General features: G+C 41.7%; 63 protein-coding genes and 1 other annotated feature. Of the genes, 17 read left to right on the forward strand and 46 right to left on the reverse strand.

The features are described 5' to 3' along the window. The first annotated feature begins 330 nt into the window (after positions 1-330). Positions 331-1461 (forward strand): ROK family transcriptional regulator, encoded by a 1131-nt coding sequence (locus H8S07_RS11380; RefSeq protein WP_021861527.1) that lies wholly within the window; start codon positions 331-333, stop codon positions 1459-1461. Here H8S07_RS11380 and H8S07_RS11385 read toward each other — a convergent pair. The 9 genes from H8S07_RS11385 to H8S07_RS11425 all read right to left on the reverse strand — a co-directional run bounded on the left by H8S07_RS11385 (position 1448) and on the right by H8S07_RS11425 (position 10761). Continuing rightward, complete coding sequence (locus tag H8S07_RS11385; protein WP_186856052.1) at positions 1448-1588, reverse strand: hypothetical protein; 141 nt, start codon at positions 1586-1588, stop codon at positions 1448-1450. The two genes, H8S07_RS11380 and H8S07_RS11385, sit on opposite strands and share 14 nt — an antisense overlap. A gap of 104 nt (positions 1589-1692) precedes the next feature. Continuing rightward, the gene (locus H8S07_RS11390; RefSeq protein WP_021861525.1) at positions 1693-2847 is read right to left on the reverse strand and encodes a sugar ABC transporter permease; all 1155 of its coding nucleotides are present in this window, start codon (positions 2845-2847) and stop codon (positions 1693-1695) included. Between the two features lie 12 nt (positions 2848-2859). Then, complete coding sequence (locus H8S07_RS11395; RefSeq protein ID WP_021861524.1) at positions 2860-4410, reverse strand: sugar ABC transporter ATP-binding protein; 1551 nt, start codon at positions 4408-4410, stop codon at positions 2860-2862. Between the two features lie 26 nt (positions 4411-4436). Next, positions 4437-5579 (reverse strand): substrate-binding domain-containing protein, encoded by a 1143-nt coding sequence (locus tag H8S07_RS11400; RefSeq protein WP_117537727.1) that lies wholly within the window; start codon positions 5577-5579, stop codon positions 4437-4439. Between the two features lie 209 nt (positions 5580-5788). Then, a complete protein-coding gene (locus H8S07_RS11405; RefSeq protein WP_186856053.1) occupies positions 5789-6925 on the reverse strand; it encodes an ROK family transcriptional regulator in 1137 nt (378 codons plus the stop codon). Between the two features lie 133 nt (positions 6926-7058). Further along, entirely contained in the window at positions 7059-8084 is a 1026-nt protein-coding gene (locus tag H8S07_RS11410; protein WP_021861521.1) for a threonine aldolase family protein, read from the reverse strand. Between the two features lie 203 nt (positions 8085-8287). Continuing rightward, entirely contained in the window at positions 8288-8665 is a 378-nt protein-coding gene (rplL, locus tag H8S07_RS11415) for a 50S ribosomal protein L7/L12 (RefSeq protein WP_021861520.1), read from the reverse strand. A 38-nt stretch (positions 8666-8703) separates the two neighbouring features. Continuing rightward, a complete protein-coding gene (rplJ, locus tag H8S07_RS11420; RefSeq protein WP_021861519.1) occupies positions 8704-9237 on the reverse strand; it encodes a 50S ribosomal protein L10 in 534 nt (177 codons plus the stop codon). A 44-nt stretch (positions 9238-9281) separates the two neighbouring features. Then, positions 9282-9426: a sequence feature (ribosomal protein L10 leader region), on the reverse strand. A gap of 87 nt (positions 9427-9513) precedes the next feature. Then, on the reverse strand, positions 9514-10761 hold the full coding sequence (locus H8S07_RS11425; protein WP_186856054.1) for an aminotransferase class I/II-fold pyridoxal phosphate-dependent enzyme: 1248 nt from the start codon (positions 10759-10761) through the stop codon (positions 9514-9516). A 139-nt stretch (positions 10762-10900) separates the two neighbouring features. Here H8S07_RS11425 and H8S07_RS11430 point away from each other — a divergent pair, with 139 nt between their 5' ends. Then, the gene (locus H8S07_RS11430; RefSeq protein ID WP_021861517.1) at positions 10901-11854 is read left to right on the forward strand and encodes a LysR family transcriptional regulator; all 954 of its coding nucleotides are present in this window, start codon (positions 10901-10903) and stop codon (positions 11852-11854) included. Positions 11855-11954: 100 nt separating this feature from the next. On the opposite strand, the gene H8S07_RS11435 is transcribed toward H8S07_RS11430, so the two are convergent. The 7 genes from H8S07_RS11435 to H8S07_RS11465 all read right to left on the reverse strand — a co-directional run bounded on the left by H8S07_RS11435 (position 11955) and on the right by H8S07_RS11465 (position 16469). Continuing rightward, a complete protein-coding gene (locus H8S07_RS11435; RefSeq protein ID WP_186856055.1) occupies positions 11955-12689 on the reverse strand; it encodes a DUF975 family protein in 735 nt (244 codons plus the stop codon). Positions 12690-12906: 217 nt separating this feature from the next. Then, positions 12907-13599: a 50S ribosomal protein L1 gene (gene rplA / locus H8S07_RS11440; protein ID WP_021861515.1), complete on the reverse strand. Its 693-nt coding sequence runs from the start codon at positions 13597-13599 to the stop codon at positions 12907-12909. A gap of 44 nt (positions 13600-13643) precedes the next feature. Continuing rightward, complete coding sequence (gene rplK, locus H8S07_RS11445; RefSeq protein WP_021861514.1) at positions 13644-14069, reverse strand: 50S ribosomal protein L11; 426 nt, start codon at positions 14067-14069, stop codon at positions 13644-13646. Positions 14070-14165: 96 nt separating this feature from the next. Further along, positions 14166-14681: a transcription termination/antitermination protein NusG gene (nusG, locus tag H8S07_RS11450; protein ID WP_021861513.1), complete on the reverse strand. Its 516-nt coding sequence runs from the start codon at positions 14679-14681 to the stop codon at positions 14166-14168. A 28-nt stretch (positions 14682-14709) separates the two neighbouring features. Continuing rightward, complete coding sequence (gene secE, locus H8S07_RS11455; RefSeq protein ID WP_021861512.1) at positions 14710-14907, reverse strand: preprotein translocase subunit SecE; 198 nt, start codon at positions 14905-14907, stop codon at positions 14710-14712. A 24-nt stretch (positions 14908-14931) separates the two neighbouring features. After that, entirely contained in the window at positions 14932-15081 is a 150-nt protein-coding gene (rpmG, locus tag H8S07_RS11460; protein ID WP_117537725.1) for a 50S ribosomal protein L33, read from the reverse strand. Positions 15082-15233: 152 nt separating this feature from the next. Beyond that, entirely contained in the window at positions 15234-16469 is a 1236-nt protein-coding gene (locus tag H8S07_RS11465; protein ID WP_021861511.1) for a threonine/serine exporter family protein, read from the reverse strand. Between the two features lie 249 nt (positions 16470-16718). On the opposite strand from H8S07_RS11465, the gene H8S07_RS11470 reads away from it, so the two are divergent. The 3 genes from H8S07_RS11470 to hcp all read left to right on the forward strand — a co-directional run bounded on the left by H8S07_RS11470 (position 16719) and on the right by hcp (position 20710). Further along, complete coding sequence (locus tag H8S07_RS11470) at positions 16719-17858, forward strand: glucose-1-phosphate adenylyltransferase (protein ID WP_186856056.1); 1140 nt, start codon at positions 16719-16721, stop codon at positions 17856-17858. Position 17859: 1 nt separating this feature from the next. Beyond that, the gene (glgD, locus tag H8S07_RS11475; RefSeq protein WP_118660165.1) at positions 17860-18975 is read left to right on the forward strand and encodes a glucose-1-phosphate adenylyltransferase subunit GlgD; all 1116 of its coding nucleotides are present in this window, start codon (positions 17860-17862) and stop codon (positions 18973-18975) included. Positions 18976-19144: 169 nt separating this feature from the next. Then, entirely contained in the window at positions 19145-20710 is a 1566-nt protein-coding gene (hcp, locus tag H8S07_RS11480; protein ID WP_334294652.1) for a hydroxylamine reductase, read from the forward strand. Positions 20711-20786: 76 nt separating this feature from the next. Here the strand turns inward: hcp and H8S07_RS11485 are convergent, their stop codons facing one another. The 8 genes from H8S07_RS11485 to H8S07_RS11520 form a co-directional block, all read right to left on the reverse strand. Beyond that, the gene (locus H8S07_RS11485) at positions 20787-22670 is read right to left on the reverse strand and encodes an ABC transporter ATP-binding protein (RefSeq protein ID WP_118288067.1); all 1884 of its coding nucleotides are present in this window, start codon (positions 22668-22670) and stop codon (positions 20787-20789) included. Next, complete coding sequence (locus H8S07_RS11490) at positions 22663-24396, reverse strand: ABC transporter ATP-binding protein (RefSeq protein ID WP_186856057.1); 1734 nt, start codon at positions 24394-24396, stop codon at positions 22663-22665. The genes H8S07_RS11485 and H8S07_RS11490 overlap by 8 nt, the downstream gene beginning before the upstream one ends. 58 nt (positions 24397-24454) lie before the next feature. After that, on the reverse strand, positions 24455-24958 hold the full coding sequence (locus tag H8S07_RS11495) for a MarR family winged helix-turn-helix transcriptional regulator (protein ID WP_118519721.1): 504 nt from the start codon (positions 24956-24958) through the stop codon (positions 24455-24457). Between the two features lie 403 nt (positions 24959-25361). After that, complete coding sequence (gene grdF, locus H8S07_RS11500; RefSeq protein ID WP_117537720.1) at positions 25362-26672, reverse strand: sarcosine reductase complex component B subunit beta; 1311 nt, start codon at positions 26670-26672, stop codon at positions 25362-25364. Positions 26673-26686: 14 nt separating this feature from the next. Next, on the reverse strand, positions 26687-27973 hold the full coding sequence (grdG, locus tag H8S07_RS11505) for a sarcosine reductase complex component B subunit alpha (protein ID WP_186856058.1): 1287 nt from the start codon (positions 27971-27973) through the stop codon (positions 26687-26689). A 90-nt stretch (positions 27974-28063) separates the two neighbouring features. Beyond that, positions 28064-28453, reverse strand: a complete 390-nt coding sequence (locus H8S07_RS11510; protein ID WP_186856059.1) for a GrdX family protein — start codon at positions 28451-28453, stop codon at positions 28064-28066. Positions 28454-29101: 648 nt separating this feature from the next. Continuing rightward, positions 29102-30091 (reverse strand): nucleotidyltransferase family protein, encoded by a 990-nt coding sequence (locus H8S07_RS11515; protein WP_021861499.1) that lies wholly within the window; start codon positions 30089-30091, stop codon positions 29102-29104. A 147-nt stretch (positions 30092-30238) separates the two neighbouring features. Beyond that, positions 30239-31252, reverse strand: a complete 1014-nt coding sequence (locus H8S07_RS11520) for a helix-turn-helix domain-containing protein (RefSeq protein WP_186856060.1) — start codon at positions 31250-31252, stop codon at positions 30239-30241. A gap of 278 nt (positions 31253-31530) precedes the next feature. On the opposite strand from H8S07_RS11520, the gene H8S07_RS11525 reads away from it, so the two are divergent. Beyond that, positions 31531-32331, forward strand: a complete 801-nt coding sequence (locus H8S07_RS11525; protein ID WP_186856061.1) for a LytTR family DNA-binding domain-containing protein — start codon at positions 31531-31533, stop codon at positions 32329-32331. Here the strand turns inward: H8S07_RS11525 and H8S07_RS11530 are convergent. Both H8S07_RS11530 and lepB read right to left on the reverse strand, forming a co-directional pair. Continuing rightward, on the reverse strand, positions 32297-33232 hold the full coding sequence (locus tag H8S07_RS11530) for a DMT family transporter (RefSeq protein WP_021861496.1): 936 nt from the start codon (positions 33230-33232) through the stop codon (positions 32297-32299). The two genes, H8S07_RS11525 and H8S07_RS11530, sit on opposite strands and share 35 nt — an antisense overlap. 74 nt (positions 33233-33306) lie before the next feature. Beyond that, positions 33307-33864: a signal peptidase I gene (gene lepB / locus H8S07_RS11535; protein WP_186856062.1), complete on the reverse strand. Its 558-nt coding sequence runs from the start codon at positions 33862-33864 to the stop codon at positions 33307-33309. 303 nt (positions 33865-34167) lie between these two features. On the opposite strand from lepB, the gene H8S07_RS11540 reads away from it, so the two are divergent. The 10 genes from H8S07_RS11540 to H8S07_RS11585 all read left to right on the forward strand — a co-directional run bounded on the left by H8S07_RS11540 (position 34168) and on the right by H8S07_RS11585 (position 41332). Continuing rightward, the gene (locus H8S07_RS11540) at positions 34168-34869 is read left to right on the forward strand and encodes a GGDEF domain-containing protein (RefSeq protein WP_021861494.1); all 702 of its coding nucleotides are present in this window, start codon (positions 34168-34170) and stop codon (positions 34867-34869) included. Between the two features lie 4 nt (positions 34870-34873). Beyond that, a complete protein-coding gene (locus tag H8S07_RS11545; RefSeq protein WP_243176020.1) occupies positions 34874-35467 on the forward strand; it encodes an RNA polymerase sigma factor in 594 nt (197 codons plus the stop codon). Continuing rightward, positions 35460-36197 (forward strand): hypothetical protein, encoded by a 738-nt coding sequence (locus H8S07_RS11550; protein WP_118660143.1) that lies wholly within the window; start codon positions 35460-35462, stop codon positions 36195-36197. Before H8S07_RS11545 ends, H8S07_RS11550 begins: the two co-directional genes overlap by 8 nt. A 28-nt stretch (positions 36198-36225) precedes the next feature. After that, entirely contained in the window at positions 36226-37161 is a 936-nt protein-coding gene (locus H8S07_RS11555) for a transglutaminase domain-containing protein (RefSeq protein ID WP_243176021.1), read from the forward strand. Between the two features lie 64 nt (positions 37162-37225). After that, on the forward strand, positions 37226-38272 hold the full coding sequence (locus tag H8S07_RS11560; protein WP_186856064.1) for a type II secretion system F family protein: 1047 nt from the start codon (positions 37226-37228) through the stop codon (positions 38270-38272). A 214-nt stretch (positions 38273-38486) separates the two neighbouring features. Beyond that, entirely contained in the window at positions 38487-38687 is a 201-nt protein-coding gene (locus H8S07_RS14520) for a hypothetical protein (RefSeq protein ID WP_226977310.1), read from the forward strand. Continuing rightward, positions 38687-39202: a DUF4860 domain-containing protein gene (locus tag H8S07_RS11570; RefSeq protein WP_021861488.1), complete on the forward strand. Its 516-nt coding sequence runs from the start codon at positions 38687-38689 to the stop codon at positions 39200-39202. Before H8S07_RS14520 ends, H8S07_RS11570 begins: the two co-directional genes overlap by 1 nt. Beyond that, positions 39199-39708 (forward strand): PulJ/GspJ family protein, encoded by a 510-nt coding sequence (locus H8S07_RS11575; RefSeq protein ID WP_186856066.1) that lies wholly within the window; start codon positions 39199-39201, stop codon positions 39706-39708. Before H8S07_RS11570 ends, H8S07_RS11575 begins: the two co-directional genes overlap by 4 nt. 5 nt (positions 39709-39713) lie before the next feature. Continuing rightward, positions 39714-40253, forward strand: a complete 540-nt coding sequence (locus H8S07_RS11580; protein ID WP_186856067.1) for a hypothetical protein — start codon at positions 39714-39716, stop codon at positions 40251-40253. A gap of 17 nt (positions 40254-40270) precedes the next feature. After that, positions 40271-41332 carry a type IV pilus twitching motility protein PilT gene (locus tag H8S07_RS11585; RefSeq protein WP_186856068.1) on the forward strand — a complete coding sequence of 354 codons (1062 nt, stop codon included), beginning with the start codon at positions 40271-40273 and terminating at the stop codon, positions 41330-41332. Between the two features lie 56 nt (positions 41333-41388). Here H8S07_RS11585 and H8S07_RS11590 read toward each other — a convergent pair whose 3' ends face one another. The 3 genes from H8S07_RS11590 to H8S07_RS11600 all read right to left on the reverse strand — a co-directional run bounded on the left by H8S07_RS11590 (position 41389) and on the right by H8S07_RS11600 (position 44109). Continuing rightward, positions 41389-42249, reverse strand: a complete 861-nt coding sequence (locus H8S07_RS11590; protein ID WP_186856069.1) for an Ig-like domain-containing protein — start codon at positions 42247-42249, stop codon at positions 41389-41391. A gap of 81 nt (positions 42250-42330) precedes the next feature. Further along, positions 42331-42681 (reverse strand): Ig-like domain-containing protein, encoded by a 351-nt coding sequence (locus H8S07_RS11595; protein ID WP_186856070.1) that lies wholly within the window; start codon positions 42679-42681, stop codon positions 42331-42333. A 75-nt stretch (positions 42682-42756) separates the two neighbouring features. Beyond that, entirely contained in the window at positions 42757-44109 is a 1353-nt protein-coding gene (locus tag H8S07_RS11600; protein ID WP_186856071.1) for an MATE family efflux transporter, read from the reverse strand. 194 nt (positions 44110-44303) lie between these two features. Here H8S07_RS11600 and H8S07_RS11605 point away from each other — a divergent pair, with 194 nt between their 5' ends. Continuing rightward, positions 44304-45218: a DMT family transporter gene (locus H8S07_RS11605; RefSeq protein ID WP_186856072.1), complete on the forward strand. Its 915-nt coding sequence runs from the start codon at positions 44304-44306 to the stop codon at positions 45216-45218. Positions 45219-45478: 260 nt separating this feature from the next. On the opposite strand, the gene H8S07_RS11610 is transcribed toward H8S07_RS11605, so the two are convergent. The 17 genes from H8S07_RS11610 to H8S07_RS11690 form a co-directional block, all read right to left on the reverse strand. After that, positions 45479-46786, reverse strand: coding sequence for a M56 family metallopeptidase (locus H8S07_RS11610; RefSeq protein WP_186856073.1), 1308 nt, complete (start codon positions 46784-46786; stop codon positions 45479-45481). Between the two features lie 4 nt (positions 46787-46790). Next, complete coding sequence (locus H8S07_RS11615) at positions 46791-47150, reverse strand: BlaI/MecI/CopY family transcriptional regulator (RefSeq protein ID WP_186856074.1); 360 nt, start codon at positions 47148-47150, stop codon at positions 46791-46793. A 129-nt stretch (positions 47151-47279) separates the two neighbouring features. Then, positions 47280-47507, reverse strand: coding sequence for a hypothetical protein (locus tag H8S07_RS11620; protein WP_186856075.1), 228 nt, complete (start codon positions 47505-47507; stop codon positions 47280-47282). A gap of 5 nt (positions 47508-47512) precedes the next feature. After that, positions 47513-47827 carry an HIRAN domain-containing protein gene (locus H8S07_RS11625; RefSeq protein WP_186856076.1) on the reverse strand — a complete coding sequence of 105 codons (315 nt, stop codon included), beginning with the start codon at positions 47825-47827 and terminating at the stop codon, positions 47513-47515. A gap of 160 nt (positions 47828-47987) precedes the next feature. Next, positions 47988-48218, reverse strand: a complete 231-nt coding sequence (locus H8S07_RS11630; RefSeq protein ID WP_186856083.1) for a DUF6462 family protein — start codon at positions 48216-48218, stop codon at positions 47988-47990. Then, positions 48208-48465 (reverse strand): DUF6462 family protein, encoded by a 258-nt coding sequence (locus H8S07_RS11635; RefSeq protein ID WP_004843801.1) that lies wholly within the window; start codon positions 48463-48465, stop codon positions 48208-48210. Before H8S07_RS11635 ends, H8S07_RS11630 begins: the two co-directional genes overlap by 11 nt. A gap of 374 nt (positions 48466-48839) precedes the next feature. Next, a complete protein-coding gene (locus H8S07_RS11640; protein WP_118238264.1) occupies positions 48840-49322 on the reverse strand; it encodes a hypothetical protein in 483 nt (160 codons plus the stop codon). Positions 49323-49650: 328 nt separating this feature from the next. Beyond that, the gene (locus H8S07_RS11645; RefSeq protein WP_330598574.1) at positions 49651-49839 is read right to left on the reverse strand and encodes a tyrosine-type recombinase/integrase; all 189 of its coding nucleotides are present in this window, start codon (positions 49837-49839) and stop codon (positions 49651-49653) included. A 111-nt stretch (positions 49840-49950) separates the two neighbouring features. Continuing rightward, positions 49951-51528 (reverse strand): recombinase family protein, encoded by a 1578-nt coding sequence (locus H8S07_RS11650; protein WP_158421998.1) that lies wholly within the window; start codon positions 51526-51528, stop codon positions 49951-49953. After that, positions 51525-53216, reverse strand: a complete 1692-nt coding sequence (locus tag H8S07_RS11655; RefSeq protein ID WP_186856077.1) for a recombinase family protein — start codon at positions 53214-53216, stop codon at positions 51525-51527. The genes H8S07_RS11650 and H8S07_RS11655 overlap by 4 nt, the downstream gene beginning before the upstream one ends. A 1-nt stretch (position 53217) precedes the next feature. Then, positions 53218-54909 carry a recombinase family protein gene (locus H8S07_RS11660; RefSeq protein ID WP_186856078.1) on the reverse strand — a complete coding sequence of 564 codons (1692 nt, stop codon included), beginning with the start codon at positions 54907-54909 and terminating at the stop codon, positions 53218-53220. A gap of 108 nt (positions 54910-55017) precedes the next feature. After that, positions 55018-55266 carry a DUF6870 family protein gene (locus H8S07_RS11665; RefSeq protein ID WP_015568866.1) on the reverse strand — a complete coding sequence of 83 codons (249 nt, stop codon included), beginning with the start codon at positions 55264-55266 and terminating at the stop codon, positions 55018-55020. Continuing rightward, positions 55247-55627 carry a type II toxin-antitoxin system PemK/MazF family toxin gene (locus tag H8S07_RS11670; protein WP_015568867.1) on the reverse strand — a complete coding sequence of 127 codons (381 nt, stop codon included), beginning with the start codon at positions 55625-55627 and terminating at the stop codon, positions 55247-55249. Before H8S07_RS11670 ends, H8S07_RS11665 begins: the two co-directional genes overlap by 20 nt. Positions 55628-55780: 153 nt before the next feature. Next, positions 55781-55963, reverse strand: a complete 183-nt coding sequence (locus tag H8S07_RS11675; RefSeq protein WP_055282710.1) for a hypothetical protein — start codon at positions 55961-55963, stop codon at positions 55781-55783. Between the two features lie 244 nt (positions 55964-56207). Continuing rightward, the gene (locus H8S07_RS11680) at positions 56208-56681 is read right to left on the reverse strand and encodes a sigma factor-like helix-turn-helix DNA-binding protein (protein WP_172677211.1); all 474 of its coding nucleotides are present in this window, start codon (positions 56679-56681) and stop codon (positions 56208-56210) included. 326 nt (positions 56682-57007) lie between these two features. Further along, positions 57008-57439 (reverse strand): DJ-1/PfpI family protein, encoded by a 432-nt coding sequence (locus H8S07_RS11685; RefSeq protein WP_158422800.1) that lies wholly within the window; start codon positions 57437-57439, stop codon positions 57008-57010. Positions 57440-57443: 4 nt separating this feature from the next. Then, positions 57444-57656: a sporulation initiation factor Spo0A C-terminal domain-containing protein gene (locus H8S07_RS11690; protein ID WP_029732086.1), complete on the reverse strand. Its 213-nt coding sequence runs from the start codon at positions 57654-57656 to the stop codon at positions 57444-57446. Positions 57657-57671 lie beyond the last annotated feature (15 nt).

Genomic DNA, 57671 nt, shown 5'->3' on the forward strand with positions numbered 1-57671 from the left:
GCTTCTACTTTTAAGATCATCTCGCCCTCACCGGCTCTTGGTGTGTCCACCATCTCAAATCTGTAGTCTCCAGGTGCATACGCAACGATTGCTTTCATTTTCTCTGGTAAATTGCTCATTTCTTTTCCTCCTTGATTCAAATCTTCTTCGTCACTTTTTTAATTCACTTCTGTAAACCTCTTTTACATAAGTGTATTTCTTTTTTCTATTTTTGTCAATTATCACAAATTTACTATTATTTTTTTTATTTTTTATGCACTTTGCACTATCATTGTCCATTTGATTTTGTGATATACTTCCTTTAAGAACGAATTTGAATGAGGTGCGATTATGAGTCCAATGACAACATCTGATGTAAAAAAGAATAACAAGCAGGCACTTCTCCGCCATATTTATGAAAACGAATCCAGTCAGCAACAGGTTTTATGTGAATTGCTGCATCTGAGCCGTCCGACCGTGATCAATCTGATCCGTGAGTGTTCCGAAGAAGGGCTGATCGAGAAGAGCGGCTATTACGAATCCACCGGCGGACGAAAAGCGAATGCGATCGTATTTATCCCGGATTCTAAGATCTCCATCGGTGTCGAGTTACTGCAGGACTCTTATGAAATTACGGCAATTGACCTGTACGGGAATACGATCTGCACGGCATGGTATGAAATTGGTTTTGTCAACGAAGATTCTTATTTCCGGAATATCTGTAACAGCATTACACATTTTATTAACGGAAATAAAATTGACCATAAAAAAATCCTTGGAGTCGGCATTGTACTCCAGGGACTGATTTCTGCAGACGGAACGACTGTCACTTACGGTAAGATTTTAAATTGTACAGGACTTCATATTTCTGTATTTACAGATCATCTTCCGTACCCGTGCAAATTTTTCCACGATGCGGAAGCTGCCGCGCAGTTTGAACTGTGGTCTCATCCTTCTTTGAAGGACTTCATTTACCTGAATATCCGCAGTCATCTAAGCGGTGCACTGATTGTAAACCGTAGCTCTCTTAAAGGCACAGATCTGAAGAGCGGTGTCTTTGAACATATGACTCTGATTCCGAATGGCCGCCCATGTTACTGCGGCCGACGTGGCTGCATGGAAACTTACTGTTCTACACAGCCACTTATTGACGTGACCGGACATCTGCATACATTTTTTGAAGAATTAAGAAAAGGCAACCGCACTTGTCAGGAATGTTGGAATACCTATCTCCTGAATCTTGCGGCTGCCATTAATAACCTGCGTATGTTTATTGATTATCCGGTACTGATCGGCGGTACGCTCTCTCCGTATCTTACGGAAGAAGATATCGATACTCTGCACCGTTATGCATCTGAAAAATCTGCCTTTCCTACGGAACAGCGTTTTATCCGTCAGGGACAGAATCAGAAAGCGCTCCGATGCGAGGGCGCCGCGATCAGTTATGTCAAAGAATATCTGCATGAAATTATGAATCTGTAGTCTCCCTCTCAAGTTCTTCCAGATAACTGTCCGTTTCTTTCGTATTCCATCCCAGATATGCGTCCAGTCCCAGACAATTCAGAATTACATAAATATCTTTTCCGCCAATCCGGTAATAGTCGGACACCTGCTTCAGCGGATCAAAATTTTTCTCCTTATAAAATGCCGGAGTCTTTCTCTTCTCATTCTGAAAGAGAAAGACTCCGGCATTTTATTTTCTATTATTCCGTTTTATGCTTTTCCTGTTTTCTTATTAGAAACTACATCGAAAATTACAGCAGCAAGAAGTACAACTCCTTTTACTACATACTGCCACTGATCCGGCAGTCCGTAAATTGACATTCCCTGATTGATAACACCCAGCAGAACGGCACCGACCATAACTCCTCCGACAGTTCCTGAGCCACCATATGCAGAAGCTCCTCCGATGAAGCAAGATGCGATGGCATCCATCTCATATGTATTTCCCATGTTTCCATCTACAGAACCGATTCTGGCAGCTACCAGCAGACCAGACAGACCAGCCAATGCACTCATCAGGAAGTAAGCCCAGAAATACACTCTTCTAGGATCAATTCCTGAAAGCTTTGTCGCCTTCTCATTTCCACCAACTGCATAGAAATAACGTCCAAATACAGTAGATGAAGTAACAAAAGCGAAGATAATGACAACTGCAAGAATCCAGAGTAACATGACCGGAATTCCTTTGAACTGTGAAAGTTTCCATCCATATATAACAATTAATGCATCAATAATGATCAATTTGATTAGCATGGAAATAAATGGTTTCGTTTCATAGCCATGTTTTTTCTTTCCATAATAACTAAAGAGCATACAAGCAGCAATAACTACTGCAACAATTACTGCAACGATCAGAGAGGAAGTACATGCTCTTGGTTTTTCACCTGGCATTCTTAAGTATGAAGAGAAAATATCCAGGAATTTTTCATTTGTAATACCACATGTTTTGGAATCCAGTACCGCACGTGCCAGACCTCTGTATAAGAACATACCTGCCAGTGTACAGATAAACGGAGGAACATGGATATATCCAATTAAAATACCCTGAAACAGTCCGATAACCAGTGCAGCAGCCATTGCCATTATGATCGCAACAACCGGTGATTTGCCGGACTGCAATGCTGTTGCTGCCAGCGCAGCGGAGAGACATAAGGTTGCTCCTACTGACAGATCTACGTTACCACCTGTTAAAATACATAAAAGCATTCCACATGCCATTACCATTACATATGCGTTCTGCAAAAGTAAGTTGGAGATATTCTGTGCAAGAATCAGTCTACCCCCTGTCAATACTGTAAAAAATATAAATACAATAACCAATGCAATAACCATGGTATATTGTTTTAATGTTGACTTCAGTTTCATGCCGTTACCTCCTTAGTTTTCCTTTTCATCATTTGAGGAAAGAATCTTATCCATGATTCGCTCCTGCGTTGCTTCACTGGCTTCTAACTCTCCCACCAGTCTTCCTTCGTTCATAATATAAATTCGATCACACATTCCAAGAAGTTCCGGCAGTTCTGAAGAAATCATAACAACTGCTTTGCCTTCTTTTACCATCTCATTCATAATGCAGTAAATCTCATATTTTGCTCCTACGTCAATACCTCGTCCCGGCTCATCCAGGAATAAAACATCCGGTTCTGCGAACATCCATTTTGACAGGAGTACTTTCTGCTGATTTCCTCCTGACAGGTTCCCGGCTTTCTGGAAAATCCCCGGTGTCTTTGTACGCATCCTTTTTACATACTCCTCGGCAACTTTATTCTCTTTATCTACATCGATCACACCAAAGCGATTAGATATTTTTTCCATTCTTGCCATTGTTGTATTCCGTGCAATTGTGTCACTTAGAATCAATCCGTTTGTTTTCCGGTCTTCCGTTGCATATGCCAGTCCATGTAAAATTGCATCTTTTTCATTTTTCAAATGAACTTCTTCGCCTCGGATAAACTCCTGTCCGGAAATATGGCTTCCATAATTTTTTCCAAATAAAGACATTGCAAGTTCTGTTCTTCCGGCGCCCTGAAGCCCGGAGAATCCTACAATCTCTCCTCTGTTTACATGAAAGTTCACATGATCTACCATACATTTTTCTGTATAAACCGGATGATAAACAGTCCAGTCTTTCGCCTCAAAAAGTACTTCATCACTAATGTTATGCTCACGCTGCGGATAACGGTTGGACAATTCTCTTCCGACCATTCCCTTGATGATTCGTTCTTCATCTATGTTGTGATCTTTATTATCCATAGTTTCGATTGTTGATCCATCACGGACTACCGTAATCTTATCAGCAACATAAGCAACTTCGTTCAATTTGTGGGTAATGATGATCGCCGTCATTCCCTCTTCTTTGAATTTTAAAAGCATGTCCAGAAGCATCTTGGAATCTTTTTCGTTTAAAGATGCTGTAGGCTCATCCAGAATCAGAAGTTTTACATCTTTGGAAAGTGCTTTTGCGATCTCAACCAGTTGCTGTTTTCCGGTTCCGATGTCTTTGATCAACATGGAAGACTGTTCTTTTAAGCCTACTTTTTTCATATTTTCATCAGCCTGTTTGTACGCTTCATTCCAGTTAATTTTTCCGAATCTGTTTTTCCGTTCATTTCCAAGAAACATATTCTCCGCAATTGTCATTTCAGGAATCAACGCAAGTTCCTGGTGGATAATTACGATTTTTTTGTCCTCACTGTCATGAATATTATGGAACTGACAAACTTCTCCATTATATACAATATCTCCGGTGTATTCCCCGTAAGGAATCGTTCCGGAAAGAACATTCATAAGCGTTGATTTTCCGGCACCATTTTCACCGACCAGTGCATGAATCTCTCCTCTTTCGACTTTGAGATTTACATTGTCAAGCGCTTTTACTCCCGGATAAAGCTTTGTAATGTTCTTCATTTCCAGAATATAATCAGCCATCTCTTTCTTCCTCCCGTCTCATCAGGTTAATTTGCATTCTTCGGATATCCCTTCTTATCCAGTTTGTAATATCCTGTATCAATCAATTCTTTTTGAAGATTATCTTTTGTGACAACCACCGGAGTCAGCAGGTAAGACGGAACAACCTTTTTACCGTTATCATAAGTCTTTGTATCATACTTACATGAAAAATCCCAGTTGGCTTTTTTTATCAAATCCGCATCTGGTTTTTCTCCATTTAAGATTGCTTTTCCTACATCAATGGCTACTTCTGCTTCATTTGCTGATGTTTTGTAAATAGTCATCGTCTGTTTTCCATCTACAATCTTTGCAAGATTGGCTTCGTCCGCATCCTGCCCGGTAAGCAGTACTTTATTATCTCCGGCATAGTCCGAATCAATTGCCTGAAGTACTCCTAATGCTGTTGCATCATTGGAACATACCACTGCATCCAGTTGTTTTCCTTTGGAATAGTTAGATCCTAAAATATTCTGGAATCTGGTCATCGCAGTTGCCGTATCCCAGGCTTTTGTTGCAACCTGATCAAACTTTGTCTGTTTAGAAGGAACTTTCAGGATTCCTGCATCCAAGTAAGGTTTTAATGTGTCATAAGCACCATTAAAGAAATATGTCGCATTATTGTCTGCCGGATCACCTGCTGTAAATTCAATGTTATAACTCTTTGATTTGTCCTTCAGATCCAGTCCGAATTTGTCAATTACAAATTGTCCCTGCATCTGTCCAACCTTGTAATTATCAAAGGAAACATAATAATCAATTGCATCCGATTCACGGATCAGACGGTCGTATGCAATTACAGGAATTCCCATATCCTTTGCATCTCTTAATACTTGCGTCATAGACTCACCGTCGATCGTTGCTACCAGAAGCAGATTCACATCATCTGCGATCAGACTTTCTATATCCTTTACTTGCTGATCGATCTTGTTATCCGAATAAGTAAGCTCTACATTATACCCGGCATCTTCGAACTTCTTTTTCAGGTATGCACCATCACGGTTCCATCGTTCCAGTGTCTTTGTCGGCATCGCAATTCCAACCGTCTTCTTTCCATCATTCTTCTTTGGTTCCATGATGCCGCTGCATGCGGTAAGCGAGAAGACCATTGCTACTGCCAGCAGTCCTGACAATATTCTTTTCACCTTCATCTCGTTCCTTCCTTTCTTTTTACTACTTTTGTAATTACTTATGAAATTATTTTTGTAAAACAACTTTCATAAGTAGAATATACCTGTATTCTACTTTTTTTTCAATAGCTTTTCGTTTTTTTGTTAAAAACAAACAATATCTTTTTTATTTTTTGTGCACTTTATATAATCAAAAAATATGCTGGAGCCTTTCGTACTCCGACACATTTTTATATATTTTCTATATATTCATTTGTAAAATGCCATGCGACACCCATCATGACAGCCCGTCTTGGGTATTGACCTATCTTGATATATTCTGCATCTTCCCCGAAAATACTCAGATCAGCAACCATCTCTTTTAATTTCCCCATATATGGCTGCAAATAGTATGACAGAAAACCGCCAAGTACAACATCACAGTCGAATGCGAGTCTTAAATTATTAATACCGACTGCCAGATGTTCCAGAACATCCTCCCAGATTTTCTGATATTCCGGATTATCTTCCAGATCTTCAAAGAATTTATCTATCGTGATTCCCAGCTCTGTGCTCAGTCTCAGTGCACTGCAGTAGGCTTCCAGACATCCTCTCTTTCCGCAGTTGCAGATCTTCCCATTAGATTCTACTTTCATGTGTCCAAACTCAGCACTTCTGTGTGAAACTCCGTAAAAAGGGGCTCCATTTAAAAAAATAGCTCCCCCTACTCCTTCTTCCAGGAATAAATACACAAAATCCTTCTTTTTCTCTTCGGCATCCCGCGAAAGCCATTCTGCGACGCCACCACTAATTCCGTCATTTTCAAAAAACAGCGGATATGGAATTTTTTTACAGATCTCTTCTATACGAAAATCTTTTAGTTTTATTGTTGGTGAAAGTATTAGATTCTTGGTATTTTCATCAAATACTCCTGGTATTGTAATTCCGACTCCCAACAGGCGTTTCCGGTCTACATGATTTTCTGTGAGAAATACTTCAAGCTGTTCTTCTGTAATCGCAAATACATCTGAATCTGTCTGATACTCCAGATCTATCTCCTTATATGCCAGTACATTCTGCTTCAGATCCGAGAGCAGAAATTTGAGTTGATTTGCTGACAGCGACACACCAAGCGCCATCTTAATATCCCCCTTTGCCACATAAGCTGCCGGTGGTCTTCCTCCCTGGGATTCTCTGATTTCTGCCATTTCTACCAGACCGGCCTCTTCTAACTCCAGAAGATTCTGGAGCACTGTTGGACGGCTGACATTCAGTGCATTTGCAATTTGTTGCTTGCTGACCGGTTCTTTGGAATAAAAAATATAGCGGTAGATATCATTTCTCATCTGCCGTCTTCTTTCTGTTGCCACAGGTTTTAACTTTTCCAAAACTATATCCTCCCTGTTGTATGACTGCAATTTATTATATACTCCGCAAAAAAACGTGTCAACTTGTCCATTGCAGCCTAGGAGAACGTCCTTTACAGGTGTATCGTTGAAATGTCACATATTTTCTGCAACTTTACAAAGCCGCGATTAATTTATCAACCTCTTCTTCTGTGCTGCTCCAGCTTGTACAGAAGCGCACGCAGATACGTTCTTCATCTACTACATGATCAAATTCATAAGTAAACTCTTCTGCAAGTTCGTCTGCCTTTTCATTTGTCAGAATTACAAATAACTGATTTGTAGGGCTGTCCATGTACAGCGGGATCGAAGCATCGGCAAATCCCTGTTTCAGCTTTGCTGCCAGATCATCTGCATGTTTTGTAAGTTCAAAATAAAGTCCATCTTTGAACAATGTATAGAACTGCACACCGAGCAGCCAGCCTTTTGCAAGGATTCCGCCACTCTGTTTCATATAAGTGCGAAAATGGTCGCGCAGGTTTTTATTTACAATTACAAGCGCTTCTCCAAATAAAGCGCCGCACTTCGTTCCACCTATGTAAAATACATCCGCGATCCGTGCAAGATCTTCCAGCGTCACATCACATGCACTGCATGAAAGCCAGTAACCAAGTCTTGCACCGTCCACGTACAGATACATATTGTACTGATCGCATACTTTCCGAATCTCTAAAAGCTCTTTCTTACTGTAGATAGTTCCATATTCGGAAGGCGAAGATAGAAATACAATCTTCGGAGCAGTCAGAAATTCCACCTGTCCGTGATCGTAATAATGTGCGGCTGTCTCTCTGACTGCTTCTGCCGTTAATTTTCCTTCTTTCGCAGGAACTGACAATATCTTATGTCCGGTATGTTCAATAGAACCTGCCTCATGGTGATTGATATGTCCGTTTTCTGCACAGATCACACTCTCATAAGGACGTAAGGCAGCAGTCATTACGGTAATATTCGCCGGTGTTCCCCCAACCATAAAATGAATATCTACATCTGCACCGCCAAGATATTTCCGGATCTCGTCGGCTCCTTTCTGACACCACTCATCTTCTCCATATCCCGCATAAGATTCTGTATTGATCTCACCAATCGCCTGAATAATCGCATTATGCGCGCCATGATTGTAATCATTGTTAAAACGTATCATTTGAAAACCTCCTGTTAAGTTTTGTGCTATTTCACTTTTATAACATATTCCTCAAACAAGTTCAACAGAAACTTGTTTGTATCATATTACTCAAATAAGTTAAGTTCAAACTTATTTATAACATATTAATTAAACAAGTTTCATATAAAAAAGAGTCCGCATAATGCGAACTCTTTTTACACTCAGTGTATGAAAACTCAAAATTATTTAAGGTTAACTTCTGCACCTTCACCCTCAAGTTTAGCTTTGATTTCCTCAGCCTCAGCTTTAGAAGCGCCTTCTTTAACTACCTTCGGAGCTCCGTCTACTAATTCTTTAGCTTCTTTTAATCCAAGTCCTGTGATCTCACGAACAACTTTGATTACTTTAACTTTAGAAGATCCAGCAGATACTAATTCTACGTCGAACTCATCTTTCTCTTCTGCTGCTCCTGCTCCGTCAGCTCCTGCTGCTGCAACTACTACACCTGCTGCTGCAGAAACACCAAATTCTTCTTCACATGCTTTTACTAAATCATTTAACTCTAATACTGATAACTCTTTGATTGCATCAATAAATTCAGCTGTTGTTAATTTTGCCATTTTATTATCCTCCATTTTTTAATATTTGTTATAATTGATTACTCCTCTGTCGGAGCTTCTTCTGCTGCTTCTTCAGCCGGAGCAGCTTCGCCTCCCTGCTCTGCGATCTGATTAAGAACACGAGCAAGATTGGTGATAGGTGACTGTAAGCTTCCAAGTAACTTGGACAGTAACTCTTCTCTTGAAGGAACTTTGGAAAGTTCTGTAAGTCCTGCTACATCGTAAACTGTACCTTCAACAACACCAGCTTTTAATTCAAGTGCTTTTGCATCTTTTGCAAATTTGCAAAGGATTCTTGCAGGAGCTGTAGCGTCATCTTTAGAAATTGCGATAGCGCTTGGACCTTCCAAGTGTTCATCTAAAGCTGCAAAATCAGTTCCTTCAAAAGCTCTTTTCATCATTGTGTTTTTACAAACTTTGTAGACGATACCAGCTTCTCTTAACTGTTTACGAAGAGCAGTGTCCTCTGCAACAGTCAGTCCACGATAGTCAACTAAGACAACGCTTGCTGCATCTTTGATATCTTCTGCAATAGCCTGTACGATTGGTTGTTTTAATTCAACTTTTGCCACGAATGGTGCACCTCCTTATAGATTTTGAGTTTTACACCGCCGATAGATAAAAAATAAAACCTCTACATCCTAAGACATAGAGGTTGTAAAGTCATACATTTTGTATCGATCTTTCCTCGGTAGGCGTCTGAATCTCATCCTTACATTCTTACGAATACCTACTGTCTTCGGCAGTCCTTGAATAGATTATCACACCTGCATGTATTTGTCAATACTTTTTTGTATTTATCCGTTATTTTTTATGACCATTTTTATAATCTGTTTTCACGATCTGTTTTACGCAGATTTTCTCTCTATTTTAAAGGACTTTCTCTGGTCATAACCATCCAGAAACTCTCCCATACGTTTCATCGCATCAGAGAGAACTTCTGCCTGTGGAAGCATAACCAGACGGAAGTGATCCGGTCTGTGCCAATCAAATCCGCTTCCCGGTACAAGCAGAATATTTGTCTCATGAAGCAGATCACTTGCAAACTGCTTGTCATCCGTAATGTGGAACTTATCTACATCCATTTTCGGGAAGATATAGAATGCACTGTTGTTCTTTACAAATGAAAGTCCGTCAATCTTCTCAAGCTCACGGATCGTTGCTTCTCTCTGCTCGTAGATTCTTCCACCCGGGCGAACCATGGACATCGGTGTCTCCATATCATCAAGTGCAGCCGGGATAACAATCTGTCCCAGTGTATTTGCGCACAGACGAAGAGATGTAAGCTGTACGATTCCCTGTTTGTAATCTTCTGTCAGTGCTCTCGGTCCGCTGATGATCATCCATCCACATCTGTATCCACACAAGCAGTGGGATTTGGAAAGTCCGTTCAGCGTTACCATCGGCACATCATCCGCAAGTGATGCGATCGATGTATGCTCCAGTCCGTCCATTACAAGGCGGTCGTAGATTTCATCGGCAAATACCATGATTCCGGCTTCTCTTGCGACTTCAACGATCTGTTCCAGAATCTCTCTTGGATATAACATTCCAGTCGGATTATTCGGATTGATCACAACGATTGCTTTTGTTCTGGATGTGATCTTAGAACGGATATCGTCGATATCCGGATACCAGTTTGCTTTCTCATCGCAAACATAGAACACCGGTTTTCCTCCTGCAAGATATACAGAATTTCCCCAAATTGAATAACTCGGTGTCGGTACAAGCACTTCATCGCCATCATTTAAAAGTGGCATCAATGCAAACGAAACAACCTCACTGACTCCATTACCAATAAATACATCATCAGCTGTTACGCCTTTGATTCCTTTTGATCTGTGATATGAGCTAATCGCTTCACGGGACTGCGGCATCCCCCTGAAATCACAATAGCCTACCCCATCAGCTGTGTGATGCTCCAGTGCATCTTCAATGCTCTTCGGCTGTTTAAAACCAAATGTTGCCGGATTACCGGTATTCAATTTCAGCACGTCGATTCCCTTTGCCTGCATGTTCATAGCTTCAATAAATAATGGTCCTCTGATATCTGAGTGTACATGTTCCATTCTCTTTGCTCTTAAGATTTTATTCATTGTATTCCCCACCTTTATATTTTATATCATTAATTGTTTATCTTTCTCTTGTTGCCATTATCATAACGCAGTAGTATACTATATTCAAATACTTATAATTATATAAATGTTATATCACTTTAACTATAAGGAGAATTTTATGTTTACGTGGAAGAAATATATTTATGAAGTTTACAGAGAAAAGAGCTTTTCAAAAGCCGCGCAGAACCTTTATATCAGCCAGCCTTCTTTAAGCGCCCGTGTAAAGAAAGTAGAGAAAGAAATCGGGTTTCCTTTGTTCGACCGCAGCACCAGCCCACTGCAGCTTACAGAAGTCGGTGAAGTTTATATAAAAGCTGCGGAAGAGATTTTCCAGATTGAGCAGCGGGTGGAAAATTACATCAACAATCTGACTACACTGAAAACCGGAAGTCTGTCGCTTGGCGCCAGCACGCTCTTCGCCGGTTATGTTCTGCCACCGATCGTCACAGATTTTAAGAAAAAATTCCCTGACGTTGACATCCAGATCACAGAGGGAAATACAACGCTTCTGGAATCTTTGCTCAGCAATAACTCCGTTGACTTCGTAATCGACAACTATCATTATGACAGTACACTTTACAGCCGTGAACTCTACTGTATGGAAAATATTTTTCTCGCTGTCCCACGTCATTTCCGCGAAAACGAAAAGCTTGAATCATACCAGTTATCTCATGAATCAATCCAAAACAAGGACTATCTGAAAGGCACCTGCCCTGCTGTGCCACTGGAACATTTTTCAAAGCTTCCTTTTATCACTCTTGCACCGGGAAATGACACAAGAATCCGTGCAGACAGGCTGTGCCGCGAAGCAGGCTTTCATCCACATATTATTCTGGAACTGGATCAGCAGTCCACCGCCTACATGGCTGCATCCACACAGCTCGGTGCCACATTTATTAGCGATATGCTTGTAAGACAGCTCCCGGCATTTGAGCATTTCGTTTATTACAAATTAGCCGGTGACAGCGCCCACCGTCAGGTTTATTTCTACTACAAGAACCACAAATATAAAACAAGAGCCATGGAAGAATTTCTCTCCATGACTCATCTTCAGAATCTGCCATCTGCATAATTGCCGACTTCATTGCTGTAGCAGAAAGCTACTATACAAAAACAGGCTTGCAAATACTTCATAATAGACTTTGCAAGCCTGTCAGCTTTAATATTCCGTTCTAATGAATCCATCCCTGCTGGAATGCTTTTTCTTTATTATATGCGTACAATTCAGCATACGTTGCATATACATATGGATATACATAGAAAACACCTGCAATTCCACATGTTATAATAGTTAAAATATCCCAACCAATAAAGGACAGGCCCAGCATAAATGCATTTGCTTTCTCTCCGTCCATCATCTGTTTACTCAATGCAAATGCCTCTCTACTGTCCATACCCGGATTTTCCGCAAGAATATACGGAACCATCAGGTATTCAAAACTCTTTACAATCCCCGGAATGATCAGCAGTAATGTCCACAGGAAAGTATATAAGTCTTTCAGAAACATTGTCTTTACAATATTCAGATAATTGCCAGACTTGAATCCGTCAAAAATTGTTCCGACTGTCGGCGCTGAATCTCTGTTCTGGATAAAGAAGCGGTTTCCACCAACTTCCATTACATTACTGACAAATAAGCTAAACAATACTGCAAGGATAGCTACTACTCCCAAGATGCTGACTGCCATTCCTGCAAGCCCTGTTGGAATGCTCATAATGTAGTCTGTAGCAGATGTTGAACCCGAAAATGTATTCGTCGCCAGGCTCGACACATCTGATGCATTACTGGCTACAGATGTGCCACCCCCTGTAAGTAAACTAACCACAAGCGTTGCTCCGACACACGGCCAGTAATTTCTACGGAAAGCATTCTTTCCATTCATTTTCAATTCTGTGTTTAAATACATAACCCTCGTCCTCCTTCTCATCTTCAGTATGCAGAAACGCTGCAAACTGTTATATTTTTGAAAGATAATCCCATCTTACTATCTTTCGACACGAAACACAAGGCTCTTCATAAATTCTTAATCTTTCCTTCAACGATAAAACAAAAAAGAGCCTTCGCTCCGCGGATGAACACTTCATCCGTTTTGCAAAGACTCCATGATATTATTCTGCCTTTAATTAAGCAAGTTTCATTGGGTTAACCTTAACACCAGGTCCCATTGTAGATGTCAGAACAACACTCTTTAAGTACTGTCCTTTAACAGCTGCTGGTCTTGCTTTGTTAATTGCATCGATAAGCGTCTGGAAGTTGTCCGCAAGTTGTTCTTCAGTAAAGGATGCTTTACCTACTGGCACATGGATAATGTTTGTTTTATCAAGTCTGTACTCAATCTTACCGGCTTTGATTTCCTGAACAGCTTTTGTAACGTCCATAGTTACTGTACCAGCCTTCGGGTTCGGCATAAGTCCTTTTGGTCCAAGTACACGACCAAGACGACCAACAACACCCATCATATCTGGTGTAGCTACTACTACGTCAAATTCGAACCAGTTCTCGTTCTGGATCTTCGGAATGAGTTCTTCTCCTCCAACATAATCAGCTCCAGCTGCTTTAGCTTCTTCAGCTTTAGCATCTTTAGCAAATACTAAGATACGAACTTTTTTACCTGTTCCGTGTGGCAGTACAACTGCTCCACGAATCTGCTGGTCAGCGTGACGTCCGTCACATCCGGTTCTGATATGAGCTTCGATTGTTTCATCGAATTTTGCTACTGCAGTTTTCTTTACTAATGCTACTGCATCAGCAGCATCATACAGAGTTGCTCTGTCGATTGCTTTTGCAGCTTCAACGTATTTCTTTCCTCTTTTCATTCTAAATAAACCTCCTTGTGGTATTATCGGGAAAACCCTCCCACTTATTCTTCAACTGTTACACCCATGCTGCGGCAAGTTCCTGCGATCATGCTCATAGCAGATTCAACAGATGCAGCATTTAAGTCCGGCATCTTAAGCTCAGCGATTTCCTGAACCTGTGCTTTTGTAATAGTAGCAACTTTCTTCTTATTCGGAACGCCTGATCCAGATTTGATGTTGCAGGCTTTCTTAATCAGAACTGCTGCCGGTGGTGTCTTTGTGATGAAGCTGAAGCTTCTGTCATTATAAACAGTAATTACTACAGGGATGATCATATCTCCCTGATCTGCTGTCTTAGCGTTGAACTGTTTTGTAAATTCAACGATGTTTACACCGTGCTGACCAAGAGCTGGTCCAACCGGTGGTGCCGGAGTTGCTTTTCCAGCAGGAATCTGTAATTTAATGTAACCTTGTACTTTTTTTGCCATTTCAATTACCTCCTTGTGGTGATTGCGGGACTTACGTGTACCCTCCCACATCTTCTTCTAACTTTCGTAATGGGTACAGAATAAATCTCTGTGCTCTTACATCTTTTTAACTTCTGCGAAACCAATTTCTACCGGCGTTTCGCGGCCGAACAGTTCAACATTGATCGTCAGGCTCTGCTTCTGCGGGTTAATCGTCTGAATAACACCAACAGTGTCAGCCCATGCTCCGGCAATAACCTGAATGGTATCTCCTTCTTCAAAATCTACCACAATGTTGTCCTGTGCAATTCCAAGTGGAGCCATCTCAGCGTCTGTAAGCGGAACCGGTTTTGATCCAGGTCCGACAAATCCCGTTACTCCTCTTGTATTACGCACAACATACCAAGTGTCGTCATTCATGATCATATGAATGAGCACGTATCCCGGAAACATCTTCTTCTGAGTTGCTTTCTGCACTCCGTTCTTGAGTTCCACTACATCCTGCATCGGAACACGAACCTCCAGGATCTGATCTTCCAGATGTCTGTTTTCAACTGTCTTATCAATGTTGGCTTTTACTTTGTTCTCATACCCTGAATAAGTATGAACTACATACCATCTTGCTTCTGACATAATCTCACCTTTCCTGTTCGTTTCTTAATTAGCCAAGATTGACTAATATATCGATACCATGCTGTACCAGGAAATCAATCAGTGCAATAATCGCGCCCAGAATTGCCGAAGTGATAACAACGGCTGCCGAGTGTTTCACAAGTGTCATCTGATCTGGCCACACGATCTTTTTGAATTCACTGCTAAGACCTTTAAACCAGCTTTTTTTCTGAGTCTTTTCACTCATGACATTCACACTCCTTCTTGGCGATTATTTTGTTTCCTTGTGCAATGTGTGTGACTTACAGAATCTGCAGTATTTCTTTGTTTCCATGCGCTCCGGATGAGATTTCTTATCCTTTGTCATGTTGTAGTTACGCTGCTTGCATTCTGTACATTCCAATGTGATTCTTGTACGCACAACTTCCACCTCGCTTCATATTTCTTAAGTTAACGTGTTGCTGGCAGTTTGCGAGACTGCCTCGTCTTTTTTAGGCATAAAAAAAAGACCTACTTCCATTCGCCATCATAGTGTACCATACACCAGGTGAAAAAGCAAGCCTTTTTCTTCTATTATGAATGTTTTCCTATATGATATTCTCTCTTCATAGCCCGCATGATCGTTCTGGATGCCACATCAACGATAAGGAATCCAAAAGCAATTGCCAGACATGTTTCAAACAATACCATCGTCTCGCTGATTGCCATTGCTTTATCATTGCTGGTGATTCCATACATCATATAGTAGAGATTCGGTCCGGGAATCAGCGGGAACACAGACGCAGTCAGGAAGATCGTTGACGGCGCGCGGTTGACTCTCGACATGATAAATGCAAAAAATCCTACGAATACGGCTCCCAGTAAGGTTGCAATAAAGTTACTCGGTCTGATCGCATATACTCCGGCATAAATCGCCCAGGTAAAGAAAGCACCTACTCCGGAATACCACACCTGTCTCCCACGGATCTTAAACCAGAATGCAAATCCAATACAGGCAATCGTACAGGATATCAGCTGGATTGGTATACTGTGATTTAAAATAAAGCCTTCCGCTGATACACCTTTCAGCATGATCATCGCAAGCGCCGTACCGAATGCAATTCCTGCAGCTCCCAGCATCGAATTCATGATATTGATCGTTCCGGAAATGAAATCTCTCTGCAAAAGCTCCCGGATACCGTTCGTTGTGCCAAGTCCACTGATCAGCAGCATAACGATGCCGATCATAATCCTCTCCGGATGACTTCCAAGCCCCATCCGGACAGACTCTATAATGATCACTTCTGATAAAAAAGACAGGATCAGGTTGTAAATCATCAGATTCTCTTCTCTTCTGCTTAACCATCCGCCTACAATAACGATCATCAGCGATACGATCACTGCAACGATTGCATCCGCAAAATTGCATCCAAAGAACACGGCAAATCCGGTTCCGCCCATCACGGCAGCAAAATACTTCGTATATGGTTTCTGCTGTGGTCTTCTCATAACTTCCAGATATTTTTCCCGAAGTTCCTTGTCGTCCGGTTTATTTTGGCAAACATATCTGCACAGATTATTGAGATAATCCAGTCTGTCAAAATTCGTATCTGTCGATTCGATATGACGGATCTGTGTAAGGATCTCTCCATCCGGCGTCTCCACCGTGATCTGAATGTTGCTTGGTATAACAAATACATCATATTTTACAAAACCATAACTCTTACATATTCTATATAAACTGTCATCTATTCGGAAGTTCTCAGCCCCACTCATCAGCATAGCTTCTCCGATATCAAGGATTCCCTGTAGCAATCTCTGATAATCCATTGCATTTCCTCCCTTTCTCAAATAAATCTCTCTATTTTATAATCCGATTTTACCGTATAAATCTAGCACATTTATAACTATTAGACAATAGTAATCAATGATTAACATTTATTGTTTTTATCTATAAACAATTTTCGCTATATTGTCTCTTTTTTCACAAAAATTTTAGTAAAAACATTGCAATACAATTGCGTCTGATAGCAAAAAATTGTATAATTATTTTATCGAGTAAGAAAGAGAGGGCTCACTATGAAACATAATAATATGTTAGCAATGATTTTAGCTGGTGGCAGAGGATCCCGACTGCATGAGCTGACTAACAAAGTGGCAAAACCAGCCGTATCTTACGGTGGCAAATATCGCATTGTTGATTTCCCGCTCAGCAACTGTGCCAACAGTGGAATAGATGTTGTAGGTGTCTTAACACAGTATGAATCCATTCTTCTAAACAGTTATGTAGCTGCCGGTCGCCGCTGGGGACTTGACGCAAAAGAAAGCGGTGTCTATGTACTGCCTCCTCGCGAGAAAGCAGACACCAATCTGGATGTTTACCGCGGTACTGCCGATGCGATTTCACAGAACATTGATTTCATCGACACATACGATCCGGAATATGTACTTGTTCTTTCCGGCGATCACATTTATAAGATGAATTATGCGAAGATGCTGGAAGAGCACAAGGCACACAATGCCGATGCGACCATTGCAGTTATCCAGGTCCCGATGAAAGAAGCTAGCCGTTTCGGTATCATGAACACAAACGAAGAAGGACAGATTATAGAATTCGAGGAGAAACCGGAAAAACCGAAGAGTAATCTGGCTTCTATGGGAATTTACATATTTAATTGGAAACTTCTCCGTAAGATGCTGGTTGCTGATATGAAGGATACGGATTCCAGCCATGATTTTGGTAAAGATATTATCCCTACATTATTAAATGATGGCAAATATCTTTATGCATACAAGTTCAAAGGGTACTGGAAAGATGTCGGAACGATCGATTCTCTCTGGGAAGCTAACATGGATCTTCTGGATGCCAACAACGAACTGGATCTGGGCGATCCGACATGGAAAATCTATACCGAGGATGTTACAGCTCTTCCTCAGTATATCGGACCGGATGCCGACATCACCCGCGCATTTATTACACAGGGCTGTATGGTAGACGGCGAAGTGAAAAATTCTGTCCTTTTCACCGGTGCAAGAGTCAACCCTGGTGCAAAGGTCATCGACAGCGTACTGATGCCGGGCGTAGAGATTGAAGAAGGCGCTGTTATCACCCGCGCACTTGTCGCAGACGGTGTTAAGATTGGCAAAGACGCCGTTGTAGGAAGCGCAGACAGCGAACATATTGAACTTGTGTCCAAGCGCGTAAAGGGGGTTGAATAATATGGCAAAAGCATTTGGAATTGTAAATTTTGCGGGAAACCATGTCCGCGTTGAAGGATTGCAGAGTTATCGTCCGGTCGCAGCAGTTTCCTTTCTGGGAAGATACCGTGTTGTAGACTTTCCTATTTCAAATATGAGTAATAGCGGCATTGACCACATTCAGGTTTACGTAAGAAGAAAGCCACGTTCTCTGAACGACCATCTTGGAACAGGAAGACATTACAACATTAACTCTAAGCGTGGACGTTTACATACTTTATTTTCTATGACTGGCAACGAACAGGATCTTTATAATAATGATATTGCAGCATTTTACGATAATATGGAATGTATTGAATCAGAAGATTTCCCATATGTTGTAATCGCTCCAAGCTATATGATCTACTGTCAGGATTATACTGATCTGATTGAGACACACATTGAATCCGGTGCTGATATTACAATGTTATATCACACAGTTGACAATGCCAAAAGCGCTTTCATCAACTGTAATGTTCTGAACCTGAACAAGCAGAAAGGCGTACTGGACATGGAGCCGAACCGTGGAACAGCAAAGACACGAAATATCTCCATGGATACTTATATAATGAAGAAAGAGCTTTTCATTGAACTGATTCACAAAGCGAAGAAAACTTCTTCCTCATATACACTTGCAGATATCATTAACATGGAATGTGGCGAACTTGATATTCGTGGTGTTTCCCACAGAGGTTATTTTGCTGCAATCTCTGATTTTGGAAGTTATTATAATGCAAATATCTCTCTGATTGATTTTAAGACAGCAAGAAGCCTCTTTAGTAAAGACTGGCCAATTTATACACGTACAAACGATTCCGCACCGACACATTATTTTGAAAGTGCAGATGTAAAAAATTCTGTTATTTCCAACGGAAGCTCAATTGAGGGAACGGTTGAACATTCTGTTATGGGCCGTGGTTGCCAGATTGAAGAGGGTGCTGTCGTAAAGAATTGTGTTGTTCTTTCCGGCGTCAAGATCGGCAAAGGTGTTCATGTTGAGAATATGGTCATCGACCGCAATGCCAAACTGATCCATACACCAGAGATTATTGCGGATCCGGGTCATCCAGGATATATCAAACGCGGTGATACTTTATAACATAATACCAGTGTCAAAAAACTGAAACTACGATGTACTTTTCTAAAACTGAGACATTCACCTCCTGCCGGAGAAATTCTGGCAGGAGATTTTTTATTCCTGTATATTTTCCCCAATTTTACAAATCCTATATTATACTACAAAGAAAGGATGACAACCTATGAATAAAATGTTTTGTTTTCAATGCCAGCAGACCGCTCACAATACCGGCTGTGAAGGAAATGCCGGCGTCTGTGGCAAAAAATGTGGCACTGCAAATGCGCAGGATGCACTCACAAACGCACTGATTGGTCTTGCCCGCGCAGTAAATAAAAAGACACCTTCTGAACAATCTGACCGACTCGTGCTGAAAGGACTTTTTACAACGATCACAAATGTGAATTTCCATGAAGACAATGTGCGCAAACTGACACAGGAAATACAGGCGGAAAGGAACGCGATCGATGCTTCCGCAGAAGAATATGACATCCGAAATATCTGGGAAAATCATGAGGATATCCGCTCTTTGAAATCTCTGATCCTCTTCGGACTGCGCGGCATGGCTGCCTATGCTTATCATGCACTGGCGCTTGGCTACACTGACCGGGATGTTCTGAATTATTTCTACGAAGCGCTTGCTGTTCTCGGTGAACCGTCAGATACTAGTAAAGAAAACTTCGAAAGACTTCTCTCCTACGTCCTGAAAACCGGAGAGGTCAATTACCGATGCATGGAGCTTCTGGACAAAGCCAATACGGAAAGCTATGGAACTCCCGTTCCGACTGAAGTTCCACTTACGATTGAAAAAGGACCTTTTATTGTTGTAAGTGGACACGATCTTCACGATTTGAAATTGCTTCTGGAACAGACAAACGATACGGGCATCAACATTTATACACACAGTGAAATGCTGCCTGCCCACGGCTACCCGGAGCTTAAGAAATATCCACATCTGAAAGGAAATTTCGGAACTGCATGGCAGAACCAGCAATTTGAATTTCACAACATTCCGGCACCAATCCTGTTCACAACAAACTGCCTCATGCCGGTAAGACAGAGCTACTGCGACCGTGTATTTACCACCTCCATCGTCTCTTACCCAGAACTTATCCACATCGGAGAAGAGAAAGATTTTACACCGGTTATTGAAAAAGCACTGGAATGTGGCGGTTACGGTAAAGACCATCCGATGTACGGCGTCAATGGCGGCAATACTGTTATGACCGGATTTGCGCACGGCACTGTCTTAAAAGAAGCCGGCAGGATCATTAATCTTGTAAAAAACGGGAAAATCCGTCATTTCTTCCTGATCGGTGGCTGCGACGGTGCGGCTCCGGGGCGGAACTACTACACCGAATTTGCCAAAAAGACACCTTCCGATACATTGATTCTCACGCTTGCCTGCGGCAAGTACCGGATCAATGATCTGCATCTGGGAGAAATAGACGGACTTCCCCGTATTATGGATATGGGACAGTGTAATGATGCTTACAGTGCGATTCAAGTGGCGCTGGCTCTCGCCGATGCCTTTCACTGCAGCGTCAATGAACTGCCCCTGACTCTTGTATTGTCATGGTATGAGCAGAAAGCGGTCTGCATCCTGCTCACACTGTTATATCTTGGTATCCGGAATATCCTTCTCGGGCCTACACTCCCTGCATTTGTCTCACCAAATGTTTTGGAAGTATTAAAAGAAACGTATCAGCTGACACCAATTTCCACACCAGAGGCAGATCTGAAACGCATCCTCGGATAGTATTGCTTCTTCGGAATTCGCCTAAGCAAAAACCTCCTGCCAGAGTTCATGATTCTGGCAGGAGGTTTGCTTTTATTTATGATAATTCCAATTTTCCGGTATAGAGCTGGTAGTACGTGCCCTTATTCTTAATGAGATCTTCGTGATCACCTCTCTCGATGATCTTACCGTGCTCCAGAACAATGATCGCGTTACTGTTACGGATCGTAGAGAGCCGATGTGCGATCACAAATACGGTACGTCCTTTCATCAGGTTATCCATTCCCTTCTGTACGATACTCTCTGTACGTGTATCAATGCTAGAAGTCGCTTCATCCAGGATCAGTACCGGCGGATTGGCAACAGCAGCTCTTGCAATCGACAAAAGCTGTCTCTGTCCCTGTGAGAGTTCCTCACCGTCTCCGCTTAACAATGTCTGGTAACCGTGCGGCAGCATTTTAATAAACTGATCTGCATGCGCCAGTTTCGCCGCCTCGTATACCTGCTCGTCAGTCGCATTCAGATTACCATAACGGATATTGTCCATGATTGTTCCGGTAAATAAATGCGTATCTTGCAGTACAATTCCAAGAGACCGTCTCAGATCATCCTTCTTGATCTTGTCAATATTGATTCCGTCATAGCGGATCTTGCCTTCCTGAATATCGTAGAAACGGTTGATCAGGTTTGTGATCGTTGTCTTACCGGCTCCGGTCGATCCGACAAATGCCAGTTTCTGTCCCGGTTTTGCAAATAGACTGATGTCATGCAGAATTACTTTATCATCTTTGTATCCAAACGTTACATCTTCAAAGCGGACATCTCCGGTCAGCTCTGTATATGTCACACTTCCATCTGCGCTGTGCGGATGTTTCCATGCCCACATACCGGTTCTCTCTTTGCACTCAGTAATATTTCCATCTGCATCTTTCTTCGCATTGACCAGTGTGACATAACCCTCGTCCTTCTCCGGTTCTTCATCAATCAATGCAAAGATACGTTCTGCACCGGCAAGCGCCATAACAATCGAGTTAAACTGCTGCGCCACCTGCATGAACGGCTGTGTAAAGCTCTTCGTAAACTGAAGATATGATGCCATAACGCCAAGCGTAATTCCTCCGACCCCTGCTACAGAGAGGAAACCGCCAAGAACTGCCGTCAGTACAAACTGTAAGTTACCGATATTTCCGATAACCGGTCCCATCATATTTGCAAATTTATTTGCCTGGGAAGCACTCTCGAACAACGCTTCATTCAGCTCATCAAATTCCTGTTCAGAAATTCGTTCATGGTTGAACACTTTGACAACGCGCTGTCCGTTCATCCGTTCTTCTACAAATCCTGTTACATCCGCAAGTGAATTCTGCTGTTTCACAAAATATTTTCCACTGTTTCCACCGATTTTTCCTGTCACCTTCATCATAATTCCAATCACAACAAATGCAAGAACTGTCAGGATCGGACTTAACACAAGCATGGAAATGAAAGTTACGATGATCGTAAACAGAGACATCAACGCCTGCGGGATTGCCTGGCTGATCATCTGCCTTAACGCATCTGTATCATTTGTGTAAAGACTCATGATGGAACCATTGGTACGCTCGTCAAAATAGCGGATCGGCAGTGTCTGCATATGTTCAAACATATCGTCACGGACACGTTTTAACACGCCCTGACCGATATAAACCATCAATCTTGTGTATGTGAATGTCGCCAGCACTCCGGCGATAAAAATGCATGCCAGCACACCAAGTGCCTGATACAGTTCTGTGTAATTCGGATTCTGCTGCCCGATCAACGGAATAATATAATCATCCAGCATAAATTTCAACGACAGTGAAACGGAAATACTTGCTACCGCACTGATCAGAATACAGATAAATACAAGCACAAATCGGAATTTATAAGTTTCTGTCACATATTTCAGAAGCCGCTTTGCTGTCTTGATATCATTTTTAGAAATTCTCTTTTTCTTATTCATCTTCGCCGCCTCCTTTCACCTGTGACTCATAAACTTCCCGATAAATATCATTTGTCTTCAGCAACTCTTCCGATGTTCCGACACCCATCACCTTACCGTCATCCAGCACGATGATCTGATCTGCATCTTCTATAGAAGAAATACGCTGTGCGATAATGATCTTCGTCGTATCCGGAATCTCCTCCCGGAATGCTTTACGGATCAGCGCATCCGTCTTTGTATCTACTGCGCTCGTTGAATCGTCCAGAATAAGGATTTTCGGCTTCTTCAGCAATGCTCTTGCAATACAGAGACGCTGTTTCTGTCCACCGGATACATTGTTACCGCCCTGCACGATCTGCGTATTATATCCGTCCGGAAATTCCTGTACAAATCCGTCTGCCTGTGCAAGACGGCATACTCTTTTTACTTCCTCTTCGCTTGCATCTTTATCACCCCAGCGGATGTTGTCGTATATCGTCCCGGTAAATAATACATTTTTCTGAAGTACCATGGACACCTGGTCACGCAGCACTTTCAGATCATAATCTCTGACATCCACGCCACCGACTTTTACCTGTCTGCCTGTGACATCATAAAGTCTTGGAATGAGCTGAACAAGTGTAGACTTCGCACTTCCGGTTCCTCCGATGATACCGATCGTCTGACCGGATTTAATATGAAGATTTATATCTTTCAGCGACAGATTTCCGCCTTCTCCGGCATAGCTGAAATTCACATGATTGAAAACAATCTCGCCATTGTCTACCGTCTTTACTGCATTTTCCTTATCCTGCATCTCCGGTACTTCTTCCAGCACCTCTGTAATACGGTCTGTGGATGCCTGCGCAATCATGATCATAACAAATACAAATGTAACCATCATCAGTGCACCAATGATCTGCAATGCGTATACAATAATACTGGTCAGTTCTCCTGTCTCCATCTGACCACCGATAATACTCTTTCCACCGATCAGAACAAGCAGGATAACAACTGTATACATGACGAACTGCATTACCGGTGAGTTCCACGCAACAATCTTCTCTGCCTTTGTGAACAGATTATACACATACTGGGAAATGCCGTGAAATTTCTTCACTTCATAGTCTTCTCTTACAAATGCCTTTACCACACGGGATGCATTTACATTTTCCTGCACGGAATTATTTAACACATCGTACTCATCAAATACTTTGATAAAATGCGGATGTGCTTTTTTTGCAATAAATATCAGTGTTCCGCCAAGCACCGGCACTACGATCAGAAACAGTAACGCTGCTTTCTTATTCAGAAGAAGTGTCATCACCCACGATAAGATCACCATGATCGGCGCTCTTGCTAACAGACGAATGCTCATCATATACGCCATCTGCACGTTCGTAATATCTGTTGTCATACGTGTAACCAGTCCGGATGTGGAGAAATGATCGATATTATGGAACGAAAATTCCTGTATCTTATAGAAAATATCATGACGCAGATTCTTCGCATATCCGGCTCCGGCAACAGCTGCCATATTTCCTGCCTGCACACCAAAAAACAATGCCAGCATTGCCATGACCACCAGGATAACTCCTCTCTGTATGATGTAATTCATATCTCCCTGTGCGATTCCCACATCAATGATCTTTGCCATCTCAAGCGGGATCAAAACTTCCATAAAAACTTCCAGAACTACAAGAAGAGGTGCCATGACAGACTGCTTTTTGTATTCTCTGACAGATTTCAACAATGTTTTGTTCATCGTTATCTCCTCCTTTTCATTTTTCTATCTCATAACTTTTTATTGTTTAGCTGTTTTCTTATTTATCTGCTTTCTTTTTTGCTATTTCTTCTTTTGCCGCCTTTTCTCCTTCGGCAAGGTTCCGATACATGAGATACATAACCTTCTTGCATGTCAGTACATCTTCTTCAGAAATACCTGCGACCAGCATTGCTTCGGTCTGGTGAATGTGCTCCATAATAAATTTGTGCACTTTTTCAGCCTTCCCTGTCGGAACTATCCGTTTCAGCCGGGCATCAGACTCTACCGCTTCACGCGTGATAAATCCATGCTCTTCCATTAATTTCAGTATTCCGGTCGCTGTAGACTTGCGGATACAGAATTCTTCTTCCACATCTTTCTGGTAAATATCCTTGTGCTCAGATTCCAGCAAAATAAATTTGAGCACGTGTCTCTGCATTGCTGTGAGTTCTTCCGTATCGTCAAATGGCATCCCACAATTGTGCCGTTTCATCTGATGAGAAAGTATATGGATCAGCCTTCCCATATGCATCTCTTTGATTTTCTGATCTGGATCCTGCATATTTGATTCCTCCTTGTAATCTATGTACAAACCTGGTTATATGCTCTGATATCTCTTCTTGGTCACACATTTTAATTTCTACGTAACAGTCAGCCTCTGAATAGTTCGTATGCTAACTGTTCGTATGCTAACTTATTATATGTGTCTTATTTTCATATGTCAATATATTTTTTTAGACGGCTTCCTCGCTGCCATAATACTTCATACACCAGCTCGCTTAACAGCCAGGTGATGTACATTCGCCAAATACAGATTCTTGTGCAAGCACAAATCTGTACTTGGCTCATCGTATACACAAAGAGAGACAAAAAGAAGGGTTCTTCTTTTTGTCTCTCACGGGGCATGTATCTATAAATTTGTTATTGTCTTATAAATTTTACTTCTATTCTTCCAGATCTGATTATTAATTTTCAAATACTGTCTGGTCTGTAACTGGTGTCTGAAGTGCTTGCAAAGCCTTCTCAACTAAAGCATCCCTGATTTTATAAGATTCTGCTTCGCCTTCTGTCGGATCACCGAGCGGATACGGGATTCCAATCGCCGGAACGATTCGGTTCGCACCGATCGTGCGTGAAATCGGAACTACTGTACACACATGCACCACCGGGATACCATATGCTTCAATGCCTTTTACCATCGTTGCACCGCAACGTGTACAGGTACCTCAGGTACTTACAAGAATAACTGCATCTACATGATCTTCTACCAGCTTCTTACCAATATCCGTACCGAATTTTGCTGCTGAATTGGTAGCCGTTCCAGTTCCGGTCGTACTTGCAAAATACGGATACAATTTACCAATCTCTCCGTCCTTTTCCTTCTTCCGGAGAACATCCAGTGGAATAACGAGATTTGGATCTTCCATTACAAACTGTCTGTCATATCCACCATGGATTGTTGTATAATCATCCTTTGACATCTTTTCCATTCCCTCGATCGGATACCAGCCAAATTTGGTTGCATTGGATGATTCGATATGATCCGGATTGTCAAGTGGCACGATACCGCCAGAAGTTACAATGGCGATCGTTGCCTTGCTCATATCCTTGATAGCTTCTGCCGGAGGAACACGGTCGAACTTCGGCATCGGAAGGTCTGTGGAAAATTCTTCTCCGGCAATCTTCTTAAGAAGCATCTGGATTCCTCTCTCAGAACCTCTCTCATCCGCAAAATAATTAACACGGATTCCTCTCTCCAGATATCCTTCCTCTGCTGGTCCAAGGATCTCTTCACCTGCCGCAAGCTTACGGATCAGATTCACAAATTTCGGTACTGCTTTACGCATTGTTGCTGCAGAATTACCTGTCTCTACGAGAATCACATCCTGACGGAACATATCTGTTCCCGGATTTTCCTTATACATACCGGACACAACCGGAATGCCAAGTCTTTCTTCCACTGCCTTGCATATTGTTCCGCATGCTACTCCATAACGTCCCGCATTAAATGCCGGTCCTGCAACAAATACGTCCGGGTGATAACGTTTCACCATCTCTACAATTGTATCTGTCGCTTCATCCAGATTCTCTCCAAAATAGTTATCACCACAGATCACAGTCGCAACGATCTCATAATCGTCTCCGAGTCCCTGTGCCAGTGCCAGTCCCGGTCCGATGACCTTCTCTTGTACTTCCGGTTCATAATCTGCTTTATCTTCTCCACCGATACCGCCGAAGAACTGATTCAGATAATGTACAATTCGATATGCTGCCATGTTTCACCCCTCCTTTAGTATCCTTTTGCTGCCAGTTTGTTGTAGCCGTTCGCAATCGTAGATGCGATAATGATCTGCAGTTCTGCTTCAAATGAACCGTCTTCGTTCATACAGCCTGCCCAGCCACCGATCTGGCTCTCGATATATTCTGTTGTTCCGATTACCTTATCCATTGCCGGAAAATGAAGAGTTGCATTACCCTGTCCACAGGATGCAAGTGCTGTTGCTTCATCACAAGTATCTGCCAGAGAAGCAGATTTTCCATCCTTACCTGGGAACTCATCTGTAATCAGGCAAACTTTCGTTCCGGCTCTTTCTACTTTCTTACAGTTCATCATCAGATCTGTATCCGGATTGCCATATCCTTCTTCTGTGATCAGCACTCCGTCCAGTCCCATCCACTGACACAGCTTCGCAACCATATCAGAATGACGTTCCTTATCCGCAAGAAATACATTTTCATTCGTCAGAATCACGCCCATGAAATTGAGATCTTTTCCATGATGTCTGTATAAATCTTCAATAACCGGATTGTGCAGATGATGATAGCTGGTTACTTTATCACACGGTGCAACACAGTTACCGGATACGATTGCGCCATCCATGATCTCTGTCGGATACATAAATGTCGGCACGATCTGTTTTGCATCCACTCCATAATAATAAGTATCATGCAGCAATCCCTGTGACTGAAGCATATGTACATATCCGATCTTCGGAAGATCCGGGTATTGCTGTGCTTGTTCCAGAATTGGCTTTGTCTCATACACTTCCAGTGTGTCCGGTTCGATATTTCTTGCAAGTTCGCCGAGATATGTTGCAACTTTGAGGCCTGCCATACGTCCCGCACGCTCATAAACATGTGTTTCCAGACCTTCTTTTGGTTCAATCACCACGCACACATTGAGTGTCTTTGAAAACGGACAATAATCTGCTGCCGGTCCGCTCATATCAATGACACCTTCCTGAAATCCTACGATTCGTCCCACTGTAACAACACAGCAGCCGGATAATGCATGTGTTCTTCCACTTCCAACCTGTGGAGACACTTTTCCGATCACACCTGGGAACATCTCACCGCCACTGACTTTTACACGTGGTTCGATTACGTCTTTTACCGGCGTGATTCTTGTCTTTTCACCCGGTTTTGCAAGTTCCAGATGGCAGCCAATCAATTTGTCATCTTCCAACACAAGGCGTTCTACTTCTTCCTTATTGATAGAAAGCACATGATCATCCACGCAGGACTTGTCACCAAACCGGATATCCCTGATCTCAATTTTGCCTAACTCCAGTTTCATACTTCCTTCCCTCCTCATTCTGCCTTTCTTTAAAGCTATTTTTATCTCTGTTATAAATACCTTGCTATCGTCTCTGCACTGTCTGCTGCGCTAAACGATCCTTGGCATAACATTCTGAACTATGGATAAATCAATGGTCTTGAAATCATCCTCTACTTTTTTGGGGTAGGAAGCCGGGGACGGTGCTATCACCTGCCAGCGTCTGTATACTTCCAGACATTTTTCAATCAGCAGGATTGCCTTCATCGCATCTTCCCCGCTTCCCGGGTATACAATTACAGACCGATATGGTGTCTGGTTCGGTTTCAGGCTCGATGCCTGCGGATGTGTCAGCAGAATATGGCGGTCATAAACCATATCCCGCGTTGCGATCAGAACTTCTTCATACGTCTGTTTTAAAATAACTTGCATCTCATCTTTGTATGCTTCAAACACGCGGTCATTATTCGTAATTATGATTGCTTTCTCTCGTTCGTACATACGCTTTTCCTCTGTAGATATCTATATTACAAGGTATCATTTTTATAAAAATTGTTAGAACAAAGTGCCCTCTGTTCCGCCTTTATATTGTTTTATTCGGTGTGTTTGTATTATAATGTTTTTCTATAAATATAATCTTTCATTTGCTTTTTCTATCAAATTCAATGTAGCACAATCTTTATGTAGTTTCAATGGATTTTCTTAACATTTTGTTATTTTTTTATCTATTTTTACCATAAAATTATTCAAGAAAAAGTGCCGCAGGCAGGAAATCAGCTTTTGTTTCTGATTTCCGCAGGATTCACATCACCTCCACCGGTGTATAACGGTCTGCATATAATTCCCGGCACACCGGGCTCGCCTGTTTTGGTCCTCTGGTAGAAATAAATAAAAAAAGTCCTTGACAGAAACTAAAATAATTTCTGTCAAGGACGAGTTCTGCATTGGAAAAAAAATATATATCTCCGGCTTATACCACCCGCGGTGCCGCCTTGATTCACAGCATGACCTGTGCGCACATGAATGCTTTGATCTCCGCTTCATTGGTTTAGTATGTTAAATTGTTTTTTTATAATTTAGCACAACATCACTCTGTTATCAAACTATTTTTATTAAATATGCCGCACTAAATGCGTCGCACGCTGATAACTAATCAATCAGGTCATTCTGATATCTGGATAAATGCTCGTACGGCAGAATCTGACGTCCCCTGTACAGACCACAGCCGTCGTTAATCAAACTGTTGTTCACTGCTGCGAACATATTGACATCCAGGTCTTTTAACTCCAGATTGACAAGCCGTTTTCCACGCTCATATGCTTCATCAAAATACAGGTTCTCGCCCTCCGGAATAACTTTCCTTCTTGTACGCTCCTGCTCCTGCTTCTTCTCGTAAGCCTTATGATTTGCCGCACCAATCTCTGCAATATCGTCCATTGTCTTCGTCCGAAGCTGCACTTCCATATAGCTTCGTGAACTGTTATCGTAAAATGTAATATGAAGAGACTGGTATCCACTCTCAATATGATTAGAAATATAATCTCTGTAATACGGGCGGACATTATCATGAAGCTGCTCTGACTTACTCTCCAGCACGCCTCTTGCCGACTCTGCCGAAAATCCCTGTGCTTCCAGAAATCCCGGCAACACATTGGCAATCTGATACAGATACTCGATCTCTTCCTTCTCCCATTCTGCTTCATTTTTCACGTTGCATTTCGGAAGAGAAACTACGATCCGATATGCAATAAAATCACGGAAACAGTTTAATTTTTCTTTTAATTCGGAAATGGTCGGATAGCGCCCGTATTTCTCGTAACATTCATAGACACATTCCACGATATAACCATTGAATTTCTCTTCCGCACGGAGCAGTGATTTGATCCTGCCTTTGAATGTAAATGCAAGAAACGGATATTCCTTTGCCATATATTTGTAAAATTCACGGATCTTCTGTGACTGTGCTGTCAGGAAGTCGTTGTGTTCCAGCATTTCCTGAATCTGGATCAGAAAATTACTGTGGATCAGATCGATCTCATTGCCAGTACGTTTTGCTTCTTTTCTAAGATCTACGATATATTTGTGTAAAATCTTAAAGACTGTATTTCCGGAATATAAATAATCGTTTAATGTTATCATTCGCATCACCTCTTAAACTTATTTCATTATAACAGATGAGCATATGTGTTGCAGTACAATCTTTCTGTAATTTAAGCGTTCAAAAAGAAAGGGCACCACACGAATTTCGTGTAATACCCTTTGAAACGGATTAACTACTATAAAATATCACTGCAGCATATATTTCTTCAATTGCCGCCGATTGGCAATTCCCAGCTTTTTGTAAACCGCTTTTAGCGTCCGGTTAAGCTGATTCTGTTCAATTCCCATATGTTCGGCAATCTCCACATTCATCCAGCCTCTGTTTGCCAGCATAGCTACTACAAATTCTTCTTTCGTAAGTGCACTGAGTTTCCCGCCGACTGCTTTTGCTCCTTCTCCTTTGCTTCTAAGGCCATGCCATTTCTGCCATCCGTAACTGAAACGTTCCATGATCCGGAATATCCGGTCGAATTCTTCCGGTGACTCTTCTTTTATATATTGTTCCACCAGCCCCTGTAAAAGTCCATGATGTTCACCGATTCCTTCCAGTAGTCCATCCGGCTCTGCCAGTTTCCATGCTGCCCGAAAATGCTCTTCGGCTTCTTTCGTTTTCTTCATACTGACAGCGTCCATCGCTGCCACAAGGTGAAGATATATAGACGAAACCGGATATAACTGCGGGCTGAATGCAAGCCCTGTCTCTACGATTCCGCGGGAGCGCTCATACTCTCCCTTCTGATAAGCATCATATGCGATAAAGTAACATCCCCATAACCGCAATCCTTTTGGAAGATCTGTTAGATATTCAAAGATCAGAGGTGCTTCCCAGTCTTCGATATGAAGCAGCACTTTTGCCACACTTCCGGCAAATGCCGCATATGCTCTCTCTTTGCGATCTTCTGAATGAAGCAGCACATCAGCCGTCACTTTCATAACATGTGCACCTGCTTTTACTGCCTCTACTCCTCCTACCGAAAAATCAGAAAAAATATAGATTAGACATGCCGACATTCTGAATACAAGATCTTCATCCTGCAGATACTTCTCGGAAATTTCTGCCGCCTTCTCACTTTCTCCCCGAAAATAATAAAATTCCGCACGTGCCATTTCCCTGTGTGCAGAATCTTCCAGATTGTCAATGAGAGTTCTTGCTTCACCCGGAACATAGGATGTTCCCATAAACCATAACTTATGTTCCATAATACTTCATCTTCTTTCTGTCTTAATGTTTCACCTTATTTTAAATTTACTCTCTTTTAAATATAATTTTAATTTTCCTCTTTTATGCTTATTTCGGGGCAGATCCCTTTACTGACACTTTATATAATACCAGCAGATTGCTACCTTTTTTGGTTTCCTTGGTATAATAATATTGAATTTTTACATCCCTTGCAATAAAATATAAAAAACGACTTGTTTTCTTTAAAATTTCACTTGCCTTTTATGAACTGGAATCTGCATTTTGGGAAGGGAATTCTATGAATATTGAAAAATATACCATTTGCAGTGCTGCAATTTTATTAGAATATTATGACAACAAAATCCAGTCATTCCTTGAAAACTGCCACGATGATATTCTGTGGCTTGGACCAGCGCATGATCAGATGATCCGCGGAAAAGATAATCTGATAAATGCATTTCAGAAAGAAAAACATGAACTGCGTTTTACTGTTTCAAATCTCGTTGTCTATCCGCTCGACACAGGCAGTCCTTCTACTCTGGACGTGCTTCTTACTTTTCAGTTGGATACTTTCTGGCCGGATGGCAGTTCAAATCGCGTCCATCAAAGAATTTCTATGCTATGGGCTATGCAAAATAATATCCCACGCATCCGGCTTTGCCACATTTCCAATGCGATTGCCTATGATCCGCGGGATACTATCTATCCTGTTCATTATGCTGAAACCTATAAATCCATGGTTCTATCTGGGCAGATAAAGCTCAGAAGAGTTACTTTTCATGGAAAAGACCGCTCCATGATTTATCTGAAACCAGATCTGATTCTGTATGTAGAATCCTGTGGTTCTCATACTCTGCTGCACACTTCGACGCAGACATTTGAATGTGTTGAGCGTCTGGCCGCTCTATGCAAACGCTGTGAACCGGAACTAATCCGCTGTCACGAAAGTTATCTGGTGAACCTGACTTACGTCGCCAGTATCCAGCGGTTCTCCTTTACACTTACCAATGGGGTCTCTATTCCGATACCTGAGAAACGATACACGCATATAAAAAAGCTGCTGGCTAATTTTTCTTCTTCCCCGGAAGTGAAAGAATAATAACTGCACCGATGATTCCTGCAAATCCTAAAAGATCCATGAATTCAAAGGAAACGCCCATAAATAATACGGATGCCAGTGTTGCTGTCAGTGGTTCTACCGATGCAAATAGACTCGCCCTTGTTCCGCCGATCAGACGCAGCCCTTCCATGTAGCATCCGAAAGAAAGCACGGTTCCCATGATGATTACGACCGTTACACACAAAAATGTCTGCCAGTCCCATATAATCTGCGCCGTGGTTGTCCACGGTCTTACAATTGGAATCAGTCCGATTCCGCTGATTAACATACCCCAGCCAACGATCGCAAACGTTCCGTATTCGCTCATCAGATTACCCGGAAGCAGATTATAAAATACGGTCGCAAGCGCAGATGCAAGTCCAAGAAACAGAGTTGTTTTGGACACTGTAAGCTGTGTCAGATCTCCGTGCGTTGCGATCAATATGACTCCGCCAAATGCAAGAACCAGTGCAATACGCTCTGATACTTCCGGCAATTTCCGGTTGACAAGCGATGTGTACAGCATGATGATAACCGGTGCCACATACTGCAATACTGTTGCGATACCTGCATTTGAATCATCTACTGCCATATAATATGTCATCTGGCAGGCCGCAATACCGATCATACCATACAACATCATCCGGATCACATGTCTTGGATTCTTCCATATGCGGAAAGTATCTTTTTTCTGTTTTGCAACTACTGTGGACAGAAGGATCAATCCCGCAATGATCAGGCGCACATTTACCAGCCACTGTGGTGTCATCCCTCTGTGTTCAAATGAATATTTTCCAAAAACTCCTGCAAGCCCCCAAAAGACACCGCCTAATATTGTCAAAGCGGTGCCTCTCATCTTCTCACGGCGTTCAAATTGTTCCGTAAGTTCTGTATATCCCATTTTTTCATCCTCATTCTCTCATTGTACTCTTATCTGTTCAGATATTTATCCTATTCGTCAGCATAGCATATTTTTTAAAAGATTCCTATAGACCATCTGATCTTTCCCTTGATGTTTTTTATCTTCACAGTGCCAATCTCTCTGGAATCCCTGGAAACCTCTCGGTTATCACCGAGCACAAAAACCTGCTTATCTTCTACCGTCAGTGGATAGGTGATCTTATCAGACTTTGCTTCCGTCTTACCGACTGCCTGCGGTGTCGTAACTTCTTCTCCGTTGACATAGATCTTTTCACGGTCAATATTAACGGTATCCCCTGCTACAGCAATCACTCTCTTCACATATACATCCCCGTTCGGCATATCGAGCGCCACGATGTCTCCGGCTTTGTATTCGCTGTTATGTCTCTCATAAATAACTATATTCTTGTCATGCAGTGTCGGATACATCGATCCTCCGTCAACTGTCGATATCCCCATAAAAAAATGGAAAAGACCTATGATAACAACAAAAACGAGCAGGAACTGCATTATCACGATCAGTCGTTGTTTCCGGCGTTCTTTTGCTTTTTTCTTCTTCACGACCGGATCTACATCTTCCAGCACTTTTTGCTTAATACTCTCTATCTCCATCTTGTAAAACCTTCTTCCTGTTTCTTTTACCTTCCTTATTATAACGATTGTATCCTTATATCTCAACACCCAATCTATGTGAAAATCTGTGACTGTCGAAATATGGTATTCCCTTATTATTTGTGATATAATATACAAATGATATCAGAGAAATACATTCATATATCATTACAGAAACTTAGTTCTGCAGATATATGAGCGTAAAACTCGGACAAGAAGTAACACACGGGGATTTTCAGCCTGAAACTATAGACATAAGCAACACCCGTCAATGGACCTGAATTGAACGGAGGATTCACAATTATGAAAAAGTACACGTCATTCAAGGTTCTCCAGCTTGCAATACTGGCGATCCTTACCATCTTAAGTCTGTTTCTCCTTCTGAAACCAGAAGTGAAACAGTTCGTATTTTCATCCCGCCCTGCCACGATTTTGTTTTTTGTCGTATGGGTACTGTTATTGGTCAGCTTTATTTTCCTGCTGATCGATTTTAACCTTATCTCAACAATTAAACTGAACTATCATAACTTATACGGTGTCGCTTATTCCGATCCGATATCCGGTATGCCAAACCGTTTCAGCTGTGATACAGTCATTGAGAAATATTACGACGAGAAACTTCCGGAGAACATCGGCTGTATTATGATCGATCTTTCCAATCTTTCAGAGATTAATAACCTTTACACACATGCTGCCGGCAACCGTCTGTTGAAGGATTTTTCCAATATTCTTTCCACTGCGGCAACGTCCTTATGTTTTGTCGGTCGCAACGGTGGTAATAAGTTTCTTGCGATCTTTGAAGACTGTACCGAGGAAAATATAGATCTTTTTATCCAGCGCATTGAAAACCGGGTTGCCCAGCACAATCAGGCACCGGATTCTATTGCCATTGAATATCACACCGGTATCGCACTGAATCGTAATGAACATCTGGATCAGATTACCCGGCTGATCGCACTTGCAAACAAACGTATATCCAGATCAACGAATGTACAAAGGAGTTAGACGCATGGAACTTGATTATGATTACATTGCAAAACTGGTACGCAAAACGCAGGAAGGCAATAGCGATGCATTTGCAGAATTATATACTGCTACTTATCAGTCGCAGTACCGTTTTGCCTATCAATATGTAAAAGATCCCTATCTTGCACAGGACATCCTGCAGGAAGTTTACATTTTAGTATTAAAGAATCTGGACACACTGAAGAATCCGCGTCTCTTTGTATCCTGGTTGCACCAGATCACATTCCGGATCTGTTTTGACACTTGGCAGAAAAGGAAACGGCAGGAACAGGAACTGGATTATATATCCTCCGGTCAGACATCTGATTTTTCAGAATCTTTCTCGGATATCATGACGAATCCGGAGAAGCATATTCTGAACAAAGATGCAAAAGCACGGCTGATGCAGGCGATCCAGTCACTGCCTCCACAATATTCGCAGGCGATCATCATGCGCTATTACAATAATATGAGCATCGAAGATATTGCCGTTGCGATGGATTACAGCCGGAGTACTGTCAAACGGCGTTTGCGCAAAGGGCGCAAACTTCTGGAAAACATGCTCCACGAAGAAAAAGGAGGGATTTGTTTTGAATAAAGATTATACTTCTGAGTTAGACCTTCACGCATCTTCTTTTGACAATACAGACATTCCTGCTTTGGATTCGAAGACTGCGAACCAGCTTCTGAACAACGTTTTTAACGCATGCGACATGGAACCGAGCACAATTCCGGTCGAAGTTCTGGAAGACTGGGGCAATTACAAGAAAACGACCTTTGGTTTCGGACGGACACTGGCCTATTTGTGTACACTGCTTCTGATCTTAATGCCGCTTTTATTCATTAAGCCAACGATTATTGCAGAACGTACCAAAGTAGACTCTGCACAGTCCGCTGTTTACAATATCCGGGTAAAGACACTGCTCCCGATCCGGGAAGTTACCGCTGACCTGGATGGACATCCGATCGCTTTGACGAAGAAAGATACGCATACTTATACTGCGGAAGTTACTTCTAACGGAACACTGACAATCCATGCAGAAGGCATGAACGCACAGACTTCCTTACGTAGTTACAAAGTTTCCAGTCTGGATACCGAGAAACCGAAACTTCTGGACTCCTACTCCCGTCACGGAGTTGTATATCTGGACGTATCCGACACATATTCCGGTATCAACTACGATGCGATTTCCGGTCTTGTCCCAAAGAGTATCAACAAGAAAACCGGTACCATTTCTTTTATGATACCGAAGCAACCGACAACTATTAAGATTCCGGATAATGCCGGTAATGAACTGGAATTGTTGCTCTCTCCGGTTAAGAAATAACGTACATTTTAAAAAGGAGAATCCCGATATGACTATGAAAAAGACATCACATGCTTTGCCTGTTATATTACTTATCGGGATTCTTCTTTTTGTATTATCCGGCTGTTCGTCTTCCCATTCAAATGAAGCCGATCATTCCGGGCCAAAGCGTGATTCCACGCCAAAAGTATTATCTCCGTCTGCCCCCGGCAAAAAAGTTTATAAAAATAACAGTGCATCCATCGATGCGTCACATATTTCCGAAGGGTATATCATGGTAAAATATACCGGTGGCAAATCCAAAGTAAAATTACAGATTGCCGGACCGGATCAGGCAAATTATACTTACCTTCTGAGTAAAGGCGCCGGTTATATGGCATTTCCACTCAATGCCGGAAATGGCAGTTATTCACTCAGTATTCTGGAAAATGTAAGCGGAGATTCTTATGCAGTCGCTCTGGAGCAGACCATTTCCGCAAAGATCAAGGATAGGTTTCTTCCTTTCCTCTACCCGAACCAGTATGTCTGGTTCACTGCGAAATCAAATGCAGTAAAAAAAGGGCAGAAACTTGCGGAAAATACATGGACAGATCTGGAAGTCGTACAGAATGTTTATAACTATGTGACGAAACATGTCGCTTACGATAACGCCAAAGCTGAAAATGTTTCTTATGGATATATTCCAAATGTAGATGAAACTTTGAAAACCGGCAAAGGCATCTGTTTCGATTATGCAGCTCTTATGACTTCCATGCTGCGTTCCCAGCGGATTCCGACCAAACTGGAAGTCGGTTATGCCGGTGAAACTTACCACGCCTGGATCAGCACTTATGTAGATGACAAAGGCTGGGTGGATGATATCATCAAATTTGACGGAAAAAACTGGCAACTTATGGATCCAACACTTGCCGCCAGCAACGACAAAGAGTCCGTCAAGAAATATGTAAATGACAAAAATCATTACGTTGTGAAATTCAACTATTAAATACAATGATCGGGTTATGATATACCAGGCATACAAAACTGCTGTAACCCGGAAAGGAGTAATTATGACCGAGACACACACGCCTCTCTCCAATGCCGAGACCGCGGCATTCTGTTCGCAGATTGCTATGATCCTGCGATCCGGTATTTCTTCTATAGAGGGAATTTCTATCATGCTGGAAGATACAACCGAACCAGAAGAGAAGAGATTACTGGAAGGCATCAACACCATGCTTCTGAATACCGGTTCCCTGCACCTTGCACTAGAAGATACACACGCATTCCCGGACTATATGATCCAGATGGTACAGATTGGGGAACAGGCAGGAAAACTGGATGAAGTTATGACTTCCCTTGCGGACTATTATGAGAAAGAAGCTGCGCTAAACCAGACGATCCACAATGCAGTTACCTATCCTTTACTTATGATCTTTATGATGATCCTCGTCATCCTTGTACTGGTGACAAGAGTTATGCCGATCTTCAATCAGGTATTTGCCCAGCTCGGCAGAGAAATGAGCGGATTGTCACTGGGTATCCTGCGATTTGGTCAGTTCTTAAACGCACACATCGTCGTCTGCGGCATTGTCCTTGTACTGCTTGCTGCCGGCGCTGCTTACCTGTTCTGGACAAAACGTGGACACCAGCTGCTCCTTGGATTTATGGGAAAACTTCACGGCGGCCGTTCTCTTCAGGATCAAATCGGCGCATGTCGTTTTGCAAGTGGTATGGCACTGACTTTAAGCAGCGGACTGACACCTGCGGAATGTCTGAAACTCTCCATTCCACTTATCAAGAAAGGAGCTTTCCGCACCCGTCTGGAAGCCTGCTCCGAAGCAGTTACAAATGGCGAAGATCTATGCGAAACACTTCTTTCCAATCACATTTTCTCAGGAATTTATGCCAAAATGGCATCCATCGGTTCTAAGACCGGTGTGTTGGAAGAAGTGATGAACAAGATCGCCGGACAGTACGAAGAAGAGATCGATAACCGGCTCTCCAGAATGATCACTGCAATCGAACCGACACTTGTCATCATTCTGTCCGTGATCGTCGGCATCATTCTTCTGTCTGTCATGCTACCACTCATCAGCATCATGGCAACATTATAATACCTGGTTTCTTAACATGAATAAGAAATCTGTTCCCCGGTAATTGATACATCAAGATAGAAAGGAACGACTAAAGATGTCCCGTCGTTTTATTAAAAACCGGCAAACTTCATATTTGCGGAATGTTTTGATTTCCATCGCTTTATTTCTTACTGTCTTTGGATTTTTCTCATACGGAATCGTATCCGTCCAGAAAGACATGGAGAAAAACGAGATGGAAACGCTACAGTCTGCCGTTACCCGCGATATCACCCGCTGCTATGCGCAGGAAGGCACTTATCCGGAGAGTCTGGCATATTTGAAAAAACATTATGGCCTGACTTACGACTCTTCCAAATATTTTGTGGATTACCAGCCATTGGGTGCCAATATTATGCCTGACGTTACGATCATCCGGAAAGGAGGCGGAAACTAATGCGTTTTGAACGTTCGAGAAAACATATGATAGACTTTATATTTCCGCTGACACTTTTACTTGTATTTGCGGTTTCCGCACTGATCGTACTGCTTCTGTCTGCACGTATTTACGCCGCGCAGACGGAGCAGGCAGATAAAAATTACCAGACTACCACACCACTTTCCTATATTACGGAAAAATTTCGCGCAAATGACACATACGGCGTTGTATCTGTCGAGAAACGTGAAGGCAGGGAATGTCTTGCTTTCCACATGCCGGCTGATACTTCTGCTGATAATAACGGAAATACAGATACTACCGGTTATACAACATATCTCTATACAGATGGCGGGTGGCTGAAAGAACTGGTCGTACGAGATGACGCTGACGCTTCTCTTAAAGCTGGAAAGAAAGTGATCGAAGCCCGTGATCTGACCGTCACACGAAAGAAAAACGGACTGTACCGCATTATGATAACCGAAAAAAATGGCACACAAGTCAGCCGCCTGCTTGCAGAAAGGAGCCATTCATGAAACAACAGAATCACAAGCGCTCCGGCATCTTTCTACTGGAAATTATGATCGCCATACTGTTTTTTGCACTGACCGGTGCTGTATGCCTGCGCACTTTCGTCAAAGCACATACACTGAGTACACAGGCTACCGAGACGGAACAGGCGCTTTCCCGTCTGGAAGATGTTGCCGGGCTTTTAAATACAATAGACGCGGCAGAGTTAAAAGATGAAAAGACATTTTCAGAGACTCTTGAAAGTGAGTTTCCGGCCTGTGAAATGGATGGCAGAAACGCTGTTATTTATTATGATACAGACTGGAAAGCCTGCCTGTCGGAAAAAGCATTCTACCAGATTCAGTTACAGACAACAGATAAAGAAGATTCCATGTGCCATTTTCAGATCAAAGCTCTGCGCCTCGCAGAAGGCACTGCCAGTATATCTTCCAGTAAATCTTCTGAGAAACAGTCAGGCAGGGCAGCTTCTGAAATTACACATTTAACACTAAAGCGCTACGCAAAGGATTGATGATTATGAATACATCAGGTTCAAAACAGAAAAATTTTCCAATTACAAATATCGGATCGGTCACTCTGCTGATGATCTTCATTGTATTGTGTATGATCACCTTTGCAGCGCTGTCACTTTCCAGTGCCGCTTCGGATTATCAGACCGCCCGGAAATCCGCCACTCATGCGCAGGAGTATTACAAAGCATCAGGTCGTGCGGAAGAGACTCTTGCAAAAATCGATCAGGTACTTAAAAACTGTTACCTTCAGACTTCCGATATTGCCGGATATTACAAAAATATCGAACAGCATTATAAAAACAATTCGGATATTACTTTAAAGAGAACTTCGGATTCCCTTACATTGACTTATCAGACGAAGATCAATGATAAACAGGCATTGCAGACACGCCTGCTGATTCTGCATCCGTCTGAGCAGACAGACAAACGCAGCCTCTCCTCTGCAAAAACTGCAACTCCTGATCTGTACCGCATCACTGGCTGGCAGACACTTTCAACTGCAGACTGGAACGGAGACAATTCTTTGAACTTACTTAAAAAATAAAAAGGAGACTTTTATTTATGATAACACTCGCTTCACAATTACTTGAAAAAACGGTAAGCTCCAACGCTTCCGATGTTTTTATCGTTGCCGGGCTTCCGGTTTCCATGCGGTTAAATGGCATCATTGTACATGAGGATGAAGAACGCCTGAAACCGAATGATACTGCCGAGATTATTAAACAGATTTACCAGATGGCAAATGAGCGCGACATGCAGACACTTCTTGCTACCGGAGATGATGATTTTTCATTTTCCATTCCGGGACTTTCCCGTTTCCGTGTCAGTGCCTTCAAACAGAGAGGTTCTCTATCCGCCGTCATCCGAGTGATCTCGTTCTCTCTGCCGGATGCAAAGGAGCAGGGAATCCCTCAGCAGATCATTGATTTTGCCGACTTTTCCAAAGGTCTGGTACTCGTCACCGGTCCTGCCGGAAGCGGTAAATCTACAACACTTGCCTGCGTGATCGACCACATCAACCAGACACGCCATGAACACATTATCACACTGGAAGATCCACTGGAATTTCTTCACCGCCACAATAAGAGTATCGTCAGCCAGCGCGAGATTTCTGTCGATACCGTCAGCTATGTAACGGCGTTGCGTGCGTCTCTGCGCCAGAGCCCGGATGTCATTCTCCTTGGCGAAATGCGTGATTTCGAGACGATACAGGTTGCCATGACGGCTGCCGAGACCGGACACCTGATTTTCTCAACTTTACATACGATCGGTGCCGCCAATACGATCGACCGTATCATCGATGTATTCCCGCCGAACCAGCAACGACAGATTGCAGTCCAGTTATCCATGGTTCTGCAGGCTGTTATATCACAGCAGCTTGTCCCTACTATTGACGGACACCAAGTTCCGGCATTTGAAATTATGACGGTAACACCTGCCATCCGCAATATGATCCGTGATAATAAAATCCCGCAGATTGATGGTATGATCTATTCTTCCGCCACACCGGAACTGGTTTCCATGGATGCGAGCCTCTTGAAACTTTATAAGGATGGTACGATCGCCAAGGATACTGCGCTGACTTATGCGACGAATCCGGAGATGTTGAAGCGGAGGTTATAATAATAACAAGGCAGGTCAAATTGACCTGCCTTATCTATTCTCTTTGTTCACTTTTTTTAGTATTTTGTAAATCCGATTTTCTTCATGGAATAACCGTATTTTCCTAAAAGTTTATCGTAGTATTTGAATGCTGTTTTTGTATAGCTGACTGCTTTTGTCCAGTCTTTTTCACGAGGCTTTCCGCTGTACTCCAGTTCATCATCACTTTCGCTCATCAGATCACCTTCCAGACATTTTGTCAAATTCATTCCCTTACGGTTTCCATCGTAAGATTTGTCAAGCTTTCCTAAAATAAAGATAACATAATCTTCCTTAAGTTTCATATCAATTATTTGTAATTCCCCTGCTTTATCTTTTACGATATCCATCGCGATTGCTGTACCTGTCATCTTGTCCGCTTTTTCGTTCATGTCTATATAACTGAATCCCATCTGCCATTTTTTGGGATATGCAATAATATTAATATCTTTTTCATTATTTTTTCCTTGTTTAGAAGTCATGGAAAGCATGTACATTCCATCGCCCTGATTTTTTCCTTTTTCTCTTACCAGATCATACAGCTTTCTCGCACGGTAATTTTCCTTTGTGACAACTGCCACTTTACATTTTAATTTCTTACCTTTTACTTTTGCAGTAATTGTACATTTGCCAAGTTTTACTGCTTTTACTGTTCCTTTGGAACTGACCTTTGCAATTTTCTTATTGCTGCTGGACCATTTGATTTTGGCACTTGTATTCTTCACTTTCAGTTTCGTACTCTGTCCCGGATACATTGCAACACTTGTCTTGCTGAGTTTTGGTTTAACGGCTGCTTTTGCTTCCCCACTCCAGCCACCAAATGCAAGCGTCACCGCCATTGCAATCACCAGTAACCCTGCCGACAGACGTTTCCATACGTTTCTTCTGTTTTCTTTCATGCCTTCTTCCTCCCAATTTGTTTTTTATCTCTACATTAAGAAAAGCCTTCTAATCACACAACTTTTCTTAGAAAGAGCATCTTAGTATCTCTGCTTTGTGACAACCTGCACACGACACTTTAATGTCTTACCCTTGACTTTCGCGGAAATCAGACATCTGCCGGTTCTGACCGCACGCACCATTCCTCTTGGGCTGACCTGCGCAACCTTCGTGTTGCTACTGGACCATTTGGCTCTTGCCCTCGTATTATTCACGGCAAGTTTCTCATTCTGTCCTGCATACATATAGAGGCTGGTCGTATTCAGATTCGGTCTTGAAGCACCCCTTGCCTTAACACCGATCCATCCACTCAGTGAAAATGTGACAGCCAGCGCAATTATCAGAATACCGGTTGCAAGCTGCTCCCACCAGGTCTTATTTCCTTTCCACATATTATTCCTCCATTTCTTACTACCCCATATAAAAATTATACTTTACTAAAGAAGCTTTCGTCAATTATTTTCAAACTATTTTTTTCTTTTATTATATTTTTCAGTCTTTTTAAATGCAGGCATGCGAAAAATCTGTATCAGCAGCGGAATTACCATAATAAACCAGACCAGCGGCTCCGCGAGAATCACTCCTGTATAGCCAAGCCACGGCACCAGTGTAAAAGCAATGATAATTTTCCCAATCATTTCCAGAGAACTGGACACAAGCGGTGTTACATGATCGCCAAGTCCCTGCATCGCATTTCGCAAAATACAGATGATCGTTGTCACGAAATAAAAAATGGTATTGAATTTCAAATAGTTAGTCGCATTCAGAAGCACAATTTTATTGTGCGTTCCTGTTACGAGATAGACAAGGAAATCACCGATCGTATAACTTGCGACTGCAGACATAGCCGACCAGATAAATGTATACAGAAGTGCCACTTTGATTCCCTGCTTTACACGGTCCATCTTGCCTGCGCCCATATTCTGACCGCAGTAGGTTGCCATCGTCTGCCCAAATACGCTGAACATGATCATAAACATTTCCGACAATTTTCTTGCCGCCGTGTGTGCAATAATAATTTCTTTTCCAAGCTGATTGATTGCCGTCTGCAAGGTCAGCGATCCGATATTGATAAGGGAACTCATAAATCCCATCGACAGACCGGCGCTTAACATTTCCTTTCGCATGGCCGGATTGACATGACAGAAGTCTTCCTTTGACAGGCGGAGAATTTCGTATTTGTGCATCATGTAAAACCAGCAGATGACAAATGCCAGCCCTTGTGCAAGAACGGTTGCGATTGCCGCACTTCGCACACCACTGTGCAGTACAACTACGAAAAATAAATCTCCGGCGATATTTAACGCGACCGATACTGCGAGAATGATGAGCGGTGTCACAGTGTCCCCGATGGCACGCAACGCTGCCGCACAGGCATCATATAAAAAGGTTGCAAGCAGCCCGGCTATGATAATAATAATGTAAGATCTTGCCATTGGCAGCAATTTTTCCGGTATATTTAAGAATTGCAGAATTTGTCGCAGAAATGCAAGTCCAAGCACAGTAAAGAATACCGAAATTCCTGTTCCAAGAACTAACGACTGGGCAAATGATTTCCGCATCTGTTCGATATCTCCGGCGCCGAATTTCTGTGCCGTGATAATGGCAAATCCATTTGACAATCCAAGCAGGAAACCGATAATCAGTCCACTTAACGTGCTCGTTGCTCCGACTGCTGCAAGTGCATTTCCTCCAAGAAAGGAGCCGACGATTCGTGTATCGGCAAGACTATATGTCAATTGTAGTAAATTTCCTAAAAAAATCGGTACTGCAAATGTAAATACAAGTACCGATGGTTTTCCTTTTGTTAAATCTTTCATCTTACGCTTCTTACTCTCTTTCGCTCTTTGCTTTCACTTTAATTTAAGTTTCTGTCCTTCGGATATTTTCCGGTCTATTTTAGCACACCCTTTCTTCTCTGTAAAATACTTTTGACCCTAATGTCATGCTTTTGTGGTATGATAATTCCATGAAATACGAATTGCAACACAGATTGATAAGGAAATTAATTAACATGAAAGCACAAACATTATTAAAAGCAAAAAAATATACTGGGATTCTTCCCTTTCTCTCCGGCATCTGCTGGGGCGCTACAGGAATTTTTGTCCGAACTCTGGAAAATGCCGGAGTTGATAATTTCACGATCATCAGCTGCCGTATGCTTCTCGCAGCTCTCATTACAGGCATCTGTATGCTCATCTACAACCGCTCTCTGTTCCATGTAAACCTTAAGGATCTCTGGCTTTTTATTGCGAGCGGCATGATCGGAATGACGGCACTCAGCATTTTTTATAATATTTCGGTTTCCAGCAGTTCTCTGGCACTTGCGGCAGTTCTTCTTGCCATGTGTCCGGTTTTTGTACTGTTTCTGGCGGCAATATTTTTCCATGAAAAAATCACAGGACGCAAAACCGGCTGCGTCATTCTGGCGCTCACCGGCTGCGTCCTGGTCAGTGGTGTATTTGAAAAAGGCGGACTTGCATGGTCTGTCCGCGGCATCGTCTGCGGTCTTCTCGCCTGCTTTTTCTATGCCTCATATAGCCTTGTCAGCAAACGCATGACACAGAAAAACTATCATTTCCTGACGATTACTTTTTATGGTACTTTATTTTCCGGACTGTCCATGCTTCCATTTTCAAATATGCATACTATCCGTGCTTTATGCACACCAGCTTATTTCTCCTATACCGGTGTCATGTTTGTACATGCGCTGATCTCCTCTGTCCTTCCGTATGCGCTTTTCTCGCTTTCCATGCGCTATATGGAAACCGGCAAAGCTTCCATCCTCGCATCCAGTGAGCCTGCTGCCGCTATGATTTTCGGCGCAGTGCTCTACTCCGAGACGCCAAGCCTGCTCTCCGTGCTGGGGCTTTGCTTCACGATCGCAGCAGTTGTGCTATTGAATGTGCCGGAGGGGGAAGTTCGATAATTCTTTTATCTCTTTTCAAGAAATTTTTGACATATTTCAGTATCCATGCTAAAATATGAATATAAAAAGAGTACTACCGATAGACGGTTAGTACAAATCTATTTGGCTAAAAATAGCCGCTTAGTTTGTCAGACTGGGGCGGCTATTTTTGTGTCTTATTATCCTTACCAAATGTATATCCCAAACCAAAGCTTGTGATTATATCAGCTACATATCACAGTTTCAATTATTTTTTGTCAGCGTTTATTTTATAAATCTAATTACGCATATCCGTTATTTATGATCTTCCACCTGCCATCGCTGGTCTTTTTTAACGTCCACCCATATCCATATTCCCTGTGGCTTGCTTCTCCTTCCGCAAAATCAGAAAGTCCTTCTGCATCAAATGTACTTTCCAGTACGATAATGTCTCTGGTGTCCACATTTTCTTCACCTTCTACATGCATGGATTCTACGCATTCAGTAACTTCCTGATCTCCTGCATACTTAATTTCCAACAGTGTACAACCTCGCATTTCTCCGTTTCTATTGAACTTATTTTCCACTACTTGAATGGCGCTATTGATCTCTGCCTGTGTATGAATAGAAGAATCTACTTGCACAACACCTTTTTTCGCGCAGACATTTGAAATTGGATTTGTCAAAAATCCAAAAGTCATCACCGCATAAACAACACATATGCATGCAATAAATCTTTTCTTCGGTTTTTTATAATTCAATACATATTTCACTCTGTCTTTAACGTCTATTTCTCCAAAGGAAAGCGGCGAGTAAATCATTCTCTTTGGCATACTGCAATCCAGCATTGCCTGAGAATACGAAGCCTTTTTCTCTCTCTCCATTTTGCGGATAACTGCTTCATCACACCGCATTTCTATATCTTTGCAGAACATCCAATATGCCCACCACACAAAAGGACTGAACCAATAAACACACAGAAACAAATATGCAATATTTTTCCAGATATAATCCCGATACCGGATATGCATTTTTTCATGTAAAAGCACACTGTCCAGTGTATTTTCAGCAAGATTTCCCGGTATATAAATCACTGGTTTTACGAGTCCAAAAACAAACGGTGAATCTATTTCATCACACACATATATGTTGTCCTTCCGGCAAATACTGGCTCTTATTTTTATCCGGATATTAACATATCCGTACGCCTCATACAGAAGCATTATAAATGCACCCACTAACCACACAATTGCCAGAATGTAAAGCAGATTTTCTGTTAAATGAAATGGAGGAATCACCGTTCCCTCATATCGATGCATATATGCTTCGCCCAGATAATCTTTTACGAGCGAATAAGTAAGTGCACTCCCCGATTCGACATTTGACAGATTTCCCGAGCCAAGATTATCCACCCGTTCCGCAACAGGTATGAAGCTCCACGCTTTTTCAATCAGATTCGGGATTGCAAGGCGAACTGCAACTAAGATCCATAAAAAGAACTGTAGCCTTTTCGATGATTTTCTTAATATAAAGCGGATAATAAATACTGTTATGATCAGCCAGCTTGCCGCCAGACTCATGTTAAATATTTTCAGGAAAATCTCACTCATATGCTTAACCCTCCTTGAAAGTATCGATCATCGACTGAATCTCCTTTGCTTCTTCCGATGTCAGCTTCTTATGTGAAATAAATGCTGCAATAAAAGAAGGCAATGAACCGTGGAACGTCTCTTCTACAAACTTCTCGCTCTTCGCAGCAAAAAAATCTTCTTTTGATATAAGCGAAGTAACGATTCCGTCCTGGTTCTGAAACAAGCCTTTCTCGCACAGTTTACGAAGCACGGTGTATGTTGTGGACTTCTTCCATGACAACTTTTCTTCACATATCCTGACAAGTTCCCCGGAACTTACCGGCTCTGACTCCCAGATGATATTCGCAAATATTTTCTGTACTTCTCCAAGTTCAGTATCCATCGTTATCCCTCCTTTGGTTTACTCACAATAGACTTTTTCTTTATTTTATCGTGAGTAAACCTGTAAGTCAAGGGATTTTGACATATTTTCGCCCATAATTTTTTTATTCGGGTTTCTTAATTTAAGCTTCTATTTTAATTCCTTACAATCTATAATATCACCGACCATAAGCAGCACTTCCGTGATTATTAAAAACACCATTCCTGCTTTAACAAGCACTTTCCCCTTCTGATCATCACTTGCTTTTGCTGACTTTGCAAGTAATCCTATTAAACCTATATTGGATAACCGTTGGATATTTCTGTTCATTGCTCGGTTCTCATAGTAAATTTTTCTTAACATGTCTTTGTTTTTCATATTCTCTAATTCTCCTTCTTTAAACTCTTTTTGCAAATTTTGCAGATTGTTCCCGCCGGTGTAACTAATACAACTTTCGCATATGCTTTGTCCCCGATTTTATCATATAAACGTCCTGCACTCATGGATTCTCCAATTACTGTATAAGAACTGTTTGCCACATAGCCAATCTTGCCAACTCCTTCATACGTCACCTTGATCGCTTCCCTGTCATACTCGTTATCTGGTTCTTTTTCCAGCCGGAGCTTCATGCCCTTTTCCAGAAAATCATTTCCAAAATAATTCTTTGTTCCGGTCAGTGTTATAAATACTTTTGCCATTGTAATATCTCCTTTCTTTGTTTAGAAATCATCCGGATTCGATCTGATTTACGCCGTATCTCCCCGGATGGTTATAGTGTATAGGAAGAGGTGGGGTATAAAAATCCCTGCTGTTTTTTTCTTTACATCTTTAATTGCTATTTTAAACGCTATTTTTTGCCTATAACTGCTCTTGCAAACTGGCAATTACTTTTGCAAACTCCCTTTTAGACGCTTCCTCAAAGACGATTACAAAGTAATGGTATACTGCTCTGGCGTCTTTCGCTAACTGTTGAAATGTATGGATCCCCATGGAATAAAACATTGCACCTTCTTCATAACGGACAAATTTCTTACGTCCTCCTTTGACAAGCTTTTCCAAATCCGGAACCTTGCTTCGGTTATTTCCCATAACGCTTCCCCCTTCTCTTCTTTAATTCTGATGCAACATCAGGATTGTCTTCTAAAAAATCATCCAGAATATTCAGATCCACAATAGCTGTCTTTCGAATCGGATAATTGGCTTCTGCCTTTTTCGCCAGTCTGACAAAAGGCCAGTAGGACATCCTATAAATCTTTGCTCCTTGTGTGTAATTTACAAATCTGCGTTTCTTTCCTTCCAGATATTTTTCCAAGTCAGGTGTTTTTCGTTTTTTCATGGCTTCCTCCTTGTTTCCAGAAATCTGTATATTACCAGATACTCATTTTATTTGGCAGGTACGTGAAAGGATGTTATATCTTAAAAAACAAAAAGGACACATCCAAATGGTATTTCTACCAAAAGTGATGTGTCCCTGTTTAACACTATATTTTCGAAAAATGCTCCTCAAAAATAATCGATATTTTGTTCTTTAGACATATAAGATAAACAGTCAGGAATCCATAGAACCCCTTATTCTATTCTCTTATAATCCGTACGTCACCATTTAAACTTATACAGTTCCAGGCCGTTTCATGTAGCTCCATTTCAATCCGTGGAACCACTTTTCCTGATTGGACGTCTATGACTACCAAACCGAACTCTTTTTCTGGATTAGTACAGCTTAGCACCTGCAGGAATATGGTTATCAACCATCAGAAGATGCAGTTCTTCATCCTCTGAATCCTTCAGGTTATTCACTGCTGAAAGCAGCATACCGCAAGACTCGATTCCCATCATCTTTCTTGGCGGAAGGTTGGTGATTGCGATCAGTGTCTTACCAACTAATTCTTCCGGCTCATAGTAAGAGTGGATTCCGCTTAAGATCGTGCGGTCTGTACCTGTTCCGTCATCCAGTGTGAACTGAAGGAGCTTCTTGCTCTTCGGAACTGCTACACACTCTTTAACCTTTACGGCACGGAAATCAGATTTGCTGAATGTATCGAAATCAACCTCTTCTTCAAATAAAGGCTCAACCTTTACGTTGGAGAAGTCAATCTTCGCGTTGTCTTTGAAGAATCCGTTGTTGTCGTTTGCAGTTGCTTCTTCTACTGCTTCGGATTTTCCTGCTTTTTTGTCAGAGTCAAGACTCTTCATCGTCGGGACCTTTTTTGTGGTTCTTTCATACTCGACCAAGCTGGTGTTAATACTATTAAATTCTCCATATTCCAATTATCCCCCATACTTCATATTTTTGCTCTACTTTGAGTCACTTTGCGGGCAAATGATGTAAAATATGATGTAAATGATGTAGGGCGATAGTAGTATATGCAAGAGCATATTCATATACAAGAAATTATAACTTCTCTTATTTACAATGTCAATCCACATCAAAGTAACGCTGCCTTATCTTTTTCTGCTTCAGAACAAGAAAAAAGAACACACAACATTCTGTATGTTCTCTTTCCATATGTGAAGTCCAATATTATACTACGAAATAGCTATCCAATCCTTTAAACTCTGCCGCTTTCATTTCCTTTGTAACATCAGCATAGATGTTCAGTGTAGTTGAAATATCTGAATGTCCGAGTGCGTCTTGAATGACCTTTATATTTACTCCAGCTTCACACATTCTTGTTGTAAATGTATGTCTAAGCGAGTGTGGATGTGTCAAGTATAGGACAAAAAAAATTTTATTTTTTCTGCCGAAGACTATCTGACGCTTCCATCAGGTAGTCCCAGCACCTTGATTATCTTCTGATAAGTCATTCTTGTCCTGCTCAAGTTATCTCTGTTCCGAAAAAATATCGTCAAAATTCCATTCGATTTCAATTTCATCCTGACTATGAACACGGATCACCTTGATAATCTCACGCAGCTTCTCTGTATCGAACTTCTGAATTCCCAAGAAATCTTTTAGTTTTATTTTATCAGAAAGTTCATTTTGTTCAAGAAGCTTTTTGCTATTCTCCGCATCTTCTATCTTTCGTTTTATTTCATCCAGCTGTACACTTATCGTTGCAGCTCTCTGCTTATACGAATCACGATCTATACGACCATCTTTGTAATCATCATAGAGTTTCATCTTTTCCGAGGTCAACTGTCGGCTCTGTTTTTGCAATTCTGCGGTATTGATCTCTTTGTAGTCGCATTGCCTGTTGGAAGATACTTTCTTTTCTTTTTCCAACATTGACGCTGCATACTGATGAACAAGCCCAAGGATATTCTCCTCCAGCGGTTCCCGTCGGATCACCAGACTTCGACACACAGGATCTCCATTGGTTCGAGCATCTGAGCATTTTAGCAGATGCTCCGTTTCTTTTAGTAAAGAATGCCCACAGTTGGCACATATCAGTAATGCCGGCTGTTTTTTACGCCTTTCCAGAGTAAAATTGGTGCGTGATTCCGCAACACTTCTCTTCTTTTTCGGATGCATTTCATTTGCTTTTTCAAACAATGCCCTGTCTATAATTGCCGTATGATGATTTTCCAGGCGAACCCATTCTGTTTCATCATTCAGAACTGCTTTATGACCGGTATGCATACTGCAACGTGTTTTTCCCCAGATTCTGGTTCCAATATAAATCTCATCCCGGACAATTGCCGCTACTGTCGTAGGGCTCCAGTGTTTCTTTTTGATCGTATCAAACCTCTGGAACTGCACCTGATCCCCTCTTGATAATTTCTGCTCATCACAAGTGGCAATCGCCTGTCTGTTCAATTCCCTTGTAATATCTGCAAAACTTGTTCCCTTTGCTGCCATCTTAAAAATCATTTTCACGACTTTTGCAGCCTCCGGATCAACTTCCAGCCTTCCATCTTTTCCTTTTTTATAGCCATATCTGGCATTTACCGGAAGGCGTGTACCATTTCTCGTTCTTGTCTGCAATGCTGATGAAATTTTCTTGGACAAATCCAGGCTATACATATTGTATACTAGATTCTGCAATGCTACATTCATTCCACCAGTCATTCCGCTGCTTGCCGCACTGTCATAGCTGTCATTAATCGAAATAAATCGAATCTGTAGAAGTGGGAAAATATATTCAATATAAAATCCAACTTCCAGATAGTCTCTTCCGAATCTGGAAAAGTCTTTTACAACTACACAGCCGATTTCTCCGCTTTTCATGTCATCCTGCAGCTGTTGAAATCCCTGCCTTTTAAAATGAGTACCGCTGACACCGTCATCCACATATTCCAGAATATCCGACTCAGCCACACCCAGCTCATCAATTGCAAATGATTTTAACAGAATTCTCTGAGAAGTTACACTGTCGCTCTCTTTTTTGGCTCTGCCATCTACATTGTCATCTTCTGCAGACAAACGGATGTAAACAGCTGTTTTTCTAAGATCTGTCATCTTGACTGCGCCTCCTTCTCTTTCTTTAGTTTCTGTAAATCTGCAAACTGATCGTCATATACCAGCTTGATCTCATAATCATACTTACCATGGATAATAATTGAATCCACAAAGGCATCTGCCATTTCTTTTGTCAGCTTACGCTTTGACATATAAGTATGTATCACATTTCCCCAGCCTTCTTCAATGTGGTAATCCTGGGAATACCGAACCTGTGCCGCCAATACTGTGTCCATACGGCTCTTGATATGCTCAATTTCATTGGAATAGATCCGAGAAAACTGTATGTATTCTTCTTCTGTAATCAAACGTTCGGAATAGTCTTCATATAAATCCGATTTACGCTTACTGATACGGCTTAGTTCCCGTCGAAGTTTCCCCACCTCTTTATCCAAAAGCAGGTACTGTGTCTGATTTTTAGAAGCTGTATTCATTTCCCGAATCATTTTTTCCGTATCCAATACGGTTTTCATATGCGTTTGAATCAGGCGAAGAACATCGTCATCCACATATTCTTTTCTGACTCTGTGCCCTTTGCATTGCTTTCCCCCTGATTTATGGTTGGTATTGGCTCCGCAGATATAAAAGAATGTGCCATTTCTTTCTCTGGACAACGTCATGCGGTTGCCACAGCCTCCGCACCATATCTTTCCTGTATAGAAATTATGGTTTCGAATAGCCCCATTGTTCTGCTGATGTTTCTTTTTATAAGCTTCCGTATATTCCTGGATTTTAGATTGTACCTGTTGAAACAACTCTCTATCTATAATCCCGTCATGCGTGTTCTCCACATGCACCCATTCACTCTCTGGTCGGTTTCTCTGTTTATTTCCCTGGAAAACACTTTGCTGATATTTTCCAAATACAGAATCACCTGTACAATGAACATCCTGAAGAACTCGTTTCACTTCATAATTGTTCCAGGGTTTTGACTCCGGAAGCGGCTTTTCACCGGTTTTATAGAATTTTCTCTGTAAAGTCGGTGATAAAACTCCATCTTTATTGAGCTGTCTTGCAATATCACTATAGTTCCTGCCATCCATATACATAGAAAATATACTTTTCAGATGGTCTGCAGCTTCTTCATCAACAATCAGCTGATGATGGTCTTCTTCTGACTTTCTGTAACCATACGGTTCCCAGGCACTTGTAAATTTTCCTTTTTCCCAAAGAGCTTTTTTTGCGCTGCTGCTCTTTTTGGCAAGATCTTTCGAATAGAACTCATTGATAATATTCTTCAGTGGAACTGTAAGATCCACACCCTCTCTGAAGGAATCGAAATCATCTGTCACAGCCAGGAATCTTACATGGAAAAAAGGGAATACTCGTTCAATATAATTACTGGTTTCGACATAATTTCTTCCAAGTCTGGACAAATCTTTTACAATAACACAATTGATTTTTCCATGTTTGATATCTTCCATCATCTGTACAAATCCAGGACGGTCAAAATTTGTACCTGAATAGTCTGAGTCCTTATAAACTTCCGCAACCGAAATGTCTTCCGTATCTGCTACAAAGTTTTTCATCAATTCCACCTGGGTTTCTATCGTTCCTCTTTCCAATGTTTCTTCTGTTTCCATTGAAATTCTGGCATACAATCCTGCCCGGAACGGTCTGCTCACCTCTGTCTGGACGGTTGCACTGCTGACTACTTCCGGAATGTTTTTCCTGCTCTTTCGTGCCATTTTATACAACCTCCTTTACCTTGACCTGCAGATTATTATCATCATCTATTACCGTATCAACTCCCATAGACGGTAATTGATTCAGCAATGTCTGATAACAATCATCAAAATCAAAAGTGATCTCTATATTCTTTTTATCATATACTCTGATTTGCCTGATCAGTTCTACCACCACTGTGCGGGACAGTTCTTCAATATCCTGATACTTCACAAAATAATCCAGCCAGGTATTGGCTTTGTCTGCTTTTTCCAGCTCACTATCCATTTCTTTCTGGATCGCACGGATACTCTCTTCCGCATTTCTAAGCCGCTTTCCATAGGCTGCATGAAGCTCTACATAGTCTTCTTTTGATACAATGCCCTCTTTCATATCCGAATAGAGCATTATCCGTAACTCCTTACAGCGTTCTGTCTCCTGCTTTTTCTTCTCCAGCCTGTCCTGCAGCTTCTTCATATTGATCTCCTGAAATGGCACAGTACCAATAAATTCCAGGATTCTTTTCAGGTGCAGGATATTCTGGATATGCTGTTTCAACATCACCAGTACGGCATCTTCCAGATCCTTTTCCGGTATTCTGTGACTGGAACAGTGTTTTGTTTCTTTATTTGTGGAACATAGATAATAAGCATATTTTTTTCCTGCCACAGTGGAAACCTTTCTTGTCATAGGTGCACCACAATCCGCACATACAGCAATTCCGGACAACAGATATACCTGCTTTTGGTAAGGTGAAGTACGTGTATCCATGCCCAGAAGCCTCTGCACAATTTCAAAATCACGGTCACTCACCAGTGGCTCATGATTTTTCTCAATCCGGATCCAGTCATCTTCCGGTTTCACATAAGTCTGCTTCACTTTATGGTTCGGTGTTGTCCTTTTTCCCTGCACAAGATTTCCGATATAAACCTCGTTTTCCAGTATCCTACGGACTGTAACGGAACTCCAAAGTGCCTGTTCTTTCTGCCGGAAGCCAGTTTCATAATGACTGCCGCTGCTGATTTTATATTCAAATGGGGAAAGAATACCCAGTTCATTTAAACGATTAGCGATCGCATCCTGACTCATTCCCCGCAGCTTCATCTTAAAAATATCCTGTACTACACTGCCTGCAGATGGGTCAATCTCTAATTTATGCTTATCTGTCTTTGTCTTCCTGTATCCAAATGCTACAAACGGAGTCACGCACTCACCTTTTTTCCTCTTAATCTCAAGATTACTCCTGATCTTAATAGAAATATCACGACAATAAGCATCGTTGATTAAATTTTTAAATGGGATAATGATTTCGTCTGCCTGATTCTTTCCCTTAAGACTGTCATAATTATCATTGATAGCAATAAAACGTACACCAAGAGCCGGGAATAATCTCTCGATATACTTCCCGGAATCAATATATTCCCTTCCAAATCGTGATAAATCTTTTACCACTACGCAGTCTACAATCCCACGCCGGATATCTTCCAGCATTGCCTGGAATGCAGGGCGCTCAAAATTAGAGCCTGAGTAGCCATCATCAACTCGGACTGAAACAACTTCTATATCTTTTTTGTCTTTCAGGAAATCCAGAATCAAAGCTTTCTGGTTAGAAATGCTGTTACTTTCCAGTTTTGCTGAACTAGAAATATCGCCATCTTCTTTAGATAATCTGACATAGATGGCGGCATGATAGATTTTATTGATATTCTGATACATATCTTACCTCCTTTTATTACGTCAGAAAATCCATGTAATAAAAGGGGGCTGCATAATTTGTCCTTACTGACATTCTAACACAGTCCCCTCAATCTTGCCAGTACTTTTTCAGACACTCAGAAGCATATTCTCAAATGCCTGCTCCATAGATATACCGTTATTGGCAAATCTGACTTTTACTTTCATATTGCCGATCCGGACCAAATATGGATTTCCTACTTTATTCAGAAAAATATCTCTCCGTTCCTGAAGCGATTTATTTCTGTCTGCTTTTATCATCCGTAGATCAGTCATTTCATTGATATCTACATCACTGAAATCCTGCTCCAGATAGTTTCTATATTCCTCTGCCGTCATGCCCTTCTCCTTCCATTCCCATCTGAATCTGTACTGCTTTCAGTACCCGATCCAGGCTCCACTTATTTACTCTTCCGCATTTCTCAATAATACATTTCGTAGAAATGCTCATAACCTGTTCAGCCAGTGCCAGGCTTCCTTTTCGGATTCCCGTCATATCATATTTGCTGATAAATACATGTGTTGGCAAATACCGTTTCTTATAAATTCTTGATGTCAGCGGAACTACCGTTATGACTGAACTGTATGTATTGGCTTTATTATTACTCACTACGATCACCGGTCTTACTCCACCCTGAACAGATGTTGTAGGAAACATACCGAGATCTGCCCATAAAATATCTCCTCTGCGGATTGTCATTTGTCCTCTCTCCAATCTATTATTTTTATTTGTAAAGCATCCATAGCGCTATATTGGCTCCACAGGAATACGGCAGAGTTTCTTTCCCATAGGGAAAGCTCTGCCGCATAACCTCTATAGCCAATTTGATTATTAAACAGTGCTCGCTCGATTCTATTTATCCTCGATACCCCGAATCGTTACTCCCGCATATGCAGGAAGGGAATAATAACCTGCCCAGATGCATACTCCGGACCACAACCCGGAAACTCTCGTTTCCAGGCTCCAGCAGTTCATAGGTTTACCAGTTACAGACTTCTCAGGATCTGCAAGTGTATCGCATCTCATACATATCATCGCATCACCAGCCTGCCAGCTGGCTTCGGTCAGTGCTTTTTCGCAGCATTACAGACTGAACTAAAAATCTTTGTTTTGTCTTATAATCCTATAGCGGCATCTTCCTCGTGCTCTTTGCATGAAATGTCACGTCAGTTATTATTGGATATTCAGTTATCATGGTTCATTTTAGGAAGTCCTTTAACTTCCTCTAATTACTAAAGTCAAATGACTTTGGCAAATGCAAAAGATTTTGAAAAATTTTTTAAAAAAATTTATTCATATACATTTCACGCATCTTATTAAGAGTGGATTTCAGCTTGTATGACAGCATCTGTCTGGAAATCCCCATAATCTCCGCCATCTGTGTCTGTGTCTTGTTTTCAAAGAAAATGCCATAAATAATCATGCGTTCCTCTGAGTTCAGTTGATTGATCACTGTGTGAATATCCTGCTGTTCCATTTTTGTCAGTACACAGTGCTCCACATCACAGTTCAGATCTGGAAAATCCTCAATCATGAAGCCTTCTCCATCAATGGACTGACCGCTGTAAGGTACTTCTCTCAGCATCTTATCCACAACCTCACCCAGTTCATTCTTAATCTCAACTTTTTTTGCCTTGCTGCTTCTGTAAAAATTATTCATCGCATACGCAACTTCTTTTGTAATCTCGATCATTTCTCCATCAATATTTGCGTAATACTTTCCTTCGTAAAAATATGGGTGTTCAATATACATATCCGTTCCTCCTGAATTTGAAATCTTGTTGCTCGTTTCAAATCCAGAAGGCGGACCTCTGTTTAGGATCATGCCTGCTCCGCCTTTATCCTGCCGGGATACGCCCGCAGTTATTGGCTGAGAAATTCAGGCACGAAAAAAAGCCCCAGTAGTTTTTTCTTAACTACTGAGGCTTTCGTCTCTTTCTTGTATTCAGTTATCTATGCCTTCTTTCATCAGCATAATCATTGTATCAGGATAAAGTTCACAAAGTATCCGCAATATATTCCCATAAGTTCATATCATTATTGGAATCGTACATATTTCAGTATAAAAAGTTCATCGTGTTATTCTTCTACTTCTTTTCCATCTATATATAGTTGAAATTTATCAGGATTATTGACTACATCATAGTCCTTTCCGTATTCTACAGGTCTATATTCGGCTGTCATTACCGATTCCCCATCTTCAATATCCTCTTTCCATAAATAGATGTTCATATCAAGGCTCGTCGCATATCCCCTGTCTGTGGAGAATTTTGTCGAATAAAATGAATCATCCTTGTACATCTGCAAAAGTTCTCTTGCAAAAGCTTCTTTATCCCCGATATGTCCCCGGTTAGCAACCACTGTAATATTTTCATCTCGATTTACGGAAAATGTTCCAACTACATCCGGTTCGCCTTCCTTATGACCAGATTCAGATTTCCCATAAATACTTCCTGCAGCAATTATCAAGATCACTGCTCCTGAAATCAATGCAATTATCTTTTTCTTCATATTTTTATTTTCCTTTTAGTTTTTTTACTGCGTAATTGATTACTTCTTCCGGTGTGGGTCTGTCTCCTTTAAGTGTCATTTTCTTCCATTCTTCCTGCACAGCCGGATCGGGATTATCAAATCCTGCATCTATGGCTATCTGCATTTCTCTGCGTACCTCTTCTGGTGTTGTGTTGTACTTTTCTGCAATCTTCTCATAAATAGTTTTCTCTCTCATTCATTTTCCTCCAAT

It is taken from the genome of Dorea hominis (assembly GCF_014287705.1).
Lineage (GTDB): Bacteria > Bacillota > Clostridia > Lachnospirales > Lachnospiraceae > Dorea_D > Dorea_D hominis.

Excerpts from the sequence above, each read along its gene's own strand:
- H8S07_RS11650 (WP_158421998.1), bottom strand. The coding sequence starts at position 51,528 with ATGACAGATCTTAGAAAAACAGCTGTTTACATCCGTTTGTCTGCAGAA.
- H8S07_RS11400 (WP_117537727.1), bottom strand. The coding sequence starts at position 5,579 with ATGAAGGTGAAAAGAATATTGTCAGGACTGCTGGCAGTAGCAATGGTC.
- H8S07_RS11425 (WP_186856054.1), bottom strand. The coding sequence starts at position 10,761 with ATGAATAAAATCTTAAGAGCAAAGAGAATGGAACATGTACACTCAGAT.
- rplK (WP_021861514.1), bottom strand. The coding sequence starts at position 14,069 with ATGGCAAAAAAAGTACAAGGTTACATTAAATTACAGATTCCTGCTGGA.
- H8S07_RS11585 (WP_186856068.1), top strand. The coding sequence starts at position 40,271 with ATGATAACACTCGCTTCACAATTACTTGAAAAAACGGTAAGCTCCAAC.
- H8S07_RS11660 (WP_186856078.1), bottom strand. The coding sequence starts at position 54,909 with ATGTATCAGAATATCAATAAAATCTATCATGCCGCCATCTATGTCAGA.
- H8S07_RS11615 (WP_186856074.1), bottom strand. The coding sequence starts at position 47,150 with ATGGATACTGAACTTGGAGAAGTACAGAAAATATTTGCGAATATCATC.
- H8S07_RS11625 (WP_186856076.1), bottom strand. The coding sequence starts at position 47,827 with ATGGCAAAAGTATTTATAACACTGACCGGAACAAAGAATTATTTTGGA.
- H8S07_RS11575 (WP_186856066.1), top strand. The coding sequence starts at position 39,199 with ATGAAACAACAGAATCACAAGCGCTCCGGCATCTTTCTACTGGAAATT.
- H8S07_RS11600 (WP_186856071.1), bottom strand. The coding sequence starts at position 44,109 with ATGAAAGATTTAACAAAAGGAAAACCATCGGTACTTGTATTTACATTT.
- H8S07_RS11540 (WP_021861494.1), top strand. The coding sequence starts at position 34,168 with ATGAAAAAGTACACGTCATTCAAGGTTCTCCAGCTTGCAATACTGGCG.
- H8S07_RS11690 (WP_029732086.1), bottom strand. The coding sequence starts at position 57,656 with ATGAGAGAGAAAACTATTTATGAGAAGATTGCAGAAAAGTACAACACA.
- H8S07_RS11670 (WP_015568867.1), bottom strand. The coding sequence starts at position 55,627 with ATGACAATCCGCAGAGGAGATATTTTATGGGCAGATCTCGGTATGTTT.
- H8S07_RS11555 (WP_243176021.1), top strand. The coding sequence starts at position 36,226 with ATGACTATGAAAAAGACATCACATGCTTTGCCTGTTATATTACTTATC.
- H8S07_RS11610 (WP_186856073.1), bottom strand. The coding sequence starts at position 46,786 with ATGAGTGAGATTTTCCTGAAAATATTTAACATGAGTCTGGCGGCAAGC.
- H8S07_RS11685 (WP_158422800.1), bottom strand. The coding sequence starts at position 57,439 with ATGAAGAAAAAGATAATTGCATTGATTTCAGGAGCAGTGATCTTGATA.
- H8S07_RS11675 (WP_055282710.1), bottom strand. The coding sequence starts at position 55,963 with ATGATATGTATGAGATGCGATACACTTGCAGATCCTGAGAAGTCTGTA.
- H8S07_RS11595 (WP_186856070.1), bottom strand. The coding sequence starts at position 42,681 with ATGTGGAAAGGAAATAAGACCTGGTGGGAGCAGCTTGCAACCGGTATT.
- grdG (WP_186856058.1), bottom strand. The coding sequence starts at position 27,973 with ATGAAACTGGAGTTAGGCAAAATTGAGATCAGGGATATCCGGTTTGGT.
- H8S07_RS11510 (WP_186856059.1), bottom strand. The coding sequence starts at position 28,453 with ATGTACGAACGAGAGAAAGCAATCATAATTACGAATAATGACCGCGTG.
- nusG (WP_021861513.1), bottom strand. The coding sequence starts at position 14,681 with ATGTCAGAAGCAAGATGGTATGTAGTTCATACTTATTCAGGGTATGAG.
- H8S07_RS11520 (WP_186856060.1), bottom strand. The coding sequence starts at position 31,252 with ATGGAACATAAGTTATGGTTTATGGGAACATCCTATGTTCCGGGTGAA.
- rplA (WP_021861515.1), bottom strand. The coding sequence starts at position 13,599 with ATGAAAAGAGGAAAGAAATACGTTGAAGCTGCAAAAGCAATCGACAGA.
- H8S07_RS11580 (WP_186856067.1), top strand. The coding sequence starts at position 39,714 with ATGAATACATCAGGTTCAAAACAGAAAAATTTTCCAATTACAAATATC.
- H8S07_RS11665 (WP_015568866.1), bottom strand. The coding sequence starts at position 55,266 with ATGACGGCAGAGGAATATAGAAACTATCTGGAGCAGGATTTCAGTGAT.
- H8S07_RS11485 (WP_118288067.1), bottom strand. The coding sequence starts at position 22,670 with ATGAATAAGAAAAAGAGAATTTCTAAAAATGATATCAAGACAGCAAAG.
- H8S07_RS11545 (WP_243176020.1), top strand. The coding sequence starts at position 34,874 with ATGGAACTTGATTATGATTACATTGCAAAACTGGTACGCAAAACGCAG.
- glgD (WP_118660165.1), top strand. The coding sequence starts at position 17,860 with ATGGCAAAAGCATTTGGAATTGTAAATTTTGCGGGAAACCATGTCCGC.
- hcp (WP_334294652.1), top strand. The coding sequence starts at position 19,145 with ATGTTTTGTTTTCAATGCCAGCAGACCGCTCACAATACCGGCTGTGAA.
- H8S07_RS11380 (WP_021861527.1), top strand. The coding sequence starts at position 331 with ATGAGTCCAATGACAACATCTGATGTAAAAAAGAATAACAAGCAGGCA.
- H8S07_RS11605 (WP_186856072.1), top strand. The coding sequence starts at position 44,304 with ATGAAAGCACAAACATTATTAAAAGCAAAAAAATATACTGGGATTCTT.
- H8S07_RS11470 (WP_186856056.1), top strand. The coding sequence starts at position 16,719 with ATGAAACATAATAATATGTTAGCAATGATTTTAGCTGGTGGCAGAGGA.
- H8S07_RS11525 (WP_186856061.1), top strand. The coding sequence starts at position 31,531 with ATGAATATTGAAAAATATACCATTTGCAGTGCTGCAATTTTATTAGAA.
- H8S07_RS11435 (WP_186856055.1), bottom strand. The coding sequence starts at position 12,689 with ATGTATTTAAACACAGAATTGAAAATGAATGGAAAGAATGCTTTCCGT.
- H8S07_RS11655 (WP_186856077.1), bottom strand. The coding sequence starts at position 53,216 with ATGGCACGAAAGAGCAGGAAAAACATTCCGGAAGTAGTCAGCAGTGCA.
- H8S07_RS11465 (WP_021861511.1), bottom strand. The coding sequence starts at position 16,469 with ATGGATTATCAGAGATTGCTACAGGGAATCCTTGATATCGGAGAAGCT.
- H8S07_RS11560 (WP_186856064.1), top strand. The coding sequence starts at position 37,226 with ATGACCGAGACACACACGCCTCTCTCCAATGCCGAGACCGCGGCATTC.
- H8S07_RS11635 (WP_004843801.1), bottom strand. The coding sequence starts at position 48,465 with ATGAAAAAACGAAAAACACCTGACTTGGAAAAATATCTGGAAGGAAAG.
- H8S07_RS11640 (WP_118238264.1), bottom strand. The coding sequence starts at position 49,322 with ATGAAGAGTCTTGACTCTGACAAAAAAGCAGGAAAATCCGAAGCAGTA.
- lepB (WP_186856062.1), bottom strand. The coding sequence starts at position 33,864 with ATGGAGATAGAGAGTATTAAGCAAAAAGTGCTGGAAGATGTAGATCCG.
- H8S07_RS11630 (WP_186856083.1), bottom strand. The coding sequence starts at position 48,218 with ATGGGAAATAACCGAAGCAAGGTTCCGGATTTGGAAAAGCTTGTCAAA.
- H8S07_RS11430 (WP_021861517.1), top strand. The coding sequence starts at position 10,901 with ATGTTTACGTGGAAGAAATATATTTATGAAGTTTACAGAGAAAAGAGC.
- H8S07_RS11495 (WP_118519721.1), bottom strand. The coding sequence starts at position 24,958 with ATGCAGGATCCAGATCAGAAAATCAAAGAGATGCATATGGGAAGGCTG.
- H8S07_RS11570 (WP_021861488.1), top strand. The coding sequence starts at position 38,687 with ATGCGTTTTGAACGTTCGAGAAAACATATGATAGACTTTATATTTCCG.
- H8S07_RS11530 (WP_021861496.1), bottom strand. The coding sequence starts at position 33,232 with ATGGGATATACAGAACTTACGGAACAATTTGAACGCCGTGAGAAGATG.
- H8S07_RS11590 (WP_186856069.1), bottom strand. The coding sequence starts at position 42,249 with ATGAAAGAAAACAGAAGAAACGTATGGAAACGTCTGTCGGCAGGGTTA.
- H8S07_RS11515 (WP_021861499.1), bottom strand. The coding sequence starts at position 30,091 with ATGATAACATTAAACGATTATTTATATTCCGGAAATACAGTCTTTAAG.
- rplL (WP_021861520.1), bottom strand. The coding sequence starts at position 8,665 with ATGGCAAAATTAACAACAGCTGAATTTATTGATGCAATCAAAGAGTTA.
- H8S07_RS11680 (WP_172677211.1), bottom strand. The coding sequence starts at position 56,681 with ATGTATATTGAACACCCATATTTTTACGAAGGAAAGTATTACGCAAAT.
- H8S07_RS11620 (WP_186856075.1), bottom strand. The coding sequence starts at position 47,507 with ATGAAAAACAAAGACATGTTAAGAAAAATTTACTATGAGAACCGAGCA.
- H8S07_RS11390 (WP_021861525.1), bottom strand. The coding sequence starts at position 2,847 with ATGAAACTGAAGTCAACATTAAAACAATATACCATGGTTATTGCATTG.
- H8S07_RS11395 (WP_021861524.1), bottom strand. The coding sequence starts at position 4,410 with ATGGCTGATTATATTCTGGAAATGAAGAACATTACAAAGCTTTATCCG.
- H8S07_RS14520 (WP_226977310.1), top strand. The coding sequence starts at position 38,487 with ATGGAAACGCTACAGTCTGCCGTTACCCGCGATATCACCCGCTGCTAT.
- secE (WP_021861512.1), bottom strand. The coding sequence starts at position 14,907 with ATGAGTGAAAAGACTCAGAAAAAAAGCTGGTTTAAAGGTCTTAGCAGT.
- H8S07_RS11490 (WP_186856057.1), bottom strand. The coding sequence starts at position 24,396 with ATGAACAAAACATTGTTGAAATCTGTCAGAGAATACAAAAAGCAGTCT.
- H8S07_RS11410 (WP_021861521.1), bottom strand. The coding sequence starts at position 8,084 with ATGATACGTTTTAACAATGATTACAATCATGGCGCGCATAATGCGATT.